The 54291-nt window shown below is 70.2% G+C and carries 54 protein-coding genes, 1 other RNA gene and 2 pseudogenes (2 of these 57 only partly in view); 27 read left to right on the top strand and 30 right to left on the bottom strand.

From position 1 onward, the window contains the following. A protein-coding gene (locus C463_RS01570; protein WP_008440458.1) for a bacterio-opsin activator domain-containing protein crosses the window boundary here: on the bottom strand, nucleotides 1-1200 show its 5' portion. Its footprint begins 804 nt before the window's first position; only the first 1200 of its 2004 coding nucleotides appear in the window; it begins with the start codon at nucleotides 1198-1200; its stop codon lies off the left edge, out of view. 259 nt (nucleotides 1201-1459) lie between these two features. On the opposite strand from C463_RS01570, the gene C463_RS01565 reads away from it, so the two are divergent. Continuing rightward, on the top strand, nucleotides 1460-3517 hold the full coding sequence (locus C463_RS01565) for an AAA family ATPase (RefSeq protein ID WP_008440457.1): 2058 nt from the start codon (nucleotides 1460-1462) through the stop codon (nucleotides 3515-3517). On the opposite strand, the gene C463_RS01560 is transcribed toward C463_RS01565, so the two are convergent. Both C463_RS01560 and C463_RS01555 read right to left on the bottom strand, forming a co-directional pair. Beyond that, on the bottom strand, nucleotides 3514-3738 hold the full coding sequence (locus tag C463_RS01560; protein WP_008440456.1) for a hypothetical protein: 225 nt from the start codon (nucleotides 3736-3738) through the stop codon (nucleotides 3514-3516). The genes C463_RS01565 and C463_RS01560 overlap by 4 nt on opposite strands. 64 nt (nucleotides 3739-3802) lie before the next feature. After that, nucleotides 3803-4585, bottom strand: a complete 783-nt coding sequence (locus C463_RS01555) for a bacteriorhodopsin (RefSeq protein ID WP_080510750.1) — start codon at nucleotides 4583-4585, stop codon at nucleotides 3803-3805. A 177-nt stretch (nucleotides 4586-4762) separates the two neighbouring features. On the opposite strand from C463_RS01555, the gene C463_RS01550 reads away from it, so the two are divergent. From C463_RS01550 to C463_RS01535, 4 genes are all read left to right on the top strand, one after another. Beyond that, entirely contained in the window at nucleotides 4763-5143 is a 381-nt protein-coding gene (locus C463_RS01550) for a hypothetical protein (RefSeq protein WP_008440454.1), read from the top strand. 164 nt (nucleotides 5144-5307) lie between these two features. Further along, nucleotides 5308-5898, top strand: coding sequence for a hypothetical protein (locus tag C463_RS01545; RefSeq protein ID WP_049905379.1), 591 nt, complete (start codon nucleotides 5308-5310; stop codon nucleotides 5896-5898). Nucleotides 5899-6028: 130 nt separating this feature from the next. Beyond that, entirely contained in the window at nucleotides 6029-7081 is a 1053-nt protein-coding gene (locus C463_RS01540) for a Brp/Blh family beta-carotene 15,15'-dioxygenase (protein WP_008440453.1), read from the top strand. Nucleotides 7082-7173: 92 nt separating this feature from the next. Continuing rightward, complete coding sequence (locus C463_RS01535) at nucleotides 7174-7914, top strand: protein sorting system archaetidylserine synthase (protein ID WP_008440452.1); 741 nt, start codon at nucleotides 7174-7176, stop codon at nucleotides 7912-7914. Nucleotides 7915-8016: 102 nt separating this feature from the next. Here the strand turns inward: C463_RS01535 and psmB are convergent, their stop codons facing one another. Both psmB and C463_RS19110 read right to left on the bottom strand, forming a co-directional pair. Continuing rightward, the gene (psmB, locus tag C463_RS01530; protein WP_008440448.1) at nucleotides 8017-8748 is read right to left on the bottom strand and encodes an archaeal proteasome endopeptidase complex subunit beta; all 732 of its coding nucleotides are present in this window, start codon (nucleotides 8746-8748) and stop codon (nucleotides 8017-8019) included. A 259-nt stretch (nucleotides 8749-9007) separates the two neighbouring features. After that, nucleotides 9008-9175, bottom strand: coding sequence for a hypothetical protein (locus C463_RS19110; protein ID WP_008440446.1), 168 nt, complete (start codon nucleotides 9173-9175; stop codon nucleotides 9008-9010). A gap of 359 nt (nucleotides 9176-9534) precedes the next feature. Between C463_RS19110 and C463_RS01525 the strand changes: the two genes are divergently transcribed. After that, complete coding sequence (locus C463_RS01525; RefSeq protein WP_008440444.1) at nucleotides 9535-10215, top strand: uracil-DNA glycosylase family protein; 681 nt, start codon at nucleotides 9535-9537, stop codon at nucleotides 10213-10215. 262 nt (nucleotides 10216-10477) lie between these two features. On the opposite strand, the gene C463_RS01520 is transcribed toward C463_RS01525, so the two are convergent. From C463_RS01520 to C463_RS01505, 4 genes are all read right to left on the bottom strand, one after another. Next, nucleotides 10478-11719: an asparagine synthase C-terminal domain-containing protein gene (locus tag C463_RS01520; protein ID WP_049905387.1), complete on the bottom strand. Its 1242-nt coding sequence runs from the start codon at nucleotides 11717-11719 to the stop codon at nucleotides 10478-10480. 5 nt (nucleotides 11720-11724) lie between these two features. Beyond that, nucleotides 11725-12408, bottom strand: coding sequence for a PHP domain-containing protein (locus C463_RS01515; protein WP_008440438.1), 684 nt, complete (start codon nucleotides 12406-12408; stop codon nucleotides 11725-11727). Between the two features lie 442 nt (nucleotides 12409-12850). Next, a complete protein-coding gene (locus C463_RS01510) occupies nucleotides 12851-13123 on the bottom strand; it encodes a DUF7513 family protein (RefSeq protein ID WP_008440437.1) in 273 nt (90 codons plus the stop codon). Then, the gene (locus tag C463_RS01505) at nucleotides 13120-14685 is read right to left on the bottom strand and encodes a Na+/H+ antiporter NhaC family protein (protein ID WP_008440435.1); all 1566 of its coding nucleotides are present in this window, start codon (nucleotides 14683-14685) and stop codon (nucleotides 13120-13122) included. Before C463_RS01505 ends, C463_RS01510 begins: the two co-directional genes overlap by 4 nt. A gap of 354 nt (nucleotides 14686-15039) precedes the next feature. On the opposite strand from C463_RS01505, the gene C463_RS01500 reads away from it, so the two are divergent. The 4 genes from C463_RS01500 to C463_RS01485 are packed head-to-tail and all read left to right on the top strand — an operon-like array spanning nucleotide 15040 to nucleotide 17781. Continuing rightward, on the top strand, nucleotides 15040-15507 hold the full coding sequence (locus C463_RS01500) for a 30S ribosomal protein S15 (protein ID WP_008440433.1): 468 nt from the start codon (nucleotides 15040-15042) through the stop codon (nucleotides 15505-15507). A gap of 39 nt (nucleotides 15508-15546) precedes the next feature. After that, a complete protein-coding gene (locus C463_RS01495; protein WP_008440430.1) occupies nucleotides 15547-16776 on the top strand; it encodes a hypothetical protein in 1230 nt (409 codons plus the stop codon). A gap of 1 nt (nucleotide 16777) precedes the next feature. Continuing rightward, complete coding sequence (locus C463_RS01490) at nucleotides 16778-17137, top strand: KEOPS complex subunit Pcc1 (protein ID WP_008440429.1); 360 nt, start codon at nucleotides 16778-16780, stop codon at nucleotides 17135-17137. Then, the gene (locus tag C463_RS01485; protein WP_007346088.1) at nucleotides 17134-17781 is read left to right on the top strand and encodes a 30S ribosomal protein S3ae; all 648 of its coding nucleotides are present in this window, start codon (nucleotides 17134-17136) and stop codon (nucleotides 17779-17781) included. Before C463_RS01490 ends, C463_RS01485 begins: the two co-directional genes overlap by 4 nt. 86 nt (nucleotides 17782-17867) lie before the next feature. Here C463_RS01485 and C463_RS01480 read toward each other — a convergent pair whose 3' ends face one another. After that, nucleotides 17868-18446, bottom strand: coding sequence for a GNAT family N-acetyltransferase (locus C463_RS01480; RefSeq protein ID WP_008440428.1), 579 nt, complete (start codon nucleotides 18444-18446; stop codon nucleotides 17868-17870). 113 nt (nucleotides 18447-18559) lie between these two features. Between C463_RS01480 and C463_RS01475 the strand changes: the two genes are divergently transcribed. Both C463_RS01475 and C463_RS01470 read left to right on the top strand, forming a co-directional pair. Then, complete coding sequence (locus C463_RS01475) at nucleotides 18560-18838, top strand: DNA-directed RNA polymerase subunit L (RefSeq protein ID WP_008440427.1); 279 nt, start codon at nucleotides 18560-18562, stop codon at nucleotides 18836-18838. 128 nt (nucleotides 18839-18966) lie between these two features. Continuing rightward, complete coding sequence (locus C463_RS01470) at nucleotides 18967-19995, top strand: glycosyltransferase family 4 protein (RefSeq protein WP_049905386.1); 1029 nt, start codon at nucleotides 18967-18969, stop codon at nucleotides 19993-19995. Nucleotides 19996-20028: 33 nt separating this feature from the next. Here C463_RS01470 and C463_RS01465 read toward each other — a convergent pair whose 3' ends face one another. Further along, complete coding sequence (locus C463_RS01465) at nucleotides 20029-20352, bottom strand: DUF7510 family protein (protein ID WP_008440425.1); 324 nt, start codon at nucleotides 20350-20352, stop codon at nucleotides 20029-20031. Nucleotides 20353-20459: 107 nt separating this feature from the next. Between C463_RS01465 and C463_RS01460 the strand changes: the two genes are divergently transcribed. The 4 genes from C463_RS01460 (at nucleotide 20460) to C463_RS01445 (ending at nucleotide 24827) form a co-directional block, all read left to right on the top strand. Then, the gene (locus C463_RS01460; RefSeq protein WP_008440424.1) at nucleotides 20460-21734 is read left to right on the top strand and encodes a Single-stranded DNA binding protein; all 1275 of its coding nucleotides are present in this window, start codon (nucleotides 20460-20462) and stop codon (nucleotides 21732-21734) included. After that, nucleotides 21731-23386 carry a hypothetical protein gene (locus tag C463_RS01455; RefSeq protein ID WP_008440423.1) on the top strand — a complete coding sequence of 552 codons (1656 nt, stop codon included), beginning with the start codon at nucleotides 21731-21733 and terminating at the stop codon, nucleotides 23384-23386. Before C463_RS01460 ends, C463_RS01455 begins: the two co-directional genes overlap by 4 nt. Further along, nucleotides 23386-24159 carry a metallophosphoesterase gene (locus C463_RS01450; protein ID WP_008440422.1) on the top strand — a complete coding sequence of 258 codons (774 nt, stop codon included), beginning with the start codon at nucleotides 23386-23388 and terminating at the stop codon, nucleotides 24157-24159. Before C463_RS01455 ends, C463_RS01450 begins: the two co-directional genes overlap by 1 nt. Before the next feature lie 89 nt (nucleotides 24160-24248). Further along, nucleotides 24249-24827 carry a putative phosphothreonine lyase domain-containing protein gene (locus C463_RS01445; RefSeq protein ID WP_008440421.1) on the top strand — a complete coding sequence of 193 codons (579 nt, stop codon included), beginning with the start codon at nucleotides 24249-24251 and terminating at the stop codon, nucleotides 24825-24827. 33 nt (nucleotides 24828-24860) lie between these two features. On the opposite strand, the gene C463_RS01440 is transcribed toward C463_RS01445, so the two are convergent. The 4 genes from C463_RS01440 to C463_RS01425 form a co-directional block, all read right to left on the bottom strand. Further along, the gene (locus tag C463_RS01440; protein WP_008440419.1) at nucleotides 24861-25355 is read right to left on the bottom strand and encodes a Zn-ribbon domain-containing OB-fold protein; all 495 of its coding nucleotides are present in this window, start codon (nucleotides 25353-25355) and stop codon (nucleotides 24861-24863) included. Continuing rightward, on the bottom strand, nucleotides 25352-26512 hold the full coding sequence (locus C463_RS01435) for a thiolase family protein (protein WP_008440418.1): 1161 nt from the start codon (nucleotides 26510-26512) through the stop codon (nucleotides 25352-25354). Before C463_RS01435 ends, C463_RS01440 begins: the two co-directional genes overlap by 4 nt. Before the next feature lie 72 nt (nucleotides 26513-26584). Beyond that, entirely contained in the window at nucleotides 26585-28945 is a 2361-nt protein-coding gene (gene mutL, locus C463_RS01430) for a DNA mismatch repair endonuclease MutL (protein WP_008440416.1), read from the bottom strand. A 468-nt stretch (nucleotides 28946-29413) separates the two neighbouring features. Next, nucleotides 29414-30547, bottom strand: coding sequence for an ABC transporter ATP-binding protein (locus C463_RS01425; protein WP_008440414.1), 1134 nt, complete (start codon nucleotides 30545-30547; stop codon nucleotides 29414-29416). 205 nt (nucleotides 30548-30752) lie between these two features. On the opposite strand from C463_RS01425, the gene C463_RS01420 reads away from it, so the two are divergent. Genes C463_RS01420 through C463_RS01410 form a run of 3 tightly spaced genes read left to right on the top strand, consistent with a single transcriptional unit; the run spans nucleotide 30753 to nucleotide 34117 of the window. Further along, complete coding sequence (locus C463_RS01420; protein ID WP_008440413.1) at nucleotides 30753-32042, top strand: extracellular solute-binding protein; 1290 nt, start codon at nucleotides 30753-30755, stop codon at nucleotides 32040-32042. 21 nt (nucleotides 32043-32063) lie between these two features. Beyond that, nucleotides 32064-33059: a carbohydrate ABC transporter permease gene (locus C463_RS01415; protein WP_008440411.1), complete on the top strand. Its 996-nt coding sequence runs from the start codon at nucleotides 32064-32066 to the stop codon at nucleotides 33057-33059. Next, complete coding sequence (locus tag C463_RS01410; protein ID WP_008440410.1) at nucleotides 33056-34117, top strand: sugar ABC transporter permease; 1062 nt, start codon at nucleotides 33056-33058, stop codon at nucleotides 34115-34117. Before C463_RS01415 ends, C463_RS01410 begins: the two co-directional genes overlap by 4 nt. Before the next feature lie 281 nt (nucleotides 34118-34398). Here the strand turns inward: C463_RS01410 and C463_RS01405 are convergent, their stop codons facing one another. After that, entirely contained in the window at nucleotides 34399-35430 is a 1032-nt protein-coding gene (locus tag C463_RS01405) for a glutathione S-transferase family protein (RefSeq protein WP_008440409.1), read from the bottom strand. A gap of 356 nt (nucleotides 35431-35786) precedes the next feature. Between C463_RS01405 and C463_RS01400 the strand changes: the two genes are divergently transcribed. Next, entirely contained in the window at nucleotides 35787-36926 is a 1140-nt protein-coding gene (locus tag C463_RS01400; protein ID WP_008440408.1) for a zinc ribbon domain-containing protein, read from the top strand. Nucleotides 36927-36973: 47 nt separating this feature from the next. On the opposite strand, the pseudogene C463_RS20265 reads toward C463_RS01400, so the two are convergent. Together C463_RS20265 and C463_RS20260 are read right to left on the bottom strand one after the other, a co-directional pair. Further along, nucleotides 36974-37474: pseudogene (locus C463_RS20265) on the bottom strand (PHP-associated domain-containing protein); the annotation flags it as partial. A 19-nt stretch (nucleotides 37475-37493) separates the two neighbouring features. Beyond that, nucleotides 37494-37826 (bottom strand): annotated as a pseudogene (locus C463_RS20260) (PHP domain-containing protein); the annotation flags it as partial. On the opposite strand from C463_RS20260, the gene C463_RS20255 reads away from it, so the two are divergent. Then, nucleotides 37714-38061: a hypothetical protein gene (locus C463_RS20255; RefSeq protein WP_193365850.1), complete on the top strand. Its 348-nt coding sequence runs from the start codon at nucleotides 37714-37716 to the stop codon at nucleotides 38059-38061. The pseudogene C463_RS20260 and the gene C463_RS20255 overlap by 113 nt on opposite strands. A 25-nt stretch (nucleotides 38062-38086) precedes the next feature. Next, nucleotides 38087-38386: a DUF7565 family protein gene (locus tag C463_RS01385; RefSeq protein ID WP_008440406.1), complete on the top strand. Its 300-nt coding sequence runs from the start codon at nucleotides 38087-38089 to the stop codon at nucleotides 38384-38386. 18 nt (nucleotides 38387-38404) lie between these two features. On the opposite strand, the gene rocF is transcribed toward C463_RS01385, so the two are convergent. Further along, nucleotides 38405-39310: an arginase gene (rocF, locus tag C463_RS01380; RefSeq protein WP_008440403.1), complete on the bottom strand. Its 906-nt coding sequence runs from the start codon at nucleotides 39308-39310 to the stop codon at nucleotides 38405-38407. Between the two features lie 159 nt (nucleotides 39311-39469). Between rocF and C463_RS01375 the strand changes: the two genes are divergently transcribed. Both C463_RS01375 and C463_RS01370 read left to right on the top strand, forming a co-directional pair. Beyond that, on the top strand, nucleotides 39470-39688 hold the full coding sequence (locus C463_RS01375; RefSeq protein ID WP_008440401.1) for a hypothetical protein: 219 nt from the start codon (nucleotides 39470-39472) through the stop codon (nucleotides 39686-39688). 107 nt (nucleotides 39689-39795) lie between these two features. Continuing rightward, nucleotides 39796-40329 (top strand): Rrf2 family transcriptional regulator, encoded by a 534-nt coding sequence (locus C463_RS01370; RefSeq protein WP_008440400.1) that lies wholly within the window; start codon nucleotides 39796-39798, stop codon nucleotides 40327-40329. 122 nt (nucleotides 40330-40451) lie between these two features. On the opposite strand, the gene C463_RS01365 is transcribed toward C463_RS01370, so the two are convergent. From C463_RS01365 to C463_RS01335, 7 genes are all read right to left on the bottom strand, one after another. Beyond that, nucleotides 40452-41633: an NAD(P)/FAD-dependent oxidoreductase gene (locus tag C463_RS01365; RefSeq protein WP_008440398.1), complete on the bottom strand. Its 1182-nt coding sequence runs from the start codon at nucleotides 41631-41633 to the stop codon at nucleotides 40452-40454. An 84-nt stretch (nucleotides 41634-41717) separates the two neighbouring features. Beyond that, complete coding sequence (locus tag C463_RS01360) at nucleotides 41718-42578, bottom strand: nucleoside phosphorylase (protein ID WP_008440396.1); 861 nt, start codon at nucleotides 42576-42578, stop codon at nucleotides 41718-41720. A 103-nt stretch (nucleotides 42579-42681) separates the two neighbouring features. Continuing rightward, nucleotides 42682-43113 (bottom strand): cytidine deaminase, encoded by a 432-nt coding sequence (cdd, locus tag C463_RS01355; protein ID WP_008440385.1) that lies wholly within the window; start codon nucleotides 43111-43113, stop codon nucleotides 42682-42684. A 72-nt stretch (nucleotides 43114-43185) separates the two neighbouring features. Further along, the gene (locus C463_RS01350) at nucleotides 43186-44763 is read right to left on the bottom strand and encodes a hypothetical protein (RefSeq protein ID WP_008440383.1); all 1578 of its coding nucleotides are present in this window, start codon (nucleotides 44761-44763) and stop codon (nucleotides 43186-43188) included. Between the two features lie 69 nt (nucleotides 44764-44832). Next, nucleotides 44833-45567, bottom strand: a complete 735-nt coding sequence (locus C463_RS01345; protein ID WP_008440382.1) for an MBL fold metallo-hydrolase — start codon at nucleotides 45565-45567, stop codon at nucleotides 44833-44835. Between the two features lie 35 nt (nucleotides 45568-45602). Further along, nucleotides 45603-46418, bottom strand: coding sequence for a hypothetical protein (locus tag C463_RS01340; RefSeq protein WP_008440381.1), 816 nt, complete (start codon nucleotides 46416-46418; stop codon nucleotides 45603-45605). Between the two features lie 73 nt (nucleotides 46419-46491). Further along, complete coding sequence (locus tag C463_RS01335) at nucleotides 46492-48453, bottom strand: ATP-dependent DNA ligase (protein ID WP_008440380.1); 1962 nt, start codon at nucleotides 48451-48453, stop codon at nucleotides 46492-46494. 97 nt (nucleotides 48454-48550) lie between these two features. On the opposite strand from C463_RS01335, the gene C463_RS01330 reads away from it, so the two are divergent. Next, a complete protein-coding gene (locus tag C463_RS01330; protein WP_008440379.1) occupies nucleotides 48551-49135 on the top strand; it encodes a GNAT family N-acetyltransferase in 585 nt (194 codons plus the stop codon). Between the two features lie 338 nt (nucleotides 49136-49473). Here the strand turns inward: C463_RS01330 and ffs are convergent. Together ffs and C463_RS01325 are read right to left on the bottom strand one after the other, a co-directional pair. Continuing rightward, nucleotides 49474-49785, bottom strand: an RNA gene (gene ffs / locus C463_RS17345) — signal recognition particle sRNA. 48 nt (nucleotides 49786-49833) lie between these two features. Next, nucleotides 49834-50247, bottom strand: coding sequence for a DUF7548 family protein (locus tag C463_RS01325; RefSeq protein ID WP_008440378.1), 414 nt, complete (start codon nucleotides 50245-50247; stop codon nucleotides 49834-49836). A 162-nt stretch (nucleotides 50248-50409) separates the two neighbouring features. Here C463_RS01325 and C463_RS01320 point away from each other — a divergent pair, with 162 nt between their 5' ends. Beyond that, nucleotides 50410-50868: a hypothetical protein gene (locus C463_RS01320; protein ID WP_008440377.1), complete on the top strand. Its 459-nt coding sequence runs from the start codon at nucleotides 50410-50412 to the stop codon at nucleotides 50866-50868. 36 nt (nucleotides 50869-50904) lie between these two features. Here the strand turns inward: C463_RS01320 and C463_RS01315 are convergent, their stop codons facing one another. Together C463_RS01315 and C463_RS01310 are read right to left on the bottom strand one after the other, a co-directional pair. After that, a complete protein-coding gene (locus tag C463_RS01315) occupies nucleotides 50905-51930 on the bottom strand; it encodes an aldo/keto reductase (protein ID WP_008440376.1) in 1026 nt (341 codons plus the stop codon). 143 nt (nucleotides 51931-52073) lie between these two features. Beyond that, on the bottom strand, nucleotides 52074-52718 hold the full coding sequence (locus C463_RS01310; RefSeq protein WP_008440375.1) for an FAD-dependent oxidoreductase: 645 nt from the start codon (nucleotides 52716-52718) through the stop codon (nucleotides 52074-52076). Nucleotides 52719-53108: 390 nt separating this feature from the next. Between C463_RS01310 and C463_RS01305 the strand changes: the two genes are divergently transcribed. Next, nucleotides 53109-54291 carry the 5' portion of a 2-oxoacid:acceptor oxidoreductase subunit alpha gene (locus C463_RS01305; RefSeq protein WP_008440374.1) on the top strand. Its footprint extends 575 nt past the window's final position, so only the first 1183 of its 1758 coding nucleotides appear in the window; the start codon lies at nucleotides 53109-53111; the stop codon falls past the right edge of the window.

The raw sequence follows: 54291 nt of genomic DNA, 5'->3' as shown, positions 1-54291 counted from the left end.
CTCCCCGTAGGTGAGCGGGACGACGAGCAGCCGCCGACCGCCGACCGCCGACGGTTCGAGCGGCCCGTCCGCCGCGTTCTCTATCGAGCCGCCGCGGAGCTCCTCGGTCTCGATCGCCTCTCGGACCTCGGTCGGCGTCTCGTCGACGTCGAACGACGCGCCGGCGTCGACCGACACGCCGCTCGCGGCGCGGATCTCGAGGCGCCCGGTCGCCGACGAGACCTCCCCGATCCAGCCGCCGGCGTACCCCGGCTCGCCGGCGACGACCTCGCACACGCGCTCCGGGATGACGCTCGGGTCCCGGTTCTCGACGAGGATGCGACTGATCTCGCTCAAGAGTCCGTTCACCCGACCGAGTACCCGATCGAGCGAGCGCCGCTCGGTCGCGAGCTTCTCGGCGCGCTCCTCGGCCAGCCGCTCCGCCTCCTTCCGGTCGCTGATGTCGTTCTGGAAGCCGACGTAGTGAGCCAGATCGCCCGCCTCGTCGTATATCGGCGCGACCGTCAGCTCGTTCCAGAAGGGCGTCCCGTCGCGCCGGTAGTTCCGGATCTCGACGGTCACCTCCTCCTCGTTCGCGATCGCCTCTCCGACTTCTTCGACGGTCTCCGGGGCCGTCTCCGGGCCTTGGAGGAATCTGGGGTTCCGGCCGAGCGCCTCCTCGACCGGGTAGCCGGTGTGTTCCCCCCACGCGTCGTTGACGTACACGAGGGGGTAATCCGAGAGGTCCGGGTCGCTGATGCTGATCCCGATCGGAGCGTCCTCAACCGCGCGCCGCACCTCCGGCGCGGACGGCTCGTGGTCGGACACGTCCTGTCGCGGCTCCGAGGTCGGCACTCCCGAAGAGACCGTCGAGACGTCGGAGACGAGCCGCTCGATCGACGCCGACCCGTTCTTCTGGAGGAACCTGTCGACGCCGTTCTCGAAGGCGGCCTCCGGGACGCCCTCCTCGTCCGTCTCGGTGAACATCACGACGGGGACGCCCGCGTCGGACTCCTCGATCGCGGTCGCGAGGGCCACCCCGTCGTCGCCGGCCAGGGCGTACTCGCTGACGACGCAGTCGTACTCGCCGGTCATCGCCTTCGCGACAGCGGACGACGCCGTGTCCGTGCGCGTCACCTCGAACCCGGCGGCGTCGAGCGCCGTCTCTATCCGTTCGCTCCCTTCCTCCGGGTGAACGAGGAGCGCCCGAGCATTCGCCATGATAGCCCGTTCGCACCGATAGGGGTTAATGGTTGCCTGCGTTCCGAGCAGCCGATTCGTCGGTGTTCGACCGGCCGACAGGGGAGGGGGACGCCAGACTCCGGGAATCCCCGGACCGTGGGAACCCCCAGACCGTGGGAGCCGCCGGACCGTGGCTGTCCAGTTAGGCCCGGTTACTTTGCGCTCGCCCGGCGTGGAACGGACGTATGGTGTCGACCGTCGCCGCCGAGGAGTCGCCCAGCGAGCGGGCCCGCGGAACATGAGCGTGCGCATCCCCGTCCGGGAGCCTCCCACGTCGGTCCCCGGGGACCGCGTCGGCCTCCCCGAAGCCGTTCTCGACGACCTCGGGATCGGCCTCGGCGACTCGGTGACCGTCGAGGGGGCACGGCGCGTCGCCGCCCCGGTCGTCGCGGTCGACGACGGGGCGCGGGCCGTCTTCCTGCCCGAGCGGCTTCGCCGGACCGCCGGACTCGACCCGAGCGAGACCGCCACCGTGGCGCCGTCGGCCCTCCCGGTCGCGTCGTCGGTCACGCTGCGGCTCCGCCAGTCGGTCGACTTGGAGCGGAGCGAGGACGCGATCCGCCGCCGGCTCGACAGGCGGGTCGTCGCCGTCGGCGACGCGGTCGAGGTCACGCGCCTCGGGGGGGCGCTCACCCTCCGGTTCGACGTGCGGGACGTGGCCCCCTCGTCGCCGGCGGTCGTCGGCGACGAGACCGAGATCACCGTCGCCGACGCGGGCGACCCGGACGTCGTCGCAGAGCGCCCAGACGGCGTCGGGACCGGCGACGGCTTCGTCCCGACGGCGACGTTCGATCGCCTCCGCGACGCGGTCGCGACTCGCTTCGACGCGGCCGAGACCTTCGAGTCCGCGGGGTCCCCGACGCTCGGGCTGCTCCTCCACGGGCCGCGCGGATCGGGGAAGACGACGCTCGTCGAGGCCGTCGCGGCCGCGACCGACGCGACGCTCGTCCGCGCCTCCGCGGCCCGGCTCCGGGGCGAGCGGGCGAGCGACCGGTCGGACCGGCTCGACCAAGTCGTCGAGGCCGTCCCGACGGGGGAGCCCACCGTGGTTCTCCTTGACGACTTCGAGGCGCTCGGGGCCGACGACGGCGGCTCCGCGCTGGCGGACCGCTTCCGGTCGACGGTCGACGAACTCCGCGCGGGCGACCGGACGGTCGTGATCGGTGTGACGACCGACCCGAGCGGGGTGCCGTCGGCGCTGCGCCGCGGCGGTCGGTTCGACCGCGAGGTCGAGGTCGAGCCCCTGACGGCGGCGGAGCGTGCGACTGCGCTCGAAGCGCTCTGCGCGGGCGCGCCGCTCGCGATGGACGTCGACCTTGAGGCGATCGCCGCGCGGCTCAACGGCTACGTGTTCGCCGATCTGGGCGTCCTCACGGACGCCGCGCTGGAGCGGGCGGTCGGCCGCGACGGCCGGGCCGCGATCCGGATGGCGGACTTCGAGGCCGCGCTCGACGACGTCGAGCCCAGCGGGCTCCGCGAGGTCACCGTCGAGTTCCCCGCCGTCGGCTGGGACGAGGTCGGCGGGCTCGACGACGCCAAGCGCGAACTGGTGCGCGCGGTGTACTGGCCGCTGGAGTACGCGGACCGCTTCGCGGCGCTGGGGATCGAACCGCCCTCCGGCGTGCTGCTGTACGGGCCGCCGGGGACCGGGAAGACGCTGCTCGCGCGCGCCGCGGCGAGCCTCAGCGACGCGAACTTCATCCCGGTGAACGGGCCCGAACTGCTCGACAAGTACGTCGGCGAGTCGGAGAAGGCGGTCCGGGACCTGTTCGCCACGGCGCGCGAGAACGCGCCGGCGGTGGTCTTCTTCGACGAGGTCGACGCCATCTCGCCGAAGCGCCGGGGCGACGACACGGGCGCCGGCGAGCGCGTGGTGTCCCAACTGCTGACCGAACTCGACGGGCTGGAGCCGCTCACCGACGTCGCCGTCATCGCGGCGACGAACCGCCCGGAGAGCATCGACGAGGCGCTCCTCCGTCCGGGCCGGATCGAGAAGGCAGTCGAGACGCCGCTCCCGGACCGCGAGGCGCGCCGCGAGATCCTGCGGATCCACGCCCGGGAGATGCCGGTGGCGTCCGGCGTCGACCTCGACTCCGTCGCCGACCGGGCCGCCGGGTACAGCGGCGGCGACATCGCGGCGCTGGTCCGGGAGGCCGGGCTGCTCGCGATCGAGGACGCGATCGTCGACGACGGTCCGCCCGCAGAGGCTGTCGTCGGGCGCGATCACTTCGAGCGCGCGCTGGCCGAGACGTCGCCCTCGACCCGCGACGGGAAGGGCGACGCCGAACCGTCCTAGCTCGGCTCCTCGTGGAGGTTGAGGACGAAGTAGACGACGCCGCCCATGGCGAGCAGCTCCAGCGCCGCCATCGTCCAGAACCGCACGTTGAGTCCGCCGCTCGGCCCCTGTAGCGTCGGGATCAGGAATATTCCGACGAGCGCGACCGCGGCGCACGCTCCCAGCCCGACGACGGACCGCGTGTTCAACGCTGGCGGCTGTTCGGTGGTTGTGTCGGTCATGGTGAAAATGAAGGGTGGAGACGGTTGAACCGTGCTGTTCGATTGCGTCGAGCGGATCCGCCGATCAGTCGGCGGCGGAGGCCTCGGCGCCCGCGGAGGGCTCCGGAGCCTCGGTGTCGCCGAGGATGGCGCGGCTGCGGAGCAGGATGAAGCCGAAGCCGACCTTGGCCGTCACGTCGAGAACCATGAACAGCAGGGTCTCGACGCCGAGGCCGACGACGCCGGCGCCCTCAGTGCCGATGATCCACAGGATCGGGTAGGCCGTCCAGAGGATCAACACCAACGCCGTGAGGGTGTTAAAGGTGCTCGCGACCTCGGGGCCGCGCTCTTTCGCCGCGCTGCGGAGGCTCGTGGCGAGGAAGTACAGCACGACGATCATACAGATCGTGCTGAACAGCCACCACGTGTACCGCGCGACCGGCTGCTGCGAGAGCGCGCCGATGAGACCGGTGACGATCATCAGCGCGTCGACGCCGATGAGCGTCCCGATGCTCACGCGGTCGACCTTCGCCAGCAGCGCGAGGTCGAGCAGCAGCAGCGGCGTGGTGAACAGCCAGTCCGCGTACCGCGCGTAGTAGATGCGGAGCGTCTCCTCTCCGACTACGACGTCCGATGCGCCGATACCGAAGAACATCGACAGGTACGCTGCCGATGCGATCCCCGGCACGAGGATCGTGATTGCGTAATACTCACGGGCCTCCTTGTCAGTGACCCCCCATCCTTTGACGATGAAGTAGAAGGTCCCGATGAGCATTAGTAACGTTCCGATACCCAACCAAAGTGTCTCGGGGCGGTCGCCCCCGAGCAGGTCGTATCCGACGCCTGCCGTTAGCGCTATCGGGTCCATACCCACTTCTTGATACAGTATATATTCTATTCAGATCGATGCCAACCCAGTCAGGTATCGGCGTTCGCGGACGGTCGATCTCGGGGCCGGATCGAGGCCGATCGTCGTCGCCGAACCGAGTCTCGGGGAGACGTTGTCGGCCCGAAAGTAATGGGTCTCTGGCTCTAGGTGTGTCACATGGCCGACGACGACACCGAAGCGGAGGCGGAATCGACCACCGAGACCACCGAGGAGAGAGAGGCCGAAGCGGCGGCGACCGACGACGTCACCATCGACGTCGAGGCGATAGACGAGTACGAACGGCGCATCGAGGACCTGTCCGAGGCGGTCGAGGAGCGCGACGAGACAATCGAGGAGCTCCGGTCGGTCGTCGAGGAGCAGTCCGAGCAGATCGAGACGCTCGAGGGACAGTTCCTCGACCTGTCCGCGCGCGTGGCGGACGGCCGGAACCTCGGCGTCTGCCCCGAGTGTAACGGCCCCACCGAGAAGAAAGAGCGGCTGTTCCGCTCGGACACGATCGAGTGTACGCGCTGCGGCGAAGTGATCCACACGTACTGAGTCGGCTCCGAACTCCTCACTCTCCTCTCAGCGCGTCGCCAAACGGAAACTCGGGTCGGTGAACCCCTCCGTTCTGAACCGGTTGTGGTCAGTACAGCTGAGGTAGTTGTCGAGACTCTGTTCGTCAAAAGAGCCTTATGAACGATGTCGGTAATCGATTACAAATGAATCGGCGCGAGATAATCGGTCTCGGCGGACTCGGCGCACTCGGCGGCGGTGGTGCGATCGTCGGTACGACTCTGTATGGCTCATCTAAGCTTGACCTCGAACGAGACGGCGACAGTACCGTTGTCCGCAAGGATGGTGAGCAGATTGATTCCCTCGAACATGTTGTTACCACGGTCGAGTACGATGGCGCGATTCTCGGAATCTCAACCCCCCACCGATCGAATGTTCAAAAGACGGAAGTAGCGGTCGTCTGGGCGATACGACGGGACGGACTTTGGGCAGACGTCACCGTCGAACTCGTGACATCCGGTGACGTGAGGACATCACTGAGTCGTGGGACGGCGACAGTCTACGGTTCGACGTGGAGGTCGCCTTGGGAAACCGAGGGGTCAAGTCGTTCGAAGCGCCGATACGCGTATCGGACAGGAACGACCGCTGGACGGCTCGGGTTGCTACACACGGTTTTCGAGACGACTGAGTCTGAGAATGAGGTGATCGAACTCGAAGCTCGGCTGTCGGCACGCTCGCTTACCGGCTCTCGGGTCGAACTCACTACACAGACTGAACTGATTTCCACCCTCAATTAACATGTACTCTTGACCGACCGGCTGTTTCAGCTACAATATGTATAGAAATAACGCCCTCGCAGAGCCGAGAATATAAAAGCCCGAATTATGGCAACGAGGTCCTAACCCCGTAACGCCCCTATTAATGCCCATGTCGACGTCGACGGCGAGTCCGGTGCGGCAGCTCCTCGGTGAACCGGAACGGACGGTAATCGGCGCGTCGCGCGCGGCGTTGCTCCTGCTCGCGGTCGGGTCCGGCGCGCTGTCCGCGGCCGGCACCGACCTGTCGCTCCGGACCCAGATGATCGCGTACCTCGTCGGGATGGTCGCGCTGAACCTCCCGCACGGGGGATACGAACACTTCTCGAACCTCCGCAGGCGGGGGCTCCCGTTCGGCGCGCGCTACGTGGCGCTGTACCTCGGCTTCGTCGCCTCGTTCGTGGCGCTGTTCGTCGTCGCCCCGCTGCCAGCGCTCGCGCTCTCCTTCGGCACGGCGGTCGCGAAGGGGGGGCACGGCGACCTCCGCGTAATGGACGCGCTGGTCGGGACGGACCACCTCGCGACCAGACCGCAACGCGCGCTGGCCGCGCTGGTCCGCGGCGGGGCCGTGATGGTCGTCCCCGCCGTCTTCTGGACGGACACCTTCTACGGCTTCACCGGCATCATGCTGGGCGTCTTCGACGGCCAGTTGGCCGGGCCGGCCGCCTCGAACCCCGAGGGGTTCACCACCGTGCTGGGCGGCGCGTTCGGACTGGCGGTGCTCGCGCACCTCGGCGGCGGCCTCGCGACCAGCCTGCGCTCGACCGGCGGCGTGAGTCGGTCGTGGCTCCTCGACGCCGCGGAGACGTTGCTGCTCGTCGCGTACTTCGCGCTGGTGCCTGTCGTGGTCGCAATCGGGCTCTACTTCCCGCTGTGGTACTCGCTCCGGCAGTCGGCGCGGAGCATGGTCGTCGAGCGGGAACAGCCGGACCGGACCGAGGGCGTCTCGCTCGTCGTCGCGTGGGGGGTCCTCGTCGTCGGCGCGCTGGTCACGGCGAGCGTCGCGGCCGCCCTGTGGACCGTCGCGCCGAACCCGCTGGCCGGCGGCACGCTCCTGTCCGGGGCCGTCGCCTTCTACACCATCTTCGTCTGCGTCATCGCGATGCCGCACGTCGTCGTCGGCGAGTGGCTCGACTTCGGGCGCGGCATCTGGTACGTACCCTGACCCCCGGCGCGAACCCGCACTTCGAGGCCGGCGGTTCGCCCGCGGTCGACGAGATAACAAGCCCTAAAACCCGGCTCGTCGACCGATACGGTATGCCTCTGCGGTTCGCTCGGCGGCTCGGGCTCGCGGACGCGGTGACCGTGGCCAACGCCGCCGTCGGCTTCCTCGCCGTCGTCGCCGCGACGGTCGACGTCGCGCTCGCGGCCCGACTCGTCCTCCTCGCCGCGGTCGCGGACGGGCTCGACGGCGTCGTCGCCCGCCACCGCGGGTCGACGCCAGCCGGGCCGTACCTCGACTCGCTGGCCGATGTCGCGTCCTTCGGCGTCGCGCCCGCCGCGCTCGTGGCGGCGGTCGTCCGCGACGGCCGCTCGTTCGCGACGGATCCCGTCCTCGTCGGCGCCGGCGTCGGCGCGGGCGCGCTGTTCGTCGCCGCCGCGGTCGCCCGGCTCGGCCTCTACACGGTCGACGAGGACGGCGCCCGCGAGACGGTCGGCGTCCCGACCACGCTGGCGGCGACGGTGCTCGCGGCCGCCGTCATCGCCGGCTACACCGCCCCGCTCCTCCTCGTCGCGGCGACGACGGCGTTCGCGCTGCTCATGGGGTCGACCGTCACGTACCCCGACCTCCACGCGCAGGACGCGCTCGTGATGGGCGTCGTACAGGCGGCGGTGATCCTCACACCCGCCGGCCACATGGCGACGAGCGCGCTCCCCGCGTGGATCGGCGAGGGGTTCGCGTTCGCGCTGCTGTTCCTCTCTTCCGGCTACCTCCTCCTCGGCCCGCGGTTCTACTGGGGCGACGGGATTCAGGCGCCGCCGGGGCTGCGTCGGTGAGATAGATCGGCGGACGAACCGGTCGGTGGAGGGACGAACCAGCCGGTATGAAGTCGAGTCGTCGCGAGAAAACGCCGTCGCGGGGGGAGCGTCGGAACGCGTCTACAGCAGGTCGTCGAAGTCCTTGTACCGGGTGATGTCGACGCCGTCGTCGGTGACGACCGCGACGTTGATTCCGTTGCCGGAGGCGAGGTCGCGCTCGACCGCGGACTGGATCGCCTTCGCGGCGATGTTCTTCGCCTCGTCGATGGTGACGTCGTCGTCGTACTCCTGTTCTAAGACACCGAGCGCGTACTGCGACCCGGAGCCGGTGACGGTGTACTCCTCCTCGGTCGTGCCGCCGAGGGCGTCGATGGAGTAGATGTGCGCGCCCTCGTCGTCGACGCCGCCCAGGATCGGCTGGACGATGTAGAACGCCCCGGAGCGGAGGAGGTTCCCCGTCAGGGTCGACAGCGCCTCCATCGACATGTCCTTGCCGCGACGGGCCTCGTAGAGGCTCGTCTCGGCGCGGAGCGTCGAGATGAGGTTCTGTGCCGCCGAGACGGAGCCCGCGATGGTCAGGGCGCCCCGGGGGTGGATCTCCTCGACCTTCTGGACGTCCTTCGAGGAGACCATGCCGCCGAGGGAGGCGCGCATGTCGGTCGCCATCACGACGCCGTCGTCGGCCTTGATACCGACGGTGGTGGTTCCGGTCTTCATCTCGCCGTCGCCCTCCGCCTTCGCGGCGCGGCGCTCGCTGTGTTCGAACTCGCCGAGTTCCGGTCCGAAGACAGGCTGGTCGCGGCCCAGGTCGGCGGCCGGCCCGTCGGAGAGGTCGCCAGTCGGTGTTCGCATTAAGCGTTCGTTGGCTCGGCGCGCTGATAAAGGCAACCCTTCGGGGGCCGCCGACCGGTTCCGACGGGCCTATCCGTCGCCGAACCGCGACCGGCCGACTGAGGCGGGGGACGCCGGATCACGGTGGGCCTCGAAGCGAGCGCTGCGGGGGCACGACAGGTGCGAGGAGAGCGGTGCGGGATCGCGGATTTCGGAGAACGGTCTCGCGGCCGCTCGGCGTCGGGTCGGCCACGGAGAACGAGCTACTGCTGGCGCGCGATCACTCCTCGTCGACGGCCTCGGTGGTGGTCTCGACGAGCCGGCCGACGGGGACGTTGATACCGAGGCGCTGACGCGCGAAGACGGCCATCGGGAACAGCGAGATACCGACGGCGACGGTCGCTTGGTGCAGCCCGAAGAGGGCCGCGGTACGGATGCGGTCGAACATTGAACTTCTGTCACACCCCAACGGAGGGGAATATAAATATCTTCCGTGCCCGGCGCCCCGCTCGATCCGCCGCTGTCTTGCGGTTTCCGGTCATTAATTAACGATACTGAAACTACCGCCGCTCCGGGCCGATCGACGCGTATCCCAAGCCGGTCGGACGGCGTTTATTCCCATAACTTACGAGAATCTATGGGGACTCGTGCGCCTCGCATCAGTGTCTCTGGGGCGGCGCGGTGGGACCCGTCTGGCGGGTGCGGAGCGACCTGTCCGGCGGGCCCGGCGCGACACGTCGAACCGGATGCGGACCGGGTCGTCCCGGACCGAACGGGATTTAACCGAATGCGCACCTACCGTGTCGCGTGAAGAACGTCACGGACCGGATCCGGAACCCCTTCGGGATGCGTCCCGACTGCCCGTCGTTCGTCCCCGGCTACGGCGACGCCAACGCCGACTTCCACGTCGTCGGCGATTACCCCGGCGTCCACGGCGGGACCGCGGCGGGCGTTCCCTTTACCGGAGAGGCGTGGTCGCCCGCGTTCCTGTCGGCGCTCTCGGAGGCCGGACTGATCGCGGGGCTCGCCGACGGCGTCGCCCCCGACGGCGTCGCGAGCGACGGCGACCCGACGGCGGTCGATCCAGTCCGGACCGACCGGACGTTCCTCTCGTACCTCCACATGTGCGAGAGCGAGGGGTCGCCGGACGACGCCGCCTACGACGACATGGAGCGGTTCTTCGACGCCGAGCTCCGCGCCATCGCGGCCCACGTGCTGCTCCCGGTGGGGGCGCGGGCGACCGAACACGTCCTGGAGAACTACACCGCACGGGCTTGGAAGACCGAGGTCGACATGGACGGGCTCCACGGCGAGGAGCTGCTCGGCGCGGGTTGGCTCGTCGTCCCGATCAAGGACCCGGCCGACTGGACCGACGGCGACGCCGACCGGCTCGTCGACTCGCTCGGGGAGCTGCGCTCGACCGACTTCCGACGCGAGAGCGACCTCGGACGGTTCGTCGCCGGTAGCGACCCGTATCTGGTCCGCTGACGCGCGCGCGGACGGCTCCGCAGGCCCGAAATCGGCGCTTTTCCGCCGGAAGTACGTGAACTTTCCCCGGCAAAGCGTGTTCTCGACGCGGCGATCCGACAATAATCAACCCAATCTGCGGACGATCGTTTTCTATCTCGCCCGTGAGGGTGTCATATTTGTCGCTACTGTCCGTATTTTATACCTGTCCCGCCGATCTCTGAACAGACGCCCGACCGATCGGGCGTCGGCCGCAGGACTGGTACTCCACGCGGCGACTTGGTCAGATCCGGCCCTCACCGGCCGGTTTTTCCTCGGCGCACAGCGCCTCGACGTACTGTCCGACGTGGTCGTCCATGCGCCGCTTGTAGCCCGCCTGCCGGGCGAGCCGATCGAGTTCGCGCGAGACGTACGTGCCGTACTGGACCGCCTTCTTGTCCGCGGCGTGGACCGATTCTGGCACGCGCTCGGTCGCGACCCGACGGAGCGCGACCTTCCGCTCGTCGCCGGCGACGAGGAGGTCGTCGGGGAGCGCCAGCGCGGCGGCGACGACCCGGTCGTCGAGCAGCGGCGTCACCGGTTCGACGCCGGTGGTCCGGAGCGCGAGGACGTCCCGCTCCAGTTGGTCCGGCAGCGTGCGGACGGTCTCGGTGCGTGCCCCGCGGACGGTGTCGGCCTCGACGCGGGGGTCCTCCGCCGGGTCGACGACCTTGCTGTAGCCGCCGAACAGCTCGTCGGCGCCCTGCCCGACCGCGAGCCGGTCGAACCCGTCCGCGGCGGCCGCCTCGGCCGTCAGGAACAGCGGCACCGCGATGGCGACGTCCATCGGATTCCGGCGACCGGTCGCGGCCGCGACCGCGCGGACGGCGCGTCTGAGGTCGTCGTGCGTGATTTCGACGACCCGCAGGTCGCGCTCCATCGCGTTCGCGGCGTTGCGCGCGGCGGCGACGTCGTGGCTCCCCTCGAAGCCGGCGACGTAACAGGGGGCCTCCGGGACGGCGGCCGCGACGAGCCCGGAGTCGACGCCGCCGGAGAAGGCGACCGCGAGGTCGTCCGCTTCAGCCTCTGCGGAGAGGTCGGCGAGCGCTCCGCTCACCGCGCCGTCGACCGTCGACAGCGCGGCCTCCCGGTCCGCGGTCGGGCCGAGATCAGGGAGCCGCCAGACGCGCTCGGTTCCGGCCGCCGACACGACGCTTCCGGCCGGGACCGACGCCGGATCGGCGAGTGCGCCGCGGTCGAAGGCCCACGCGTCGGGGTCCGTCGGCCGCCGGTCGGTCTCGGGGTCGAGCGCCTCGCGCTCGACGAACAGCGGCTGCCGGCCGAGGGCGTCGCGGACGAGGACCGGCTCGTCGCGGTCCGACCCGTCACGGTTTCGTGGGTCCGGACTCGGCGAGTCTGGACTCGGCGGATCGGCCAACAGACCGGCGAAGCCGCGCCCGCCGGGAAGGGGGGCGGCGTCGCGGAGCGCGGCGCGGACGCGGTCCGCGGCGGCGCCGCGCAGATCGGACGGATCGGGACCACTCATCGCGGTCACCGGAGGGCGTCGAGCGCGCGGAGCGCGCGGCGCTTGGCGCCCCCGCCGAACTGCTTGAGCGAGATCCGCCACGGGGTGCGCTTGCCGACGACGCTGGTCCGGCCGTCCTTGATGCCGTCGAGGATCGCGGCCGCGGAGCGCTCGTCGGCGCCGACCTCCGTCACCGCCTGCCCGACCATCTCGGAAATGTGGGCGTCGCTGCCGGCGGTCATCGGGAGGCCGTTGCGGACGGCGAACTTCTCGGCCTGTCGGTTCGAGCGCCCGGTGAACAGCCGGGAGTTGTACACTTCGAGGGCGTCGGCGCTCGCCAACTGCTCGTCGCTGATGTGCGCGGCGACGCCGTGGCGGGACTTCTGGAAGGGGTGGGGGACGACCGCGATCCCCCCCTGATCGCGGATCCGGTCGAGCGTCTCGTCGAAGGGGAGGCCGCTCTCGACGCGCTCCTCGATGCCGAACCCGAGGACGTGTCCGACCGCCGAGGTCACCTCCATGCCGACGATGCCGACGAGGCCGTAGTCGGGGGCCTTCTCGGCCGCCTCGATGCTGGCGTCGATCTCGTCGTGGTCGGTGACGGCGAGCGCGTCGAGCCCGACCCCGGCCGCCTGCTCCAAGAGGAGGTCGACCGGGTCGCGCCCGTCGTACGACAGCGCGGAGTGCGCGTGTAGCTCGACCGATAGCACGTCCGTCGATTTGAGCGTGGTCATAAAAAGCGCCCCGGTCCGCGCCGGTTCCCGTCGATCCGCGGCGGTTGAACCACGATACGGCGATGTGACACTTAAACGGTCACTCGCGGTGGCGCGTGCCTGCGAGCGGGCCGCAGGCCCGCGAGTCAGCACGCGCGAGGGACGCGGTGAGCGCTCGAAGAGCGCGAACCGCGAGGTTGGGGAGGTCTGAGGTGCGGTCGCGGTGCTGTGCGGGGCGGGACTCAAAGGGGCAGCCGCGAGGACGACGGCGCGCGACGCAAGCACCGCAGTGAGTGAGCGGAGCGAACGAATGAGGAGCGCAGCGAGCGCACCGAGTCCTCGCGGCTGGGGCTTTGGCGGTGTTCGCAGTCCTGTTGTCGATTACCCATCACCGAACAGCGGGAGCAAAAAAACAAAAATCCGAATCTCTCGACGCTATTTAAAATGCGCTCTCGCCCACCGTCTTCCGGTAGGTCGCCCTCCCGGTGTGGGTCGCGTCGTCCCACGACTCCACGTCGACGATGATCCGAGTGTTGAGCGCGTCTTCCGGTGCGCCCTCGATCCGGAGCGTCGAGTCGCCGATGCGGGCCACGACCTCGCCGCTTCGGTCTCCCTCCCCGGTCACCATCACCTCGATCACGTCGCCGGCCGCGTAGTCCGGCTTCGATCCCCGGAACGACCAGCCGGCGAGGAACTTCTCGAAGGCGCTCATGCGCGCGACACCTCCTCGGAGACGCGGTCGGGAATGTACTCTCGCCCGAAGCCGGTGATCGCGGCGAGTATGAAAATCGCCACGAGGAACCAGCCGTGGAACACGTACGGGACGACCTCGATCGGATTGACGATCATCTCGGGGCCGTACTCGGCGCCGAGGCCGTCGGGGCCGACCATCACCTGGTAGCCGACCAGCACGCCGCCCGCCCACGGGAAGATGTAGCCAAGCGCGGAGGTGTTGGCGTCGAGGATGTTCGCGCGACGGTAGCCGTTGATGTTGAACTTCTCGCCGATGCGGGCGACGTACGGGGCGATCGCGATCTCGGCCGCCGTGTTGATCGTGATCATCCCGTTGATCGCCGCGGTGCCGAGGACCATCGTCAGCTCGGCCCGGCGGACCGTCGTCGCGACGCGGTCGAGGAGGAACGTCTGGATCGCCTCGAAGCCGCCGCCGCGGATCATGATCTGCGCCATCGCGACGATGAGCAGCGTGAGGACGATGAGCGGGAAGAAGCCGACCGCGCCGGCGTAGAGGCTCCCGCCGACCCCGGCGGTCTCGCCGACCACGACGACCGGCAGGCCGGAGAGCGCCCCGGCCTCCGTGACGGTGAACGCGACGATGTCGCTCGCGCTCGATAACCCGAACAGGAGGTTGAAGCCGATCGCCACGAGCAGGCCCCACGAGATCGCCTCGACGATGTGGCGGCCGGCCACCGCGGTGAGGATGACGATCCCCATCGAGAGCAGGTGGACGAGCCCGAGCGCGTTCGCGGACTCGCGGAGCGCGACGGCGCCCTCCAGCTCCACGCCGGACATGACGGAGCCGGCGATCAGGTACGCGGCGAACGCCGGGATCGCCGCCGAGATCGCGTACTTGAACCGCGAGGCGACGACGCCGCCGATGTCCGCGTCTTGGGTCACCGCGCTCACGATCGTCGTGTCGCTGACGGGCGCGAGGTTGTCGCCGAAGACGGCGCCCGACAGGATCGCGGCGAACAGCAGGACGGGGTTCGCGCCGATCAGGACGCCGGCCGGGAAGAACAGGGTGACGAACGCGACGGTCGCGCCGTACCCCGTCCCGATGCCGGTCGCGAGGAGGCCACAGAGGATGAACGCGGCCGCGGGGAACGTCGTCGCGCCGACGTTGAGCGCGTCGGCCGCGAAGATCAGCCCGCCGACGAAGCCGCCGACTTGGAGCGTCTCGGCGAACATCCCGGCCCACAGCCACGCGACGATGGCCGTCGCGGCCACGCGCTGGGTCATCCCCTCGAAGATAGTGTCCGCGTACGCCTTCCAGTCGCCGCGGACGAGGAACATCCCGAGGGTCGTCCCGATCAGGGCGCCGACGACGAGGCCGTTGGTGTCGCCGATGCCGAGGACGCCGCTCTGGAAGATCGCCCACGCGATGAAAAAGACGAGCGGGACCGTACTCGCCCACTTCCCCCCGCGGAACTCGATCCGCGGGCCGTCGCTGTCTTGATCACCGACGCCGAACTCGCTTCCGTCGGGCGGTTCCCCGCCGTCGGTCGCCGGCGGAGCCGCGTCTCTCGTTTCGGTCATTTGTCGGTCACATCCCTCCGCAGACCGACGGCCCACCTAAATCCCCGTGTCCGCTCCGTCAGACAGATCGGCCGGGCTCCCCCGACGGAGCCGCCTCGCCGCGGGACAAGAACACGCTTAAGAACCCCGACGGCGACCCCTCACACGGGAACAGCACAGCTGCAGATCCGACTCGCCGGGGCTCTTTCGCCCGCGGCTTGGGAATGTAGCAGTGCGCCGACGCCTCCGGCGTCGCGGTCGGGCGGTCCGCTCGCGCGGATCGGCCGGTCGGATCGCTCGTCCCGCGAGCGATCCGTAGCCGCGCCGCGCGGAGTCGCGGTCACGTTGCGGTTGTGCCGTTCCAACTCACAGACAATGGCACGAATGCACACGCGCCGTCGCGGTTCGTCCGGTTCGGACAAACCGGCGACGGACGAGACCCCGGAGTGGAGCGACGTCGACGCCGAGGACATCGAGTCCCGCGTCGTCGAACTGGCGGAGCAGGGCCACGACCCAAGCGTCATCGGCCTCAAACTGCGCGACGAGGGCGTCAAGGGCGTCCCGGTCCCCGACGTGAAGCTGGCGACCGGCAAGAAGGTCACCGAGATCCTCGAAGACCACGACGCCGGCGCCGACATCCCGGAAGACCTCCGCAACCTCATGTCGCAGGCGATCCGCCTGCGCGAGCACATGGAGGAGAACGGGCAGGACCACCAGAACAAGCGCGCGCTCCAGAACACGGAGTCGAAGATCCGCCGCCTCGCGAACTACTACCGCGGCGACGAGATCGACGAGGAGTTCACGTACACCTACGAGAACGCCGTCGAGTACCTCGAGGAGTAAGCGGCTCCCGCGGCGACAGTTGCCCACGAGACCCAACCCATGACCGAAGCGACGTCCGCCACGCCCGCCCCCGACGCGCTCGCCGGCGTCCTCGCAGACGCGCCGTTCGTCCGGCTCGTCGCGACCGACGACGGCGACGCGCTGGCAGCCGCCGGGCTGCTCGCGCGAGCGCTCCGAGCGACGGGCACGCCGTTCCAGGCGCGCGTCGATCCCGACCCGGTCCCCGACGACGTCGACGACGGCGTCGCGGTGGCCGTCGGCGTCGACCGCGGCCCGCACGCGATCCACGCCGAGGGACGGCCGGTCAGCACGGCGGCCTACGCGGTCGCCCGCGCGCTCGGCGTCGAGCCCGACCCCGTGGTCGCGCTCGCCGGCGTCGTCGCGGCCGGGTCGATCCCCGGCGCCGACGGCTCGGGCGACGCGCTCGACGCCGCGGAACGCGCCGGCCGCGTCGAGCGGCGACCCGGCGTCGCGCTTCCCGTTTCGGGCGGCGACGACGGCGCCGAGGCCGCGCCCTCGCGGCCCGAGGCCCTCGCGGCCTCGACGCTCGCTCGGACGCCGTACTCGGGCGACCCTGAGGGCGCGCGAGACGCGCTCGCCCCGCTGGGACTGCCGGCCGACCCCGACTCGGACGACCGGCGGCGCTTCGCGTCGCTGGTCGCGGTCGACGCGGTCGACGGCGACGACGCGAGCGAGCGCTCGGCCGCGGCGGTCGAGCGCGCGCTCCGCCCGTACGCGACTGACGGCCCGTTCGAGACGGTCGGCGGCTACGCCGACGTGCTCGACGCGCTCGCTCGGGAGGCGCCCGGGACGGGCGTCGCGCTCGCGCTCGCGAGCGACCCCGACCCGTCGCTCCGGACGGCCGCGCTCGACGCCTGGCACCGCCACGGACTGGCGGCGCACCGCGCGCTCGACGACGCGACGGTCGGCCGGTACGACGGCTGCGTCGTCGCCCGCGTCGACGCGTCCGCGACGGTCCTGCCGACGGTCGCCCGGATTGTCCGGGACTTCCGGTCGCCGGAGCCCGTCGCGGTCGCGCTCGACGAGGGCGCGGGCCGGCTCGCGGCCGCGGCCGTCGATGGCGGCCGCGCAGCCGGCGACGCGGCCGCCGACCCCGTCCGCCTCGGCGACGCCTGCCGGACCGCCGCCGGCGAGGTCGGCGGCGACGGCTGGGGGACCCCCGCCCGCGGCGGGATCGCCGTCGAGCCCGACGGCCCCGGTGAATCCGACATCACGGCGGCGCTCGCCGCGCTCCGGGAGGCGATCTGAGATGGTCGACGCTCCCGAGCCGGCCGGCGACGACGCCGACCGGACCGCGACGGTCCGCACCGAACACGCCGACCCCGCGACCGTCGCGGCCGCGCTCGGGCCGGACGAGACCGACTCGATGCGCACGCGCGTCGACGGCGACATCGTCGCCTGTACCGTCGCGCGACCGACGACCGGCGGGCTCCAGTCGACGCTGGACGACCACCTCGTGAACCTGCGCGTCGCCGATCGCGTCATCGAGCGCGCACGCGACCACGCCGCCGACTCCGTGGACGCCGCTGCCGCCGCGAACGCCGACTCCACGCTCGACTCCGAAGACGAACCGCAGACGACCGACACCGACACACACACCGACACATGAGCGAACGATCCGTATCCAAGAGCAGAGAACAGAAGCGCTGGTACACCGTGCTGGCGCCCGAACAGTTCGACCGACAGGAGCTCGGCGAGACGCTCGCCGAGGAACCCCAGCAGGTCGTCGGCCGCACGATCACGACGACGCTCGACGAGCTGACGGGCGACTCCAACGCGAACAACACGAAGCTGACGTTCAAGATCACCGACGTCGGCAGCGACTCGGCGTACACCGAGTTCATCAAGTACGAGCTGACGCGCGATTACCTGCGCTCGCTCGTCCGCCGCGGCGCCTCGAAGGTCGAGGCGTCGATCACGGTGCTGACGACGGACGACTACCGCATCCGCGTCCAGCCCGTCGCGCTGACGACGAAGAAGGCGGACCGCTCGCAGGAGAAGGCGATCCGCCGCGTCATGATCGACAAGGTCCACGCGGCCGCCGAGGAGCGCACCTTCGAGGCGTTCGTCGACGCCATCGTCGACGGGAACCTCTCGTCGGCCATCTACGGCGACGCCAAGGAGATCTACCCGCTGCGCCGCGTCGAGGTCCAGAAGCTGACCCTCGAAGCGCGTCCGCGCGAGGTCGCCGCCGAGGAGGAGGCGTCCGTCGACGTCGACGCCGACGAAGTCGCGGTCGACGCCGACGAGTAACGGCTCGTCCGACCGACGCGACCCGTTTTGCGTTTATCGACCGCGTAGCGGTCGCGCCGGCGGCCCGTCCCACACGCCCCCCGGCGTCACACCCCCGAGACGGTCGCAATCAGCTGTCGACGGTACGTCTCGAAGCCGCGCTTCTCGTAGAAGGCCACCGCGCGCTCGTTGTCGACGTCGACGTCAAGTCGGAGTTCGCCGCAGTCCTGCTCGCGCGCGTCGACGACCGCCCGTTCGATCAGCCGATCCGCGAGTCCGGTGCCGCGGTACGATTCGCCCACGTAGATGTCGCCGACGACGAGCCGGTCCGGGCGGTCGAACACCTCGGGGCACGCGTCGACGCTTGTCGAGACGAACGCCGCGAGGTCGCGGTCCGGGTCGGGAGCGCCGACGGGCGCGTGGTCGGCGGGGTCGAGGGTCGCGGGGTCGGTCTCGTCCGGACCGGCCTCCGGATCGACCGCGACGACCCACAGGCGCCGGTCCGGATTCTCGCGGAGCAGGTCGAGCCGGAACTCGGTCTCCGCGTCGATCAGCTCCTCGTCCGGTCGGTCGGCGAGCGCGTGACTCTCCGCCGCGGCCGCGAGGTCGCGGTGGTAGGGGAGCCACAGCTCCGTCGTGTAGCGGCGGAGGGCGCCCTCGTCGGGCGGGAGGCGTCGGATCTCCATACGGCGGCCACCGGAGCGGGCGGCATACGCTTTCGGGTCGCGTGCGACCCGTCCGCATCCGGCGAGATCCGGGAGACGAAAGCTTGAAACGCCGCTCGCCCGACCTCTCGGGTATGGAACTGCGGGTCATCGAGAAGACCGACACGGAACTCCACATCGAGATCGCGGGCGAGGACCACACGTTCATGAACGTGCTGAAGGGCGCCCTGCTGGAGTCGGACGATGTCGCGGCCGCGACCTACGACATGAACCCCGAGCAGTCCGGGGGCCAGACCGAGCCCGTCCTCACCGTCAAGGCCGAGGAGGGCGACCCGCTCGACGTGCTCGGGGATGCCGCCGAGTCGATCACCGACCGCACCGACGCGCTGCGCGACGCGGTCCGCGCGGCCTGACGCGGTCCGACTCCCTTCTCCGCTCTCCGATCCTCTCCGCCCCCTCCCGCCTCGCTCCGCCGCGCGCCACGAGGGGCATACCTAAGTGCCGACTCCCGAAACGGTGGTGTATGCCGCCGAGCGTACTCATGCTGGGGTGGGGGTTCCCGCCGAACATCACCGGCGGGCTCGACGTCCACGTGGGAGAACTGTTCACCGGGTTGCGCGACGAACTCGGCGTCGACGCCACGCTGGTGTTGCCGGCGGAGTTCGCGCCCGACGACGAGCCGGGGCTCGAACCCGTCGAGACCGGCGAGGGCGACGTCGCGGCGCGCGTCGGACAGCTCTCCGACCGCTTCGCCGAGCTCGCGCCCGACTACGACGTGATCCACACGCACGACTGGTTCGGCTACGGGCCCGGCCGCGCCGCCGCCCGCGAGTCCGACGCCACGTGGGTCTCCTCGTTCCACTCGCTGGCGAGCGACCGCAACATCGACCCGCCGAGCCGCGAGGTCGAGACCGAGCGCCGGCTCGCGAACGCCGCCGACACGAACATCGCGGTCAGCGAAATCGTCCGCGAGGACATCCGAGAGCTGTACGACGCGGACTCGCGGGTCGTGTACAACGGGTTCTCGACGCCGAAGTTCTCGGGCAAGGACGTGCGCGCGGATCTGGACATCGACGGCGAGATGCTGTTCTTCGTCGGCCGCCACACCGACCAGAAGGGGATCTCGCACCTCCTGTACGCGACCAAGAAGCTGCGCGGCCGCGACGTGACGCTCGTCGTCGGCGGGTCGGGCCACCAGACCGAGCAGCTGAAGCGGTTCGCCGAGCTGCTCGGCATCGACGACCGCGTCGAGTTCGTCGGGTACGTCCCCGAGGCCGAACTGGGCGACTACTACGCCGCCTCGGACGCGTTCGTCTCGCCCTCCTACGCGGAGCCGTTCGGGATCACGATCACCGAGGCGCTGGAGGCGGGCACGCAGGTCGTCGCGACCCCGGCGGGCGTCGCGGAGGTACTCCCTGACGGCTGTCTCTTGGAGGTCACTGTCGACTCCGAATCGATCGTCGACGGGCTCATCGAGGCGCTCGACCGCGAGGAGCCGCCGGAGTACGAGCGCCGCGAGTGGCTGGACGTCGCCGAGGACACGCTCGCCGTGTACGAAGACGTCGCGTAACGCGTCCGAACCCCTTCTTCCCGAGGCCTTCCTTCAGTCCCCGGCGCCTCGGAACACGTCGAACTCGCTCACCGGCTCCGGGTGCGTGACCCGGAAGCCGTCCGCGGTCTCCATCACGCCGCGCGTGCTGCCGGTCGTCCCGCCGTACGGGCTCTCCTCGCCGCCCGCGCCGGCGCCCTGATACGGCGAGGTGTACGGCGACCCCCCGACCGGGTCGTCGAACCCCTCGGGCGGGAGGTAGATCCGCTCGCCGCCCTCGGACCGCACGACGACCGCGACGTCCCGCGTGCCCGTCACGTCGATGACCGTGCGGTCCTCGGCGATCCGCGCGTCGACATTGATCTCGGTGTCGTCCATGTGGCCTCATGCGACCGGGGGCCGTTTAGCCCTACCGGCGGCGCGCCGCGTCCGGTCTCCGAAACGGTGGTGAATCCTTTTGTGCGGCGGCGCCGAACCTCGCTCCGATGGACGTCAACAGCCATGCCGAGGAGCTCGCCTCCGACCTCGGCGTCGACAAAGAGGAGGTCAAAGCCGACCTGGAGAACTTGCTGGAGTACAGCGTCCCCATCGACGAGGCGAAACAGAGCGTCCGCCGGAAGCACGGCGGCGGTGGCGGCGGGTCGTCGCCCACGCCCGACGCCGTCGACGTGGGCGAGATCACGACCGACCACGACGGCGTGACGGTCACCGTCCGCGTGCTGACGCAGGGGACGCGCACGATCCGCTACCAGGGCGACGACCTCACGATCCGGGAGGGAGAGATCGCCGACGAGACCGGCGTCATCTCCTACACCGCGTGGCAGGACTTCGGCTTCGAGCCGGGCGACTCGCTGACGATCGGCAACGCCGGCGTCCGCGAGTGGGAGGGGGAGCCGGAGCTGAACCTCAACGACTCCACGACGGTCGCCATCGCCGACGAGGCGGTCGAGGTCGACCGCGAAGTCGGCGGCGACCGCAGCCTCGTCGACATCGCCGCGGGCGACCGCGGCCGCAACGTGGAGGTCCGCGTGCTGGAGGTCGACGAGAAGACCATCTCCGGGCGCGACGGCGAGACGGAGATCTTAGAGGGCGTCGTCGGCGACGAGACGGCGAAGCTGCCGTTCACCGACTGGCAGCCGCGCTCCGAGATCGAGGCCGGCGCCGACCTCCGGATCGAGGACGTGTACGTCCGGGAGTTCCGCGGCGTCCCCTCGATCAACCTCACCGAGTTCTCGACGGTGACGCCGCTCCCCGACCCCGTCGAGGTCGCGGAGGACGCTCCGCGGCTCTCGGTCGCCGACGCGGTCGGCTCCGGCGGGATGTTCGACGTCGAGGTCGTCGGCAACGTGTTGGAGGTCCGTGACGGCTCCGGGCTCATCGAGCGCTGTCCGGAGTGTGGCCGCGTCGTCCAGAACGGCCAGTGTCGGAGCCACGGGGACGTGGACGGCGAGGACGACCTGCGGGTGAAGGCCATCCTCGACGACGGCACCGACACGGTCACGGTCGTCCTCGACGACGAACTCACCGCCGAGGTGTACGGCGGCGGGCTCGACGACGCGCTCGCGGCGGCGAAGGACGCGATGGACAAGGCGGTCGTCGCCGACGACATCGCCGACTCGCTCGTCGGGCGCGCCTACCGCGTCCGCGGGAACCTCTCGGTCGACGACTACGGTGCCACCCTCGACGCGGTCGAGTTCGAACTCGCCGACGACGACCCGGCCGACCACGCCCGCGCCGCGCTCGCGGAGGTGGGCGAATGAGCGACGACGGGCCGGGCGCGCGGGAGGTCGCCTACCGCGTGTTCGCGGCCGAGTTCGACGACGCTTCCCTCTCCTACTCCGAGAGCGATGAGGAGCGCGCCCCGAACTACGTCGTCACCCCGACCGGCGCGCGGGTGAACCGCCTGTTCACCGCCGGCGTGCTCACCGAGGTCGAGCGCGTGAACGACGAGACGCGCCGCGGCCGGGTCGTCGACCCCTCCGGGGCGTTCGTCACCTACGCGGGGCAGTACCAGCCGGAGGCGCAGACGTTCCTCGAACGCGCCGAGCCGCCGGCGTTCGTCGCGCTCACCGGGAAGGCGCGCACCTTCGAGCCCGAGGACTCCGACCGCGTGTTCACCTCGGTCCGCCCGGAGAGCCTCAACGAGGTCGACGCCGACACCCGCGACCGCTGGGTGGTCTCCGCCGCCGAGGCGACGCTCGACCGCCTCGCGGTGTTCGAGCAGGCGCTCGACGCCGACCTCCGCGGCGACGACCTCCGTGCGGCGCTGGAGGCCGGCGGCGCGCCGGCCCCGCTCGCGGCCGGGATCCCGAAGGCGCTCGACCACTACGGCACCACCGCGGCCTACGCCGAGGCGGTCCGCCGGCTCGCGGTCGACGCGCTGGAGATGATCGCGGGCGACCGCGACGAGGTCCGGTCGCTCGACCTCGCGCCGGACGAGGGAGATGCGACCGCGATCGGCCCGCTCCCCGAAACCGACGTGACGATTGCGGAGCCGGCGGCGACGGTGGAGGGTGACGGAGACGCGGACGAGGACGCCGGCGCCGAACCGGAATCGTCTGCCGGTGAGGACGACGCCGAACCGACCGCGGAGGCGGGGTCGGTCGCCGATTCGGGAGCGACCACTGGTGCCGATTCGTCGTTCGACGACGCGGCCGAGACGGAGGTCGCCGGATCCGACGACTCCACCGAGGGTGAGGCGGCGGAATCGGAGCCGACCGCGACCGCCGACGCCGAATCGCTCGCCGATGCGGACGACTCCACCGAGCCGACCGACGACGCCGCGACCGACGACGCCGCGACCGACGACGCCGCGGCCGACGACAGCGACACGTCCGACGACGGCGGTCTCGGTGACTTCGACGCCGGCGGGGGCGAGGACGACGCGATCGACGACCTCGACGCCGAGGGCGACGCGACCGCGGACCTCGACCCGGACGCCGACGACATGTACCAGCTCGACGACGAGGAGCGCGAGGAGATCGAGTCCGAGTTCGGCACCGACTTCGCGACCGGGACCGAGGTCGACGAGCCGGGCGAGGCCGACATCGACGTGCCCGATCCGGAGGAGATCGCCGAGGAGCCGGTCGACGAGCCCGGAGCGGCTGCGGACGACGCGGCCGCGTCCGAGAGCGAGGAGACCGACGACATTGAATCCGCGACCGACGACGATGGCGACGAGGAGACTGCGGCCGACGCCGACGGAGACGCCGACGACGTCGACCTCGAAGCCGCGGCGGTCGCGGCGATGGGGGACCTCGACGACGGCGACGGCGCGCCCCGCGAGGCGGTCGTCGAGCGCGTCGCCGACGACCACGGCGCCGAGCCGGGCGCGGTCGAGGACGCCATCCAGGACGCGCTGATGAGCGGGCAGTGCTACGAGCCCGGCGACGGGCTGCTCAAGCCGATCTGATGGCGCGTGTCGAGCCGGTCGCCGGCGAGCCGGCGGCCGTGGCCGACCTCGGCGGCGAGCGCGCGCTGCTCGTCGCCGACGTCCACGCCGGCATCGAGGTCGGCCTGCGCTACGAGCGCGGCGTCGAAGTTGACTCCCGGGCCGACGAGCGCCGCGAGCGCCTCTGCGGCCTTATCGCCGAGACCGACGCCGACCGGCTCGTCGTCCTCGGCGACCTCGCGCACCGGATCGGCGCGCCGGACGGCGACGAGCGCGCGGAGCTGGAGACGTTGATCCGCGCCGTCACCGACCGCGTCCCGATGACGCTCGTCGAGGGGAACCACGACGCGGGCGTCGCCGAGGCGTTCGCCGACGACCTCGACGTGATCGGGCCGGCGGGCGGGAGGCTTGGCGAGGGCTCGGCGTCCGCCGTCGCGGTCTGTCACGGCCACACTTGGCCCGACCCCGCGCTCGTTGAGGCCGACGTGATCTGTACCGGCCACGAACACCCGCAGGTGCGGCTGGAGGACGCGGTCGGCGGCTCGCGCGTCGAGCGCGCGTGGCTCCGGGGGGAACTCGACCCCGCGGCGTTCACCGAGACCGGCGAGACTCCCACCCGGGCGGGCGATCCCCCCGAACTGATCGTCTTCCCCGCGTTCAACGAGCGCTCGGGGGGCACGTGGGTGAACGTCGACGGCCAGTCGTTCCTCGCGCCGTACCTCCCCGCCGCGCTGCCCGCCGCGGACGCCTACCTGCTCGACGGCACGCGACTCGGGGACTACCGACGGGTCTAATGGCCGTGGACGGCGCCCCGCCGCGCTCTTACCGACTCTGCCGCTCCGCCCGTCGAGACCGTTTTGTCCCGCGACGCGGAACCGTAACCATGGTCACCGACCGCTCGCCCACCGCCATCGACGAACCGGAGCGGCGCTGGCTCCGGGTCAAGCACATGACCGGGTTCCCGCGACAGGCCCGCGACGGCTACTTCCGGGAACACGGCGTGACGCGGCCGGCCGCGACGGCCGAGGCCGACCGCCCGGCGGTCGACGCGGAGGCGGCCGAGTCGCTCCCGGCCGACCCCGAGACCGTCCGCGACGTCGACCGGCTCGCGCTGGAGACCACCTACCTGAGCGGGAAGTGGCTCGTCGAGCGCCCGCCGGAGAGGGTGGACGACCTCTGGGAGGCGGTGGTCGAGGACGTTGCGGCCGAGCGGCTCTGGGACGCGAAGGTCACGACCGCCGCCGGCCGCGAGGCGTTCGGCGAGACCGACTACGCCGTGCTGGTGTTCACGCCCAACTACTTCGACCGGGAGGACGTCGACCGCGTCCGGCGTCGGCTGCGGGACGTTCACGGCGTGACCGAGGAGATCCGCTACCGCCCAGACGTGTACACGCTTGACGGGATCCACGAGGAGCGGCTCGGCCCGCTCACCGACTCCGGCGCGTCGCGGTTCAGGGCCTGATCGGGCGAAAACGAGACTGGCGCAGTGGGCGGACTACTTGACCGGCCGGAACCGGAAACCGTCCCAGTCCTGACTCTCGGGCTCGCGGATGCCGGCGCCCGGCTCGCGGAGTTCGTCCGCGTACACCGGCTCGACGCGGTCGCCGATGTCGACGTCGAACTGCTCGCCGCCGTCGGCGTCCGCGGCGCCCCCGGAGCCCCCCGGCTCGCCGCGCTCGGCGATCTGGCCGAGCGCGCGTACCGGCGGCCCGTCGTAGTCGTCGCCCATCTCGAACTCGACGATCGCGAGGGTGTTCGGCTCGCGGACGCCCGGCGGCGTCGCGGTCGAGGTCGTCCACGTGACGACCCGGCCCTCGCGCTCCCGGAGGTCGACCGTCCCGACGCGCTCGGCGCCGTTCGGGCTCACGGTGTGGGGCGGGTGCGTGACGGTGCCGTCCGCGTACTCCGCCGCCTCGAAGGTCGGTTCGTCGCCGTTGCCGCCCTCCTGCTCGTCGCTTCCGGTCGCGTCGTCGCTCTCGTGGTCGCTCATTGGCTTCCCTCCAGGATGGTGGTGGTCACGCAGTTCCCGAACCCGCCGACGTTACAGGCGAGGCCCGTGTCGGCCTCGACCTGCCGCGGCCCGGCGTCGCCCGTGACCTGCTTGAATATCTCGTACACCTGCGCGACGCCGCTGGCCCCGAGCGGGTGCCCCTTCGACTTGAGGCCGCCGGAGGTGTTGATCGGGAGGTCGCCGTCGCGGTCGGTGACGCCCTCCTCGACGGCCTTCCACCCCTCGCCCTTCTCGAAGAAGCCGAGGTCCTCGCTCTGGAGGAACTCTAGGATGGTGAACATGTCGTGGAGTTCGGCCACGTCGACGTCGTCCGGGCCGATACCGGCCATCTCGTAGGCGATGTCAGAGGAGTCGACGACGCCGCCCATCGTCGTCGGGTCCGCGCGCTCGTGGACGACGTGGGTGTCGGTCGCGCCGCCGATCCCCGAGATAACGGCGTAGTTCCCGTCGGGCGCGTACTCCTCGGCGACCGACTCCGGACAGAACACGAGCGCCGCCGAGCCGTCCGTGATCGGGCAGAAGTCGTACAGTCGGAGCGGGTCGGCGACGATCGGCGAGTCGAGGACCGTGTCGAGGTCGACCTCCTTCCGGAACTGCGCGTGGGGGTTGTCCACGCCGTTCTCGTGATTCTTCACCGCGACCTTCCCGAGGCTCTCGCGGGGCGCGTCGTACTCGTCGAGGTACAGGCGCGCGGTGAGCCCCGCGAACGAGGGGAGCGTGACGCCCTGCTTGTACTCGACCGGGTGGGTGAGCGAGGCGATCACGTCGGTCGCCTCCGACGTGGTCCGGTGAGTCATCTTCTCGCCGCCGACGAGCATCGTGAGGTCGCTCGCGCCGGAGGCGACCGACTGCCACGCCGCGTACACGCCCGCGCCGCCCGACGAGGAGGTCTGGTCGATCCGGGCCGTGTAGGCGGGCTGGGCCGCCAGGTCGTGGGCGAGCGCGTTCGGGACGCCGGTCTGGCCCTCGAACTCGCCGCTGGCCATGTTCGAGACGTACAGGTGGTCGAGGTCGTCGCCGTCGACGCCGGCGTCGTCGAGCGCGGCCGCGCCCGCCTCCGCCAGCAGCTCCCGCACCCAGGCGTCGCGCTGCCCGAACCGGGTCATCGACGCGCCGACGATCGCTACGCGTTCCATGGACGCGGGTCGACCGCGGTCGCCTAAAACGTACCTCTCTGCGGTCGACGGAGGGAGGCTTTCGCCGCGGACTCACTCCGCCCGCCGGCCCCCGTGTCCGGGGTAGTCGCGCTCGAACCGCGACCCGATCTCGTCGCGGTCGAGCCGGATCACGACCGGGCGGCCGTGCGGACAGGCGTAGGGGTTCTCGCAGGCGTCGAGGCGGTCGAGGAGGTCGACGACCCGCCCCTCGGTCAGCGACGTGTTCCCCGTGACTGAGGGGTAGCAGGCGAGGTCGGCGAGCAGCTCGTCGACGACGTCCGCGACCGGCTCGTCGCCCGCGGCGGCGTCGTCGACCAGCGCGGAGAGCACGTCGCGGAGGAGGTCCGGATCGAGCGCGGCGTCGAAGACGGCCGGGACCGCCGTCACCGCGACCTCGCGGTCGCCCGCGCGCTCGGCCCGGAACCCGATTTCGGCCAGGTCGTCGACGAACTCCTCGAACAGCGCCGCCTCGCGGGCGGTCAGCTCGATGCGGACCGGCTCCGCAAGCGCCTGCGCGTCCGCGCCGTCCGCGAAGACCGCCTTCAGCCGCTCGTAGTTCACGCGCTCGTCGGCCGCGTGTTGGTCGATCAGCACGAGCCCGTCGGGCGCCTCGGCGACGACGTACGTCTCGTGGAGCTGTCCGAGCAGCCGCAGCGAGGGCAGCGAGTCGAACTCGCGCTCGCTCTCCGTCCCGTCGCCGTCGAGGGTTCGTTGGCGCGTCGCGGGGCGCACTCGGGAACTCCGCCGCGCCGTGTCGTCGTTGTCGTCGGACTCCGTTTCGCTCGGGGCCGGCGCGTCCACGTCGGTCGACGCGTCCCCATCGACCGACACCTCGCCCCGAGTCGGTCCGTCCTCGGCCGAGGGTGCGCTCGTCGGGATGTCGGCGTCCGAGGTGTCGGCGTCGCGGTCGACCGCGTCCGCCAGCGTCTCCGCGGCGTCGTCGACTCCGCTCAGGTCGTCGTCGGCCCCCGTCGGGGGATCGCCGTCCCGTTCCCCGGAGCCGTCCTGCCAGTTCCGCGGCGAGGGGCGGGCGTCGCCGTCCGCGTCGCCGAGTCCCCGTCCCGTCCGGTCGTCGGCCGATCCGCCCCCGGCCGCGTCCCCGCCGTCCAGACCGTCGACCGCCCACGCCGCGTCGTCCGAGGGGTCCAGTTCGGTCGGTGTCCCGGAGTCGTCGGCATCGTCGGTCTGCGCCGCGCCGGCGTCGCCCCCGGCGTCCGACGAGTTTCCGGAGGCTGCGCGGCCGCGTCCCTCTCGCGCGGCGCGCTCGTGGTCCGCGTTCGCGCCGCCGACGGCCTCGGTGTCGGGCGTCTCGGGGTCGACCGGGGTCTGGTCGGGGGCCGACTGGCCGCGGGGCGCCGTCGAGCGGATCAGGCCGTGGTCGAGCAAGGCCTCCTCGACGGCGGTCTCGACCGCCTCCCGGACCGCCGGCTCCTCGTCGAAGCGCACCTCCAGCTTGCGCGGGTGGACGTTCACGTCGACGTCGCCGGCCGGGACCTCGACGAAGAGGACCGCGAAGGGGTAGCGGTCGGGGGCCAACTGGCCGCCGTAGGCGTCGAGGGTCGCCTCGCGGAGCGCGCTCGCGGTGACGTACCGGCCGTTGACGTACGTCGAGAGGTAGTCGCGGGTCGAGCGCGCCGTCTCCGGGTGCGAGACCAGCCCCGTGACCCGCTTGACGGGGGCGTCGTCGTCGGCCGATCCGTCCGCGTCTTCCTTTCTTTCGGGCGTCCAGTCGACGTCGATCATCGACTCGGCCACCTCGCGGCCGTAGACCGCGAGGACGGCCGAGCGGAGGTCGCCGTTCCCCTCGGTCGCGAACGTCTCGCGGCCGTCGTGTTCCAGCGAGACGGCGACGTCGGGGTTCGCCAGCGCGTAGCCGGTCAAGACCGTGTTCACGTGGTCGAACTCCGTGGCGGTCCGCTTGAGGAACTTCTCGCGGGCGGGCGTGTTGTAGAAGAGGTCGTCGACCTCGACGGTCGTGCCCGCCGGGCAGCCCGCGGGGCGGACCTCGCCCACGTCGCCGCCCGCGACGGTGATCTCCGCGCCGGCCTCGGCGTCCGGGGGGCGCGAGCGGACGGTGAGCCGGGAGACGGCGCCGACGGTGTACAGCGCCTCGCCGCGGAACCCGAGCGTGGCGACGCCGCGGTCGAGGTCCTCGATGTCGCCGATCTTCGAGGTGGCGTGCTCCGCGACGGCCGCCTCCAGCTGGTCCGCGGGGATGCCCACGCCGTCGTCGCGGACGCGGATCCCCTCGGTGCCGCCGGACTCGACCGACACCGCCACGCGGCTCGCGCCCGCGTCGAGGCTGTTCTCGACCAACTCCTTCACGACGCTCGCGGGGCGCTCGACGACCTCGCCGGCCGCGATCCGCTGGACGGTCCGCTCGTCCAACCGCTCGATGTCTGGCGGCTCCATTCGTACGCTCCGTCTGACGAGCGCGCACTTCAAGCCGTTGTCGGCGGTGGCAGCAGGGCGGGGGCTCTCAGAGGCCGCTACTTCTGACCGAACTGCGGCGGCGCGTGCCGACGAGCGCCCGCAGGGCGCGATGTCGCACGCGCGAGGGACGCGGTGAGCGCTCGGAGAGCGCGAACCGCGAGGTTGGGGAGGCGTGAGGCTGCGGTTGCGGTGCGGGGCGGGACTCAAAGGGGCAGCCGCGGTCGGCGAACCCCAGCGACGCAAGCACCGCAAGGAGTGAGCGGAGCGAACGACTGAGGAGCGCAGCGAGCTGTGGGAGTCGAGCGCGGCTGGGGCTTTGGCGGTGTTCTCTGCGGTAGCAGTGGCTTCCGGTCGAACAGAACGGCGCCGCGAATCCGCCTCCGATTCAGAGAGAAAGTACGAACGATCGGTTCACACGTCTGTGCCGTCTCCGAAAATCGACTCTCGTTAAGCGACCGCGGCCGCGATCTCCTCGTCGGTGAGGAACACGTCCTCGCCGGTCTCGGCGTCGAACAGGTGGAGGTCCGGCTCCTCGAAGACGACGCCGACCTGATCGCCGGCCTCGGGCTGAACGTCGGCGGGCGCCCGCGCCAGGAAGTCGTCGTTCACGTCGAGGTGGACGTAGTTGTCGGAGCCGATCGGCTCGACGACCTCGACGGTCGCGGTGAGCGTCTCCTCGCCGGTCGGGTCCTCGACGATCCCGATGTTCTCGGGGCGGATCCCGAGCGTGTACGGGCCGCTTTCGAGGTCGTGGCCGGCGACGTAGTCGCGGCTGAGCGAGAACGCGAGCCCCGACGACTCGTCGCGGATCGTCGCCGTCGTCCCGTCGGTCTCTGCGTCGACGTCGAGGAAGTTCATCGACGGCGAGCCGATGAAGCCGGCGACGAACTCGTTCACCGGGTTCTGGTACACCTCGGTGGGTTCGCCGACCTGCTGGAGCTCCCCGTCGTTCAGGATGGCGAGGCGGTCGCCCATCGTCATCGCCTCCTCCTGATCGTGGGTGACGTACATCGCGGTGACGCCGAACTCCTTCTGGAGCTTCTGGATCTCCGCGCGCATCTCGGTTCGGAGCTTCGCGTCGAGGTTCGAGAGCGGCTCGTCGAAGAGGAACACCTCGGGCTCGCGGGCGATGGCGCGGCCGAGCGCGACCCGCTGCTTCTGCCCGCCGGAGAGCTCGTCGGGCTTGTCGTCGAGGAGGTCCTCGATGCCCATCATCTCCGCCATCTCGCGGACGCGCTCGTGGCGCTCCTCCGTCGTCATGTCGGTGCTCATCTTGAGCCCGAACGCCATGTTCTCGCGGACCGTCTTGTGCGGGTACAGCGCGTAGTTCTGGAACACCATCGCGACCGGGCGCTCCTTCGCGTGGATGTCGGTGACGTCCTCGTCGTCGAAGCTGACGGTGCCCGACGTGGGCTCTTCGAGCCCCGCGACCATCCGGAGCGTGGTGGTCTTCCCGCAGCCCGACGGCCCGACCACGGTCACGAACTCCCCGTCGTCGATCTCTAGGTCCAAGTCGTCGACGGCGACGATGGTCCCTCTGTCGAACTCCTTCCGGAGCGTGTCGAGCGCGACGCGTGCCATTTCCCTGAAGACCGGTCCGCTGGCTTATGAGTTCTTTGCTGTTTTTCTGATATATGGTGAAGAATCTCTTCTCAAATATTGGCAACACTCCGCCGGCTGAGTCGATCGTCGATCTTCACAGTCGACGCATATCGATCCGGATCGATCGGGACGTACCCCAAACACTAAACGTATGAAAATATAATTCATCATTTGTTCTGGACACATGACCGAGAAACGTAGAACGCTGCTCAAGGCGATGGGGGGAACGACTGCGCTCGCGGGACTCGCGGGCTGTATCAGCACCGGCGGCGACGGCGGCGACGGCGGCGATGGCGGTGACGGCAGCGACGGGAGCGACGGGAGCGACGGCGGTGACGGTGGCAACAGCGGCGGAACCGCGACGGTGTGGACGGACCTCTCCGACGGCGAGGACGAGGCCCTGTCCTCGTACATCGACCAGTACGAGTCCGAGAGCCCCAACACGATCGAGAAGAACGAGCCGGGCGGCGAACTCGACCAGCAGCTCGAGACCGCCATCCCGTCGGGAGAGGGTCCCGACTCGTGGATCTGGGCGCACGACTGGATCGGCCGGTTCGCGGTCCGCGAAGAGCCGCCGTTCCTCTACGACGCGAGCGACGACGTCGACACCTCGCTCGACGTGTTCACCGAGACCGCCCAGGAGGCGGTCCAGTTCGACGGCGCGCTCCACGGGCTTCCGTTCGCCTCGGAGACGGTCACGCTGTTCTACAACGAGGACATGGTCGACGAGCCGCCCGAGACGTTCGAGGAGCTGCTCTCGGTGATGGACGAGTACCACAACCCCGAGAACGGCGAGTACGGTCTCTCGTACCCCGTGACGGACCCCTACTTCGTCAGCGGGTTCATTCAGGCGTACGGCGGCGACATCTTCGACACCGAGAGCCTCGAGACCGCCCTCGACAGCGACGAGTGTAAGCAGGGGATGGACGCGCTCGAACAGCTGTTCGACTACGTGCCGGCCGACCCCGGCTACGAGTCGCAGATCGTCGCGTTCGCCGACGGCGCCGCGCCGTTCGCGATCAACGGCCCGTGGGAGATTGCAAACCTCCAGAGCGAGATCGAGAACCTCGGCGTCACGACGCTGCCGACCGTCGACGGCAACAACCCCCGGACGTACTCGGGGATCCAGACGTTCTACTTCAGCGCGATGCTGTCCGACGCCGACCAGTCGACGGTCGACGCCGCGACGGGGCTGGCCGAGTGGTACACCACGAACGAGGACGTCATCGCGACCAACGCCGAGGAGCAGGGGTACATCCCCGTCCTCTCGTCGGTCGTGGAGGACGGCGACCTCTCCGAAGACGTTCAGGCGTTCGCCCAGCAGGTCGACCACGGCGTCCCCATCCCGACCCACCCGAACATGAACGCCGTCTGGACGCCGCTGACCGAGGCGCTGACCCGCGTCTTCAACGGCAACCAGGAGAGCGGTCCGGCCCTCGATCAGGCCGCATCGGAAATCCGGGAGAACCAGTAGGCAGCCTCTCCACCAGCCATCATGGCCTCTTCACAACTCGACGTCGGCAGAGACGGGCTCTCGAAGCTCCGGTCAGCGCTGCCGTTCACCGGTCGCGACTGGGGGCTGCTGCTCGTCATCCCCGGCGTGGTCCTCTTTTCGAGTTTCATGCTGTACCCGATCGTCTATCTGTTCTACATCTCGCTGACCGACGCGACGTTCGCCGGCTCGGTGATCGGCGGCGGCGCCGAACTGATCGGGCTCGCGAACTACGTCCAGCTCTTGGGCGACCCGCAGTTCTGGACGTCGATGTCGACGACGTGGCTGTTCGTCGCCGTCTCGCTCGTGGTCAAGGTGTTCGTCGCCGTCGGCATCGCGCTCCTGTTGAACCACGCGCGGGTCGTCGGGAAACGCTACATGCGCGCCGCGGTGATCGTCCCGCTGGGGTTCCCCGGCATCTTCACGATCACCGTCTGGCGCGGGATGTTCAGCGACGCCCGGTTCGGCGTGTTCAACACGCTGCTCGGCCGCTACAACGAGTTCATGTCGGCGCTGTCGGCGCCGCAAGCGCTGCTGTTCGACGTGCCGATCGGCTTCCTCAGCGGCCGCTGGGAGGCGTTCTTCGCGTACGTCACCACGGAGGTGTGGCTCGCGTACCCGTTCATGGTGATCATCATCGTGAGCGCCCTACAGGACGTTCCCAAGTCGCTCCACGAGGCCGCGATGGTCGACGGCGCCGGGTGGCTCCAGCGGTTCCGGACGGTCACCCTTCCGGCGATCAAGGGGCCGGTGCTGTTCGCCTCGATCCTCACGGCCGCGACGTCGTTCCAGCAGTTCCTGATCCCGTGGGTGTTCAACCAGGGCGGGCCGGCCAGACAGAACGAGCTGATAATCGTGTACGGCTACCGCGAAGCGATCAGCTTCAACGAGTTCGGGCTCTCCGCGGCGATCCTCATCGTCGCCATCGCCTTCGTCGGGCTGTTCATGCTCGTCGCCGTGCGCTACGGCGGCCTCGCGGAGGGGGTGGGTGAGGAATGAGCGTGATCCGCTCGTTCGCGGCGCTCGTCGCCGCCAAGTTGGTCGCGTTCGCGACCGCTCCGAAGCGGTTCGTCCTCACCGTCCGGCGGGCGATCTACGACCTCCGGACGGGCAAACGCACCCCGTGGGACGTGGCGAAGAGCGTCCTGATGACGCTGTTCGGACTCGCGATGGTGTTGGTGCTGCTGTTCCCGCTGTTCTGGATCTTCGCCGCCTCGCTGGCGGAGGGGACGCGGCTGTTCACCACCAGCGGCATCTTCCCGGACCCGTCGACGTACAACCTCGGCGCGTACCGGTGGGTGGTGTTCGAGTCCGACTTCTTCTTCGTCGAGGGCGACTGGGGGTATCCCCAGCTCGTCCTCGGCGGGAGCGGCGGGCTGGTGAGCTTCCGCTGGGCCGGCACCGAGACCGGTCCCGGCGCGGTGTTCAACAGCCTCTACATCGTCAGCGTGACGCTCGCGGCCGGGTTCGGGATGATCGTCCCGGCGGCGTACGCGTTCTCGCGCCGGCGGTTCGTGGGCCGCAAGCGCATCCTTTACGGCTACGTCCTCTTCACCCAGATCGGCGCCGGGCTGTCGATCGCGACGCTCGTGGCGCTGTACTCGCTGTTCAGCAGCTACGGACTCACGAACAACCTGTTCGTCCTCGGGCTGTTCTACGCCGCGGGGGCGATCCCGTTCAACACGTGGCTGCTGAAGACGTACATGGACAACATCCCCGTCTCCTACGAGGAGGCGGCGATGGTCGACGGCGCGAGCTTCTTGGAGACGATCCGGGAGGTGATCCTCCCGCTGACGAAGCCGGGGCTCGCCGTCGTGCTCATCTTCGTCTGGCTCGCCGGGTGGAACGAGTTCATCATCGCGCAGACGCTGCTGCGCCCCGAGAACTACCCGCTCTCGGTTGAGCTGTACAACATCGCGACCGAGGGCCGGTTCTCGACGCCGTGGACGCGCTTCGCGGCGTTCGCGAACCTGTTCGCGCTGCCGGTCGCGATCGTCTACTTCGCGGCGCAGCGCTCCGTCGAGGACGGCCTCTCGTTCGGCGGGATGGAAGGGTAGACGGGCCGAGCGCGGTCCGTTGCCGTCCGTCTGCGTTTCAGCGTTCTCCGTTTCTCCGTTTCGTCGTCGCGATTCGCGCTCAGTCGAGCGGTCGGGCCGGCGATCGATCGCCGACACTGCGCCGCACGGCACCTCGTTCCTCCCCAGCCTCGCGGTTCGCGCCCGCCGGGCGCTCACCGCTCCCTCGCGGACACCTCGCGGCCGCCGGTGGCGGCCGCTCGGCGGCGCGCCACCGCGAAGTCACTTCGAAAAGAGCCGCAGTCGGGCGAAGCCGCTCCCGCTCAGTCGGCTGCGTGGGGCGTCGGCGCCTCGCCGCCGAGGCGGTCGCGGTCGTGGGTGGCCTCGAAGTCGAGGTCGGGGCCGCGCGCGATGATCCCCGAGGGGGTCACGTCGGGGTGCGTGGTGTAGTAGTGCTCCTTGATGTGTTCCATGTTCACCGTCTCTGTGACCCCCTCGGTCTGGTAGAGGTCGCGCAGGTACGGCCAGAGGTTGTCGTACTGGTGGATGAACTTCCGGTTGCACATGAAGTGGGTGTGGTACACCTGATCGAAGCGGATCAGGGTGGTGAACATACAGATGTCCGCCTCCGTCAGGGAGTCGCCGACGAGGTAGCGCTGATCGGCGAGCCGGTCGTCGTAACCGTCGAGCGCGTCGAACAGGTCGTCGATCGCGTCGTCGTAGGCGCTCTGTGAGGTGGCGAAGCCGGCGCGGTAGACGCCGTTGTTGATCGGCTCGTAGATGTCCGTGATCACCGCGTCGACGGCCGCGACGGTCGCGTCGTCGTCCGCGTCGGGGAGCAGCGAGACGCCGTTGCCGAGGTCGGAGAAGGCGGTCGAGAGCATCCGGAGGATCTCCCGCGATTCGTTGTTGACGACGGTCTCCTCTTCGGTGTCCCACAGCACGGGCACGGTCACCCGGCAGGTGGCGTCGGGGTCGTCCTCGACGTACAGCTCCCGGAGATAGTCGCTGTCGTGGAGGTGATCGCGGGTACAGCCGTCCTTCTCCGGGGTGAACTGCCAGCCGTCTTCGCCGCGGTACGGGTCGACGACCGAGACGCCGATGGCGTCTTCGAGGCCGAGCAGCGACCGCGCGAGCAGCGTGCGGTGCGCCCACGGGCAGGCGTACGAGACGTACAGGTGGTACCGGCCGGCCTCCGGCTGGAAGCGCTCGTCCGGCTCCGCGTCGACGTGGTCCGGCACGTCGCTGCCCGCGATCCAGTTCCGGAACGTCGTCTCGCCGCGTTGGAAGGCTCCCTCCTCATCGGTGGCCTCGTAGGTGTCCGTGCGCCACTCGCCGTTCACGAGTTGATTCATACGCGCTATTTGGGCTTCGACCCCTATAACGTGGGCGGGGACACGCGTGTCACCCGTCGAACGCGGGGCCGACCACCGGAGTTCGGTCTCCGTAGTTGACGCGAGGGCCATCCGACGGCTTTAGCCGTGGGGTGAATCCGACAACTGCGGTAACATGGGCGAACTACACTGTTACTGGATATTCAACTCTCCAATTCATCCAATCCTGCCTCTAGCACTTCGGTGTATGCCTCTGAGAGTCCCAGATCGTTCGCTTCCGCGTAGTCTTTGATCCGACCACCGAGCGTGTGTGAAATATCTATGTTTGGACGCATGACAAAAAGACTTTAAGACTAAAAGTATAATAATCTATCGTCGTGAAGCGTACCAACACATTCGCAGTACGTCCGCTTTCCGAGGACGGAGAGCGGCTGCTACGGGACCTGTTGGACGCTTCCGCCGCACTCTGGAACGAGGTCAATTATCAGCGCCTCATGCGGTACAACGACGAAGATGGGTTCGAAGGCGACGTGTGGGGCGTAGATACGGGCCACCTCGAAGGCACGTACAAGGGCGTTCTCGGCGCGTCCACTGCTCAACAGGTAATCCGCAAAAACAGCGAGGCGTGGCGCGGGTTCTTCCGATTGAAAGAGCAGTACCACGACGCCTCGAACACGTCGGTCACTGACCACCCCGAACCGCCGGGATTCCGTGGCAACGAGAATGACGGTCGTCAGCTCAAGACCGTCATTCGCAACACGTCGTACACCGTCGAATGGGGCGACCGCTCTCGACTCGAAATACTGGTCGGGAGNGACGGTCGTCAGCTCAAGACCGTCATTCGCAACACGTCGTACACCGTCGAATGGGGCGACCGCTCTCGACTCGAAATACTGGTCGGGAGCGAGCTGAAAGACAGATACGACCACACTGGACGTCTCCGGCTCGAAGTCGCCGGCGAGCCGAACTGGCCCGACTACGAGAAACAGGGTCGATTGGACCTGTGGTACGACGAGACCGATGACACCTTCCGAGCTTCGCAGCCCGTGACTGTTTCCGACGAGGCGCGGGCGACTCCACTGGCTGATGAAACGGCCGCTCTGGATATCGGTGCGAACAATCTCGTNGAAGCGTGGACGAGTCAGGAGTGCCCGCAGTGCGGGTCGACGGAGCGAACCACGCGGCATCAGGAGACGCTGACGTGTCCGTGCGGGTTTGAAGGACACGCGGATCTCACAGCTTCGAAGACGTTCCTTGAACAGCAAACAGAGCAAGAAGTCAGGCCGATGGCACGGCCCGTGCGATTCGAGTGGGACGACCACGACTGGTCGGGGAAATCACACCCTCACGACAGTCCCAAAGAAGTGCGCACAGACCGGAGTACCATCGAAACTGATGGGAAGGTTGCTTCCGGGGAGACGNGGAAATCACACCCTCACGACAGTCCCAAAGAAGTGCGCACAGACCGGAGTACCATCGAAACTGATGGGAAGGTTGCTTCCGGGGAGACGGCATAGCTAATATCCCGCGAGAGGAATCCCACGGCTTCAGCCGTGGGAGGATGTCAATCGTAGACGCTTACGTCGTCGAACCGGCCCTCGTAGGCGACGTTCGACGGGAGGGTCGGCTCGTTGCCGGAGAGGAACATCCGGTCGAGCTTCGCCCACGTGTTCTCGTAGCCGAGGTGCGCGAACTCCACGAGCCCGCGGAGCTGGTGGCCGGCGCCGCCGCGGTGGATGACGGTTCGGGGGCGGCGCTCTCGGAAGGCGTCGACGACCGCCTCCTCGTCTGCGAGGTCGCCCTCGAAGGCGGTCCACGCTTCGCCGACCGTACCGGAGAGGTGGGCGTACGACGAGCCGAACCCGGCGCAGCCGGTCTCCGCCGCGGTCCGGCGCGCTCGCGCGTTCTGGTGGGGGAGCAGTTTCGTGTTGTACGTCTCGATCGCGTCGAGCCGCGCGGCGTGCGCGTCGACCTCGGGCCGCGTGAGCGAGATGGTCGCGAAGCCGGGGTGGGGGACGAGGACGGCGGCGTTTTGGCGCTCGAACTCGGCCATCGCGCCCTCGAAGGNTCGCGTTCTGGTGGGGGAGCAGTTTCGTGTTGTACGTCTCGATCGCGTCGAGCCGCGCGGCATGCGCGTCGACCTCGGGCCGCGTGAGCGAGATGGTCGCGAAGCCGGGGTGGGGGACGAGGACGGCGGCGTTTTGGCGCTCGAACTCGGCCATCGCGCCCTCGAAGGTGATGTAGTCGGGGACCGGTTCGGAGAGCCCGAGGACGAGGAGGTGCCGCCGGTTCCCCCAGTCGCCGGTGAACACCTCGCGGGCGGGGACGACGGTCAGCTCGTCGTCGGTGTACCGCGCCGCGCGCTCGCGGACCGTCGGGAGGCGCGTGAAGTGCGGCGCGTACACGAGCGCGTCGATTCCGCGCTCCTTGGCGCGGGCGACGACCTCGTCGTCGAGCACCTTCACGTGGGCGTCGACGCGCGTTTGCGGTCGGGTCACGGTCGCACGGTCGTCGCGGCCGCGCAAAGACGTATCGTTCGACGACGACGGTGCCGCGACCGCGGAGCGGACCGCGCGGCGCTCGCTCTCGCCGCCGTCGCAGTACGTCCCCGTCGCCGCCGCGACGCACTCCGCCGAGGTGGGAAACCGTTAATCCCCCTCGGGCGAGAGTTCGGGGTATGGCCCCTCGCTGGACGTGCGGCATCGGCGACTGCGACGCCGCCTTCGACGACGTGGAGGCGGCGATCGTCCACCAGACGAACGACCACCAGCGCCACGAGTGCAAAGTCTGCGGCACCATCGTTCCGGACGGCTACTTCGCGATCCGCCACGCGTTCGACGAACACACCCGCGCCGAGTTCGTCCGCGCGTACGACGCCGACTCGGCGTCCGTCCGGCGCCGCGAGGAGATCAAAGGCGAGATCGAGTCCGCGGCCGACCTCCAGCGGGTCGTCGAGGAGCTCGACCGGGGCGTCTGACCGGACCCCGACCTCGATTTATAACACGCGCTTGCCGAACGCGCTCGCCGCCAGCTCTGTCGCCAGCTCGGCCGTCTCGTTGTGCTGGTCCAGCGTCGGGTTCACCTCGACGATCTCCATCGAGCGGAGCGCGTCGGTCTCGTCGACGATCTCCATCGCGCTGTGCGCCTCGCGGTAGGTGGCCCCGCCGCGGACGGGCGTCCCGACGCCGGGCGCGGCGTTGGGGTCGAGCCAGTCCAGATCGAGGCTGACGTGGATCCCGTCGACGCCGTCCCCCGCGACCGAAAGCGCCTCTTCCGTCACCTCGGTGATCCCCCGCTCGTCGATGTCGGACATCGTGTACGCGGCGAAGTCGCGCTCTTCGATCAGCTCCGCCTCCGCCCCGTCGACCGAGCGGAGCCCGACCAGGGCGACGTTCTCCGGTGAGAGCCCCGCCGCGTTCGCCCACTCGGTGTCCGCGAACTCGTCGATCCCGAGCGCGGCCGCCAGCGGCATCCCGTGGACGTTGCCCGAGGGCGTCGTCGCGGGGGTGTTGAGGTCGGCGTGCGCGTCGAACCAGACGGCGCCGATATCCGCGTCGCGCGCGGACCCGGAGAGGCTCCCGATCGCGATGGAGTGGTCGCCGCCGAGCGCGAGCGGCACCTCGCCGTCCGCGAGCGTCGCGGCGACCTCGTCGCCGAGCCGCCGGCAGACGTCGGCCGTCTCGCGCAGGAACTTCGCCTTCCCCTCGCTGGGCGCGTCCGCGTCGGGGTCGCGCTCCTCCGCCCGGGGGACGAGGAGGTCGCCCGCGTCGGCGGTCTCCACGCCGGCGCCGGCGAGCTGGTCGGCGAGCCCGCCGTACCGAATCGCCGAAGGCCCCATGTCGACCCCGCGTCGGTTCGCCCCGTAGTCGGTCGGCGCGCCGATGATCCTGACCGTGGTCATACCGGCTACGCGGCGCGCCGGCGCTTCAATGGTGGGGATCCACGCTCCCTGACCCGTGTCTCTCTGTCCGTCTCCCCGTTTTCTCCTCACCGGCAGTCTCCCCGTTCTCGCCTCGCCGGATCGGACACCGTTTTGCGGCCGGCCCGCTACGTGGCGAGTATGGGTAGCTCGGACCCCTACTCGGTCGACCCCGGCGACATCGAGCCGATCGGTGCGACCATCGCGGTCGCGTTCACCGGCGCAGCGATCGGGCTCGTCGGCGCCGCGGTCTCGTTCGTCGCGGTCGATTTCGGGGTCGCGCTGATCGGTGTCGGCGTCGTCGTCGCGCTGTCGAGCCCGCTCGCGTACGTGCGGATGAAGCGGCTACGCGGGGAGTGAGCCGGAGTGCGAAGCGCCGGCGGAGTGCGCTCACCGAGCGAATCTCACACGATCGTTTATAAGTGAATTCCATCGCATTTAAGCGGGGGCGCTCTGTATTTGGCACCATGTCATCGATCGAGCTCACGTCGAGCCAGAAAAGCATCCTCACGGCCCTCATCAACCTGTACGGGGAACGCGAGGACGCCGTGAAGGGCGAGGCGATCGCCGAGGAGGTCGACCGCAACCCGGGAACGATCCGCAACCAGATGCAGAGCCTCAAGGCCCTCCAGTTGGTCGAGGGGGTACCCGGTCCGAAGGGCGGCTACAAGCCCACCTCGAACGCCTACGAGGCGCTCGACATCCAGCGCATGGACGAGCCGGCCGACGTGCCGATCTACCACGAGGGCGAGCAGGTCGAGGGGATCAACGTCGACGGGATCGACCTCTCCAGCGTCCACCACCCCGAGCTGTGCCGCGCCGAGATCCACGTTCAGGGTTCGGTCCGCGACTTCCACGAGGGCGACAGCGTCACCGTCGGCCCGACGCCGCTCTCGAAGCTCGTCGTCGACGGCACGGTCGACGGCAAAGACGACACCGCGAACATTCTCATCCTGCGGATCGACGACATGCGGGCGCCCGACGAGCCGGCCGAACACTGACTGCGAGAGCGGTTCTTCGACCGATACGAGGCCTATCCTACCGGAAATCGCGGAGTGGTTCGCCGCTGAAAAGAGCCGAAACCGAGATCGACGGAAGCGTCGCCGTCGCGAACCCCCCGCGCTTACATGTCGCCGAAGGCGCCGACGGCGCGGCTCGCGGAGGAGACCTTGTTGATCCATCGCGTGGCGATGGCCTTCTTCAGCAGCTTCGCGGGCGTGCCGCCGAACGTCTTGATCGGCATGCCCATCACGTCGTGGGCGACTGCCTCCTCGCCGACGGAGACGACGGTCCCCTTGTCTTCGTGGGTCCACGAGCGGAGCGGCGCGCCGCGGGCGGCGCGAGCGAGGTTGGCGCCCGCGACCTCGGCGGCCTGCCAGGCGGCCTGTGCGGTCGGCGGGGCGACGTCGTCGTCGCCCTGCTCGACGAGAGCGGTGTCGCCGATGGCGAACACGCGGTCGTCGCTGGTGGCGAAGTCGGAGCCGGCGTGGACGCGGTTCGAGCGCTCGTCCTTCTCGACGTCGACGCCCTCGATCTCGGGCTGGCCCGTGATGCCGCCGGTCCAGATCAGCACGTCGTACGCGAGCTCCTCGGGCTCCTCGTCCTCGCCGCCGCCGAGGTAGACGGTCTCCTCGTCGGCCTCCGAGATGAAGTCGCCGGTGAGGATCTCGACGTCGGCGTCCTCCAGCCGCTGGCGGAGCGCCCCCTGGATCTGGGGGTCGTTACCGGGGAACACCTCGTCGAGCCCCTCGACCAACTTGATGTCGAGCGGCGCGCGGTGTTTGTCGCGGTACTCGGCTATCTCGCCGGCCGTCTGGATACCGGAGAGGCCGGCGCCGCCGACGATGACCTGCGCGGGGTCCGAGCGGGTCGCGTCCGCTGCCGCCTCGCGGACGTCCTCGTGGATCGCCTTCGCGTCGTCGAGCCCCTTCAGCTGGTGGGCGTTCTCCTTCAGCCCCTCGATGCCGAAGAAGGCGGTCGTGGAGCCGATCCCGAGGAGGAGGTAGTCGTAGTCGACCGTCGTCCCGTCGTCGGTCTCGACGACCCGATCCTCGGTGTCGACGTCGACGACCCGGCCCTGGACGAAGTCGGACTCGGGCGACTTGATCTCGTCGACGGGGATCGTGATCTTGTCCTCGACGGCGGGGTTGCGGATCGCGCGGTGGACCTCGTGTAAGACGAGGTGGTAGTCGTGTTCCGAGATCCACGTGAGGTCGGCCTCGCCCTCCCCGACCTCGTCTTCGAACGCCTTCACCGCCCCTGCGCCGGCGTACCCGGAGCCGACGACGACGACCTGTGTACTCATGCGTGTAGGTCCGCGGTGCGCAGATAAAGTCGCTTTGGAACGCTCGCAGGCAAATATCGCCACCGCGGCGGCGTCGGGGGGTCGTTACAGCGAGAGCCCGGCGTGCCAGCGGTCCGCGCCCGCCTCGCGTTTGACCTCGTCCATGCGCGCGAGGAGCTGCACCGCGAGGCTCGCGGTCTCGGCCGCGCGCGACTCGCCCTCCGTCCGGAACTCGCCGGTCACGCGGTTGGCGTAGACGGAGCAGACCGCGCCGGCGCGGAGCCCGTACACGCTCGCGACCGTGAGGATCGCCGACGCCTCCATCTCGATGTTCTTCACGTTCGCGTCCCGCAGCTCCGCGACCAGTTCGTCCGAGCCGGCGGCCTCGAACCCGTCGAATCCGGGGCGCCCCTGCCCGGCGTAGAAGGAGTCGGCGCTCATCGTGACGCCGGTGTGGTAGTCGTGGCCCAGCCGCTCGGCGGCGGCGATGAGGGCGGAGACGACCTCGCCGTCGGCGCCCGCGGGGTAGTCCTCGCGGACGTACTCGTCGCTCGTCCCCTCCTGCCGGACGCCGCCGGTGGTGATCACCAGGTCGCCCACGTCCATCTCCGGCTGGATCGCACCGCAGGAACCGACGCGGATGAACGTGTCGACGCCGACCCGCGCGAGCTCCTCGACGGCGATGGCCGCCGACGGCGAGCCGATCCCGGTGGAGGTGACCGAGATTGGCGCGCCGTCGTAGCTGCCGGTGGCGGTGCGGTACTCGCGGTGGCGCGCGATCTCCTCGTGGTCGTCCCACAGCGCCGTGATCTTGTCGACGCGCTCGGGGTTGCCGGGGAGGAGAACGGCGTCCGCGACGTCTTCGGGCGCGACCTCAACGTGGTAGCCGGCCTCGTCGTTCGGGTCCTCGCTCTCGGCGTCCGCGGCGGGCGCGTCGTGGGCGCCGTCTTCGGGGTCGTCGGTCATGTCCCCCTGTTTCTCCGAGTGATTCAAAAGGGCTTCCGGCTCGGGCCGGCGGTCGAGGCGTTGCGGGCAGGGCGGGTCACCGCCGGGGCGAGCCGCGCTCCGATCAGTCGCCGCCGGCGTCCCGAGCGTCGCCCGTCTCACGCGCGTCGTCGAGCGTCCCCTCTGAGATGGTGTTCGGGAGGAGCCCGCCGAGCGTGTACTCCGTCACCGCGTCGCCGCCCTCGTCGCAGGCGACGACGAGGTCGTCGGCCGCGAACTCCGCGAGGCTCTGTCGGCACATCCCGCAGGGGGTGACGCCGTCGCGGACGCCGGAGGAGACCGCGATGCGGTCGAACTCGCGGTGGCCGTTCTTCACCGCCTCCGCGAGCGCGACCTCCTCGGCGTGGAGGCTGTTGGAGTAGTTTGCGTTCTCGATGTTACAGCCGGTGTAGACGGTGCCGTCGGCGGTCCGGAGCGCGGCGCCGACGCGGTACTCGGAGTACGGGACGTGGGCGGCCTCTAAGGCGTCGCGCGCCGCGGAAATCAGCTCGTCCATACGGGCGGGTACGGCGGCGGGCCGATAACTGTACTGTGTCGCGGTCGCGAGGTGCGGTCGTCCGTCGGAGAGTCAGTCGTCCGTCCACGCCGAGAACCCGCCGTCGATGAGCGTGTCGGCCTGCTGGCGGATGTACTCGCGCTGGGTGTCGACCACGGCCGTCTCGAAGTCGTCGCCGTCGTCGAGGCGGGCGCGGACGCGGTCCCGCTTCCAGCTCGCCGGCGTCGTGCGGTTCGCGACGCGCCAGCGGAGCGGGGCCACCCACTCGGCCGCCTCGTCGTCGGCGCAGCCGGCGGTCCGGAGCCCCGCCTCCGCGTGGTCGAGGAGGTCGGCGTACAGCTCGTCCGTGTCGGTCGTGCGTTCGCCGTCGCGGCCGATCCACTCCATGTCGGCGTCGAGGCCGTCCGCGACGGCGGCGTAGAAGTTGTCGCGGGCGGTCTCCCAGTCGAGGCCGATGACGGGGTGATCGCGCTGGGCGAGCGCCTGCATCAGCCCCGCGAACGCCCCCTGGAACGCGATGGAGTCGCGGACCGTGGGCTGGCCGGGGATCGGCCGGAACTCGATCCGGGCGTTGGCCGCCGAGCGGCTCGCCCCCTCGAACACCGGGCGGACCCACCGCCAGTAGCTGCCGTGTTTCGTCCGGAACGTCGCGAAGTCGTCGTCGAAGCGGTCGCTGCCGCCGGGGTCGGGCATCGGGATCAGCGTCTCGTCGCCCGCGATGCGGTCGACCGCGGTCTCGACGTCGCGGAAGTCGCGCGGGAACCGGACCTTGTCGGCGTCGGTCCGGGCGTTGAGGACGGACTCGAACACGTGGACGCGGTTCTCGGTCGCCCCCTCGGCGAGGATCCGCTCGCCGTCCCAGTCGTCGTCGTACAGCTCCGGCGGGAAGAACGGGGAGTTGACGCCGAGCGCGAGGAGCGGCGCGGCGATCCGGAGCGCGTACCGGAAGTGCCGGGGCAGCGTCTCGGCGTGTGCCACTTGGTAGTGCGGCTGGATCGACGTGATGAGGCTCTCGGGCATCACCGTGTCCGCCGCCAGCGACACGCCCGGCGCCGAGAGGTCGACCTCCGCGCCCGCCGCCCCCTCTCGGCCCGCGTCCGCCGGCTCCGTGTTGGCCATCGCGTGGTACCGGACCGCGTCGCTCATGTTGACCGCGACGACGACGCCGTCGACCTCGACGCTGTCGGTGAGGTAGTCGCGGGCGGTCTCGCCCGCCGGCGGGATGGTCCAGAGCCCGTCGGAGACGAGCCGCATCCCCTCGACGCCCGCGGTGTTCTCCGCGGCCTCCAGCCGCGCGCGGACCTCGGCGAGTTGCGCCCGGAGCCCGTGGTCGGAGAGGGGCTGCGGGCTCGTACACATCTCGGCGTTGTGGAGCCCCAGCTCCTTCTCGAACCCCATCAGCTCCAGCATCCGGCGGGGCACGCGCATCAGCGCGTACTCGCCAGCCCGCGACTCCTCGCTCCACCGCCCGTCGCCGACCGCGTAGAACTCGTACTCGAAGCCGACGATCGACTGGTGATTGTCGAAGGAACCGTCGTGTAGCTCCTGTTTAACGCTCTCGGCCTCCTCGGCCGCGCGCTCGGCGAACGCCTCGGCGTCGACCGAAAGCGCCTCCCTGACCCCGTCGGCGAGCGCGGACTCGGTGGTCATGCGACAGGGGAAGGACGCGGCGGAGTGAAAAGCCCACCGGCCGCGGGAGTCCCGCGCCGTCGCCCCCGACTACTGATTCGCCGAGCGTGCGTCGAGCGCGACGGGGATCGACCGACTCGCCACGTCGCCGGCGAACGCCTCGCCGTCCGCCTCCAGCAGGTCGAACGTGTCGTAGTGGATGGGAACGACGAGGTCCGGGTCCATCGCCTCGGCCAACTCCGCCGCCTCGTGCCGGTCGGCGACGATACCGCCCCCGCCGATGTTCGCGAGGAAGACGGAGACGTCGAGCTCGGCGAACCCGTCGAGCGCGTCCGAGTCCCCGGGCCAGAAGACGGTGCGCCCGCCGAGCGACAGCAGGAAGCCGCAGCCGAAGCCGGGCGGGTGCGCGACCGAGCCGTCGGCGCCCGCGTTCGGCCCCCCCGGGTCGTTGTGGGCCGGGACCGACCACACTCGGACCTCGCCGGCGGGCGTCTCGACGTCGACGCGCTCCTCCTCGCCGACGCGGACCACGTCGTACTCTTCGGCGAGCGTGTCGACCGGTTCCACGTCGCGGTCGATGCCGGCGGGGTCGACCGCCTCGTAGATCACGAGCGTCGCATCCTCGCTCGCGACCGACCGGATCCCGTCGCTGTCGTAGTGGTGGTCGTGGGTAACGACGACGAGGTCGCCGTCGCGCGCCCAGTAGTCGTCGAGGACGCCGTACCGACCGGGGTCGGTGTAGGCGACCGGTCCCCCGTCCGTCTCCAGCCGCGCCGTCGCGTAGCCGAGCCACTCCACCGAGAACTCCTCGTAGCGGACCGTCATGGCCCACGGTCCGGACGCGGGCATCTTGAGGGTGGCTATCGCTCTTCCTCGACGATCACGGACAGGTCCCACGCCGCCGCGAGCGCGTCGTCGTCGACCGACCGCCCCAGCGCGTGTTCGGGAACGAGCGGCATCGGAATCGGGACGGATCCGGCCTCGCGCAGCGCCGCGAACCCGCCGACCGTCTCGACGACCGTCCCGTCGTCTCCCCGGCGGACGCGGAACCGCTTGTCGTCCGGGTCGCGGCGGTACGCGAACGGGAACGCCGCGTCCGGCGGTGTATGGAGGCTATCGACGCCCGCGAGGACGGCGACGGGCGCCCCGTCGACCTCGCAGACGAGCCGCGGGACGACGGGTCGCCCCTCGTCGTCGACCGCGGCCGCGTCGACGTCCGAGTGAGCCGTCACCGGGCCGAGAGGCGTGTCAGTCTCGCGCCACGAGAACGTCGGATCGCCGAGGCCGTCAGACCGGACGCAGGCGTAGCCGCCGCCCGAGACGGGGATCCGGTCCGGACCGACGTGGAACGTCCGTCGACCGTCGGTCCGATCGGCGAGCAGCGGCGGGTCGGCGAGGAGGTCGCGCACGGCCGCCGCGGTGGCGTCGTCGCGGGCGACGAACAGGACCCGGCGGTCGCGGTCGAGGGCGTGCCCGAGCCGGGAGACGATCACCGTGGGCGTCGCGTCGTCGGCGGCGAGCGGCTCCACCGCCACCCGGTCGTCGCCGCGGGTCGCGATCGCCGGCGGCTCGGCGCCCGTCTCGGGCCGGTCGACCGCGAACCCCGCCGCCGCGAGCCGCTCGGCGGCCGCGTCGGTGAGGTCGCGCCGCGTCGCGTCGCCGAGCGGGCCTGGCATGTGCTACGCTACGAACCGGACCGTCAAGGAGTTTCGCGTGTCGGAACGTCGCCGGCTGCCCACCGGATTCGGCTCAGTCGTCGCCGGCGAGCCGACGGACGCGGGCGAGCGAGTCGGCGTCGGCGACGCCCTTGTCCTCGCGGACGCCGACGAAGCGGGGGAACCGGAGCGCGTAGCCCGCCGAGTACGTCGGCGAGGTCTGGATCTCCTCGTAGCCGACCTCGACCACCAGTTCGGGGTCGAACGCGACCCTCGTCCCCGTCTCGTCGACGACGTGCGGCTCTAGCCGCTCCGTGAGGTCCGCGAGCGCCTCGTCGGTGATCCCCGTCGCCACCTTGCCGACCGTGGCGTAGCCCGCGGGGGCGAGGTCGTCGGCGTCGTGGTCGGCGGCGCTGCGATCGCCGGCGTCGTTCCCGTCGTCCTGCGCCGCGGACGCGTCCCCCTCGCGAACCGCGAGCAGGAACGTGCCGAACAGCTCCGCGCGGCGCCCCTCGCCCCACTCGGCGCCGACGACGACGGCGTCGAGCGTCTCCACGTCCGGCTTTCGCTTCAGCCAGTCGCGCCCGCGGTCGCCGGGCGTGTACGCCGCGTCCGGGTTCTTCAGCATGACGCCCTCGTGGCCCGCGTCGAGGGACGCCCGCTCCTCGGCCGCGATCGCGTCCGCGTCGTCGGCGAGCGCAAGGTCCGCGGCCGCGTCGGGGAGGACCTCTCGAAGCCTGTCGTGGCGATCGCGGAGGGGCTCGTCGAGCAGGTCGTCGCCGTCGGCGTGGAGGCAGTCGAAGGCGTGGAGCCGCAGCGAGACGGCCTCGCGCATGCGCTCGACGTCGTGTTTCCGCCGGAACCGCCGCAGCACCTCCTGGAACGGGAGCGGGTCGCCGTCGTCGTCGACCGCGACGACCTCGCCGTCGAGGATGACGGGCACGTCGACGCGCTCGGCGACGTACTCGACGATCTCCGGAAGCGCTTCGGTCACGTCGTCCATGTTCCGCGAGTAGAGCCGCGGACCGAGTTCCGCGCCGGCTTCCCCCTCGGTGTCGCCGGGCGCGTCCCCGGCCCGCGCGCCCCGGTCCGGCGCGTCTCCGGCCGGCGCGTCTCCGGCCGGCGCGTAGTGGATCTGAACGCGGGCGCCGTCGAACTTCGTCTCGACGGCGACTTCGCCGAACGCGTCGACCGCGTCGGTCGCGGTGCCCGCCTGCGCGAGCATCGCCTGAACCGGGCGGCCGACGCGCAGCGACTCCTCGCGGAGCCCCGCGATCCCCTCGTCGCGGGCGCGGACCGCGACCCGCCCGTAGTCGTTGGTCACCTGAAGCGCGCGCTCGACGGCCGCGACGGCGTCTCCGGGCGCGGCGAGTTCAAGATCCTCCACGTCGGCATCGTCCGCCGCATCGTCTGCGACCCCCGGGCCGTCCGCATCACCGGACGGTGTCTTGGGCGCGAGGAACGCCTCCGCGACCGCGTCGCGGACCGTTCCCTCGCCCACGCCGAGCCGCATCTCACCGAGGACGAGTCGGGCGAGGAACGCGGCCTCGATCGGCGAACACCGCGTGAACAGCCCGAACAGCGCGTCCCGTTTGCGCGACTCGCTGCCGTCGCCGCTCTGGGCCGCGAGGTCCCGCAGCTCCGCGTCGAGGTCGGCCACCGTGAGCGCGTCGCGGCCGCTCCCGAACGCGGCGAGCCCCCGCTGGCCGCCGAAGTCGTACGCGGCCGCGACGGCGCCGATCTCGCCGCGCTCCGCGAGGCGGTCCTCGACATCGTCAGCGGAGACGTTCGGACCCGCGGCGCGGGCGACGGCCTCGCGGCAGAGCGCGGGGCCCACGTCGAGCGTGCGGGTGTCGTGGGCGGGGAAGACGCGACCGAGGAGGAACCGAACGACGACGGGGAGGTCGTCGGTGGCGGTCCCGTCGGGACCGTCACCCTCGGCACCGGCGGCGGGGCCGGCGTCCGCGAGCAGGTCGGCGACCGCGAGGGTCGTCTCGATGTCGCCGTCGTTCGCGGCCACCCGTTCCGCCCGTTCCGCCAGCGCGCCGAAATCCATGCGCTCCGGTCGGCGGTCGGCGGGCAAAAGCGACGCGATGACGGCGGGCGACCGGGTCGGGGAACCGTTTTTCACCTCCGGTCTCGTACGGTCTTCTATGTACGTCCGCGACGCAAAAAACCGTGACGAGGCGTGGTTGTTGGACGCTATCGAGCAGCTCGGGCTCGACGACGTCGCCTTCCGGTCGCGGGACTACGTGATCGCGGTCGACGAGGAGTCGGGCGACCGGGCGGGGTTCGGACGGCTCCGCCTCCACCGCGGCGACGAGGACGAGGCGAACCGGATCGAGCTCACCGGCATCGGCGTCCTCCCCGAGTGGCGGCACCGCGGGGTCGGGGCGCACGTCGTCGAGCGCCTCGTCGACACCGCGGCCGCGGATCGATTCGAGACGGTGTACGTGCTCACCGACCAGCCGGAGTACCTCTCGCAGTTCGGCTTCGAGCGCGTCGACACCGACGACCTCCCGCCCGCGCTCTCGGACCGCCTCACCGAGAAGCGGGAGTTCCTCGGCGGCGGGGTCGTCGGCCTCGAACTGGCCGTCGACGCGTTCGAGATGCCGAGCAGCCTTCGAAGGGCGTTCAAGCACGCCGAGCCGACCGGCGACGACGAGCCGGAGGAGTCCGCCGAGGACTTCGGGATCGACCCGGACTCGGCGACGTACAAGTACGACACCGGTCGCTGAGCAGCGACATCATCTGTTCTCCGCGGTTGCGGTGGCGCGTGCCTGCGAGGTCGCATCGCGGCCGAGCAGCACGCGCGAGGCTGGGGAGGCGTGAGGCTGTGGTGCTGTGCCGGGTGGGACTCGAAGGGGCAGCCGCGAGGCCGTCGTAGGCGACGCAAGCACCGCAGGGAGCGAGTGAAACGAGCGACCGAGGAGCGCAGCGAGCGTACGGCGGCCTCGTGGCTGGGGCTTCGGAGGGGTTCGGGGCAGTAATGTCGATCGCGTATACGATTTTGACTGTCACACCACCGACCACAATACGATGGCGCTTCCGCTCACGAGACGAGAATCGGTATGAATGGCGGACAGGCGGGGTAGCCCGACGTTCCGGCACGGGGTATCCCGATTGCCTCCTCCACCCCGCGACCCGACGAGCGACGGGCGTCCGGCGGTGGGCTGCTCGCTTCCGCGCCTGACCCAGTGTCGCCGACGAACCGCGACGGATCGCTCCTGCGAGCGAGCGCCGCGGACCGCTGTCCCCGGCGGACGAGGCTTCCACGTTGGCTCTCGGGGCCCGTGCCGGTCTGACCGGACGTGCCCGCTGTTCGGTCCCCGCTGAAGACTGCCTCACGGGTGACGAGCGGGGCCTAACCGCCCGACCTAGTCCGCTCGACGATATTCGGGTGCGGCATAAGGGCCTTTCGTTCGGCGGCCGGTTCCTACGTCAACAGCGCCCGGGCGTACGCCGCGGCGGCGAGGGGCACGGGGACGGACAGCGCGACGACGGCGCGCGCGTGCCACACGAGCCAGAGGTGGTCGCGGAACACCGAGCTCGGCTCGACCGCCAGCGCCCACGTCGCCGCGCTCGCGGTCGTCGCGACCCCGAGGACGACCGCCGCGCCGGCGAGCGTCCCGGGGTCGACGTTCCCCCGCTCGACGGAGGCGATGACGACCGCGGACAGCAGCGCGAACAGCGCGATTCCGGTCCAGCCGACGACGCCGGACGCGTAGTAGGTCGCCAGTTGGCTCGCGTACTCCGGCCCGGTGATGACCGCGTACGGCGCGACGAGCGCGACGACGGTGACGACGGCGGCGGCGATCCCGACGCGACGCGAAACGGCGCGGAGGTCCATACCCGCCCTCGGAACGGAACCGCGGTAAAAGGACCGGATCGGAGCGGACGCGGCGGCCGAGCGCGCGGATCGGAGCGGACACGACGGCCGAGCGTGCGAGCCGACCCCCTCGCCGCGCTCCGTTCCCGTAGGGTTTTGCCCCGGCGGCGCCCATCTCCGGGCATGTCACTAGACGTCGACCCGCCGGAGCCCCCCGAACTCGCCGCCGTCGACCCGAACGAGTACGAGGACGCCGAGGTGGCGGGCGGGGAGTACCGCCGCGACGACCTCGAGGAGTTCCTCCGCGAGGGTGCGTGGGAGGAGGCGTTCGACGAGTGGGCCGCGGGCAGCGACATGGACGAGGACGACTGGCGGATCGCCGTCGACCTCGGCCTCGTCTCCCGGTTCGACTTCTTTTGGGACGACTTCGCCGACCGCGTCGGCTACCACGCCCCGGGGCTCCCCGAGGACTGGAAGGAGCGCGACCTCCACCCCGACCTCGACTCGTGGGGGACCGTCTCCGCGATCAACGCGGGGCTCACGGAGCTGGGACAGATCGTCTGCGAGACGCTCAAGGAGGAGTACATCGACTGGGAGGCCGACTTCGACGCGCCGGACGACCTCCCCGACTTCGAGACGTAGCGCGAGGCGCCCGCTCGATTTCTCCCGTCCCGCCCCTCAGTGTCCCCAGAGGTTCCCGTCCGGGTCGTAGCGCGCGTCCATGATTCGGTCCCACTGGGTGTCCGAGAGGTCGAGGTCGGCCGCCGCGACGTTCTCGTCGAGCTGGTCGACCGTCCGCGCGCCGACGATGGGGACGCAGGTGAACTCGTCCCACTCGGTGAGCCACGCCAGCGCGACCTGCGCGGGCGTCGCGTCGAGTTCGTCGGCGACCGCGCGAACTTCATCGAGCACCTTCCAGCCGCGCTCGGAGAGGTAGAAGCGCTCGAACCGGTCGTCGAAGCTCGCCCGGGAGCCGTCGGGCGCGATCACCTGATCCGGGTCGTCCGGGTCGGCGCGCTCGTACTTCCCGGTGAGGAACCCGCCCGCGAGCGGGGAGTACGGGCAGACGGCGAGGTCCTGATCGATACAGACGTCGAGGTACTCGCTCACGTCCTCGTAGTAGCCCGCGTGGTGGAGCGGCTGGACCACGTCGAAGCTCGCGTAGTCGTTGATGTCCGCGGTCCACTGCGCCTTCGTCAGCTTCCAGGCCGCCATCGTCGACGCGCCGAGGTGGTGGACCTTCCCCTCGGCGACCAGCTCGTCGAGCGCGCGCATCGTCTCCTCGATGGGCGTCTCCTCGTCCCAGCGGTGGATGTAGTACACGTCGAGGTAATCGGTGTCGAGCCGGTCGAGGGTGCCCTCGATCTGCGCGCGGATGTGCTTCCGTCCCAGCCCGGAGTCGTTGGGGCCGGGCTCGCCGCGCCCGTCGAACGGGAAGTACACCTTCGAGGCGATCACGTAGTCCTCGCGGTCGCGGTCCGCGAGCCACTCGCCGATGTACGTCTCGCTCTTCCCGTTCGGCGTCCCGTACACGTTGGCCGTGTCGATGAAGTTGATTCCGCGGTCCGCGGCCGCGTCGAGGAGCTCGTGCGACTCCTCGCGACCCGTCTCCACGACGCCGTTCGTCTCGCGCCCGAACCGCCACGTCCCGAAGCAGAGCTCCGAGACGCTGAGTCCCGTGTCCCCGAGTCGCCGGTAGTCCATACCCGCACCTGTCGGGGGAGTACGTAAAGCGTGGCGGCACCGGCGGACGAGGCCGCGACGAGGAGGGATTCGCCGACCGACCGCGACGGGGAAGGATTCGCCGAGCGCGCAGCGCCTTCGTCGCGGCCGTTCGGCGACCGCGGCTACCCGAAGTTCTCGACCTTCGCGGCGTCCGCGTCGCCGCCGGCCGCGTCGACGGCGGCCTCGGCGTCGGCGACGAGGTCGGCGAACCCGTAGACGAAGGTCGTCTCGCCGTCCGCGCCCGTCAGGGCCTCGCCGACGGCGTCGGTCAGGGGGTCGTCCGCGTCGAGCAGCTTGACCGCGGCGCCCCGCTCGCGGAGGGCGTCGATCCGGTCGGCGTGGGCGACATCGTCGTCGCGGTAGACCACCGCGGCCTCGGCGCCCTCGTCGAGCGCGCGCTCCGCGATGGCGACCGCGGGGCCGACCCCGGGACCGCCCGCGATCACGACCGCACGGGCCTCGCCGTCGTAGTGCTGGTCGCCGAACGGGCCCGAGAGCGTCATCTCGGTACCGGCCTCGGCGCCCGAGAGGAACGCCGAGAACTCGCCGCCGTCCTCGGGGTCGATGCCGACCGTGACCTCGAACGTCTCGCCGACGCGGGGCGACGAGAGCGTGTAGAAGCGCGCGACCGACTCGCCGTCGATCTCGGTGCCGAGCTTCACGAACTGTCCGGGTTCGGCCGCGAACCCCTCGGGCGCGCGGAAGCGAAGGGCGTACGTGTCGGGGCCGACCGACTCGACCGACTCGACCGTCGCTGTCGTGTCCATACGTCGGATCGGCGGGGGAGACACAAACCCCTTCCCGTCGGCGTCGGTCCTGCCCGTGTCGAAACCCAGTGACGCGTCGCGCCCCCACTCGACATGTCCGCCCTCGCCACACGCCCGCCCACGCCACACGCCCGCCCACGCCACACGCCCATCCTCGCCGACGCGTCCGGGAGGGGCCCAATAATTCGATGATCGTCGAAAACGGGTCCGACGCGAGGGGTCGATCGTGAGGAAACTGGTGGATGTTTGTTCAGTTATTTTCGTATAGAAGCCGGATATAGAGCATAGAGTTGACAATATTCGCGAGAAAAATCGTATTCGTCCAGAAACACCTCGGTGGCTCCTTCCAGAAGCCTTTTGATGAGTCCGCCGGAACCTTGCCCATAGCACATGGCCGCGGATTTCAACTGGGCTGTCGGCGGAGAGGCCGGCGACGGCATCGACTCGACGGGGAAGATCTTCGCACAGGCGCTTTCCCGCGCGGGTCGGCACGTGTTCACGTCGAAGGACTTCGCATCGCGGATCCGAGGCGGGTACACCGCCTACAAGGTGCGGACCTCCGTCGACAAGGTACAGAGCGTCGTTGACCGGCTCGACGTGCTGATCGCGTTGACCCCCCGGACGATCGAGGAGAACCTCGACGAGCTCCACGAGGGGTCGGTGATCATCTACGACGGCGAGCGGACCACGATGCAGGACGTCGAGATCCCCGAGGAGATGATCGGGCTCGACGTGCCGCTCAAGAGTCTGGCCGAAGAGGCCGGCGGGGCGATCATGCGGAACGTCGTCGCGCTCGGCGCCGCCTGCGAGGTCGCCGAGTTCCCCATCGAGAACCTCGACTCGGCGCTGGAGAAGCGGTTCAAGGACAAGGGACAGAAGCTCGTCGACAACAACAAGGAGGCCGCCCGCGCGGGCCGGTCGTACGTCGCCGACGAGTACGACCACGAGTTCGACTACGACCTGGAGACCACCGACGAGGACTACGTCCTCCTCAACGGCGACGAGGCCATCGGGATGGGCGCCATCGCGGCCGGCTGCCGCTTCTACGCCGGCTACCCGATCACGCCCGCGACCGACGTGATGACGTACCTCACCGGCCGCATCGAGCGGTACGGCGGTCACGTCGTCCAAGCGGAAGACGAGCTCTCCGCGATCAACATGGCGCTCGGCGCGGCCCGGGGCGGCGCCCGCGCGATGACGGCGACCTCCGGGCCGGGGATCGACCTGATGACCGAGACGTTCGGGCTCATCGCCACCTCGGAGACGCCGCTCGTCATCTGTAACGTGATGCGCTCGGGCCCCTCGACGGGGATGCCGACGAAACAGGAGCAGGGCGACCTGAACCAGATGCTGTACGGCGGCCACGGCGAGGTGCCGCGGTTCGTCCTCTCCCCCACGACCATCGACGAGTGCTTCTGGAAGACGGTCGAGGCGTTCAATCTCGCCGAAAAGTACCAGCTCCCCGTCTACCTCACCGCCGACCTCTCGATGGCGGTCACCGAGCAGACGTTCTCCCCGGAGACCTTCGACATGGACGAGGTCGAGGTCGACCGCGGCAACGTCGTCGACGAGA

This window comes from Halorubrum californiense DSM 19288 (genome assembly GCF_000336875.1).
In the GTDB taxonomy this organism is placed as follows: Archaea; Halobacteriota; Halobacteria; order Halobacteriales; family Haloferacaceae; genus Halorubrum; species Halorubrum californiense.
This window is presented reverse-complemented; position numbering and strand designations above follow the sequence as displayed.

Excerpts from the sequence above, each read along its gene's own strand:
- C463_RS01490 (WP_008440429.1), top strand. The coding sequence starts at position 16,778 with ATGGTCGACGCTCCCGAGCCGGCCGGCGACGACGCCGACCGGACCGCG.
- C463_RS01335 (WP_008440380.1), bottom strand. The coding sequence starts at position 48,453 with ATGGATTTCGGCGCGCTGGCGGAACGGGCGGAACGGGTGGCCGCGAAC.
- C463_RS01505 (WP_008440435.1), bottom strand. The coding sequence starts at position 14,685 with ATGACCGAAACGAGAGACGCGGCTCCGCCGGCGACCGACGGCGGGGAA.
- C463_RS01465 (WP_008440425.1), bottom strand. The coding sequence starts at position 20,352 with ATGGACGACACCGAGATCAATGTCGACGCGCGGATCGCCGAGGACCGC.
- C463_RS01425 (WP_008440414.1), bottom strand. The coding sequence starts at position 30,547 with ATGGCACGCGTCGCGCTCGACACGCTCCGGAAGGAGTTCGACAGAGGG.
- C463_RS01540 (WP_008440453.1), top strand. The coding sequence starts at position 6,029 with ATGTCGACGTCGACGGCGAGTCCGGTGCGGCAGCTCCTCGGTGAACCG.
- C463_RS01495 (WP_008440430.1), top strand. The coding sequence starts at position 15,547 with ATGACCGAAGCGACGTCCGCCACGCCCGCCCCCGACGCGCTCGCCGGC.
- C463_RS01550 (WP_008440454.1), top strand. The coding sequence starts at position 4,763 with ATGGCCGACGACGACACCGAAGCGGAGGCGGAATCGACCACCGAGACC.
- C463_RS01560 (WP_008440456.1), bottom strand. The coding sequence starts at position 3,738 with ATGACCGACACAACCACCGAACAGCCGCCAGCGTTGAACACGCGGTCC.
- C463_RS01535 (WP_008440452.1), top strand. The coding sequence starts at position 7,174 with ATGCCTCTGCGGTTCGCTCGGCGGCTCGGGCTCGCGGACGCGGTGACC.
- C463_RS01485 (WP_007346088.1), top strand. The coding sequence starts at position 17,134 with ATGAGCGAACGATCCGTATCCAAGAGCAGAGAACAGAAGCGCTGGTAC.
- cdd (WP_008440385.1), bottom strand. The coding sequence starts at position 43,113 with ATGGACGAGCTGATTTCCGCGGCGCGCGACGCCTTAGAGGCCGCCCAC.
- C463_RS01420 (WP_008440413.1), top strand. The coding sequence starts at position 30,753 with ATGACCGAGAAACGTAGAACGCTGCTCAAGGCGATGGGGGGAACGACT.
- C463_RS01360 (WP_008440396.1), bottom strand. The coding sequence starts at position 42,578 with ATGACCGACGACCCCGAAGACGGCGCCCACGACGCGCCCGCCGCGGAC.
- C463_RS01315 (WP_008440376.1), bottom strand. The coding sequence starts at position 51,930 with ATGGACTACCGGCGACTCGGGGACACGGGACTCAGCGTCTCGGAGCTC.
- C463_RS01440 (WP_008440419.1), bottom strand. The coding sequence starts at position 25,355 with ATGAGCGACCACGAGAGCGACGACGCGACCGGAAGCGACGAGCAGGAG.
- C463_RS01555 (WP_080510750.1), bottom strand. The coding sequence starts at position 4,585 with ATGGACCCGATAGCGCTAACGGCAGGCGTCGGATACGACCTGCTCGGG.
- C463_RS01460 (WP_008440424.1), top strand. The coding sequence starts at position 20,460 with ATGGACGTCAACAGCCATGCCGAGGAGCTCGCCTCCGACCTCGGCGTC.
- C463_RS01500 (WP_008440433.1), top strand. The coding sequence starts at position 15,040 with ATGGCACGAATGCACACGCGCCGTCGCGGTTCGTCCGGTTCGGACAAA.
- C463_RS19110 (WP_008440446.1), bottom strand. The coding sequence starts at position 9,175 with ATGTTCGACCGCATCCGTACCGCGGCCCTCTTCGGGCTGCACCAAGCG.
- C463_RS01320 (WP_008440377.1), top strand. The coding sequence starts at position 50,410 with ATGTCACTAGACGTCGACCCGCCGGAGCCCCCCGAACTCGCCGCCGTC.
- C463_RS01375 (WP_008440401.1), top strand. The coding sequence starts at position 39,470 with ATGGGTAGCTCGGACCCCTACTCGGTCGACCCCGGCGACATCGAGCCG.
- C463_RS01415 (WP_008440411.1), top strand. The coding sequence starts at position 32,064 with ATGGCCTCTTCACAACTCGACGTCGGCAGAGACGGGCTCTCGAAGCTC.
- C463_RS01510 (WP_008440437.1), bottom strand. The coding sequence starts at position 13,123 with ATGAGCGCCTTCGAGAAGTTCCTCGCCGGCTGGTCGTTCCGGGGATCG.
- rocF (WP_008440403.1), bottom strand. The coding sequence starts at position 39,310 with ATGACCACGGTCAGGATCATCGGCGCGCCGACCGACTACGGGGCGAAC.
- C463_RS01385 (WP_008440406.1), top strand. The coding sequence starts at position 38,087 with ATGGCCCCTCGCTGGACGTGCGGCATCGGCGACTGCGACGCCGCCTTC.
- mutL (WP_008440416.1), bottom strand. The coding sequence starts at position 28,945 with ATGGAGCCGCCAGACATCGAGCGGTTGGACGAGCGGACCGTCCAGCGG.
- C463_RS01325 (WP_008440378.1), bottom strand. The coding sequence starts at position 50,247 with ATGGACCTCCGCGCCGTTTCGCGTCGCGTCGGGATCGCCGCCGCCGTC.
- C463_RS01350 (WP_008440383.1), bottom strand. The coding sequence starts at position 44,763 with ATGACCACCGAGTCCGCGCTCGCCGACGGGGTCAGGGAGGCGCTTTCG.
- C463_RS01445 (WP_008440421.1), top strand. The coding sequence starts at position 24,249 with ATGGTCACCGACCGCTCGCCCACCGCCATCGACGAACCGGAGCGGCGC.
- C463_RS01480 (WP_008440428.1), bottom strand. The coding sequence starts at position 18,446 with ATGGAGATCCGACGCCTCCCGCCCGACGAGGGCGCCCTCCGCCGCTAC.
- C463_RS01470 (WP_049905386.1), top strand. The coding sequence starts at position 18,967 with ATGCTGGGGTGGGGGTTCCCGCCGAACATCACCGGCGGGCTCGACGTC.
- C463_RS01455 (WP_008440423.1), top strand. The coding sequence starts at position 21,731 with ATGAGCGACGACGGGCCGGGCGCGCGGGAGGTCGCCTACCGCGTGTTC.
- C463_RS01410 (WP_008440410.1), top strand. The coding sequence starts at position 33,056 with ATGAGCGTGATCCGCTCGTTCGCGGCGCTCGTCGCCGCCAAGTTGGTC.
- C463_RS01330 (WP_008440379.1), top strand. The coding sequence starts at position 48,551 with ATGTACGTCCGCGACGCAAAAAACCGTGACGAGGCGTGGTTGTTGGAC.
- C463_RS01450 (WP_008440422.1), top strand. The coding sequence starts at position 23,386 with ATGGCGCGTGTCGAGCCGGTCGCCGGCGAGCCGGCGGCCGTGGCCGAC.
- psmB (WP_008440448.1), bottom strand. The coding sequence starts at position 8,748 with ATGCGAACACCGACTGGCGACCTCTCCGACGGGCCGGCCGCCGACCTG.
- C463_RS01365 (WP_008440398.1), bottom strand. The coding sequence starts at position 41,633 with ATGAGTACACAGGTCGTCGTCGTCGGCTCCGGGTACGCCGGCGCAGGG.
- C463_RS01340 (WP_008440381.1), bottom strand. The coding sequence starts at position 46,418 with ATGCCAGGCCCGCTCGGCGACGCGACGCGGCGCGACCTCACCGACGCG.
- C463_RS01435 (WP_008440418.1), bottom strand. The coding sequence starts at position 26,512 with ATGGAACGCGTAGCGATCGTCGGCGCGTCGATGACCCGGTTCGGGCAG.
- C463_RS01565 (WP_008440457.1), top strand. The coding sequence starts at position 1,460 with ATGAGCGTGCGCATCCCCGTCCGGGAGCCTCCCACGTCGGTCCCCGGG.
- C463_RS01405 (WP_008440409.1), bottom strand. The coding sequence starts at position 35,430 with ATGAATCAACTCGTGAACGGCGAGTGGCGCACGGACACCTACGAGGCC.
- C463_RS01520 (WP_049905387.1), bottom strand. The coding sequence starts at position 11,719 with ATGAGTGGTCCCGATCCGTCCGATCTGCGCGGCGCCGCCGCGGACCGC.
- C463_RS01370 (WP_008440400.1), top strand. The coding sequence starts at position 39,796 with ATGTCATCGATCGAGCTCACGTCGAGCCAGAAAAGCATCCTCACGGCC.
- C463_RS01475 (WP_008440427.1), top strand. The coding sequence starts at position 18,560 with ATGGAACTGCGGGTCATCGAGAAGACCGACACGGAACTCCACATCGAG.
- C463_RS01310 (WP_008440375.1), bottom strand. The coding sequence starts at position 52,718 with ATGGACACGACAGCGACGGTCGAGTCGGTCGAGTCGGTCGGCCCCGAC.
- C463_RS01345 (WP_008440382.1), bottom strand. The coding sequence starts at position 45,567 with ATGACGGTCCGCTACGAGGAGTTCTCGGTGGAGTGGCTCGGCTACGCG.
- C463_RS01545 (WP_049905379.1), top strand. The coding sequence starts at position 5,308 with ATGAATCGGCGCGAGATAATCGGTCTCGGCGGACTCGGCGCACTCGGC.